The organism is Massilia sp. NBRC 108631 (assembly GCF_059704565.1).
In genome coordinates this window covers 1-56,870 of record NZ_BAAKJE010000302.1, presented here as the reverse complement: position 1 = coordinate 56,870, position 56,870 = coordinate 1, and the positions used below count along the sequence as shown (strand labels likewise).

Genomic DNA, 56,870 nt, shown 5'->3' with positions numbered 1-56,870 from the left:
TATCGCTCCAACGTGTTGTAAAACACCTTGGAGCAATATTTCAAGGCGGATAAATATCTATGGAAGTGCTTGTAAAATTCAGCATGGTTTTCGGCTAGCGTATGCACGACGCAATGCACCTTGTTCCCCATAGTATAACATTTAGCAAACTTCGAATCTTGAGATGCGAAATCACACGCCGCAAGCACTTTCTCATTGATGTTCTCGCCCGTCCATAGCGACGGGTAGGCCATTTGATAGAAGCCGGGATCACTCAGATCGCAACCCACGATGTATAGTCCGCCGTCGATCTTAAGACTGATCACACTGTCCGAATCAAGCGTGGCACGAAATCCCTCATCAAGAAACAACGTAAGTAAAGAGTGCATTGTTTCTGTTTTTATATTCAACATATAATCCGTTGGTAAGTTTTGAATTCAACCATTTTACTCATCTTTGAAGGCATTAGCTATACCCCTCGCATCGGATAAGCCACAGAAGCAAGAAGGGTACTCCACTGTTACCCGCGTTAAACAAAAATCCCTCCCCCCTTCTTGCCACACATAGTTTATCCCTTAAATCATCCCTAGCAAAATTCAATACCCGCTCGCCGTCACCTTGCAATCAGAGCATCAAGAGAGGCCGCTTTCGCAACACCCGGTGATCGCCATTACTCTCGCAACAGCGATTACGGGCTGAGGTAAAATATGAATAAACTGACACAGTTGAGTAATTTTTAGCACAGAGAAATAAACAAAACCTATCCGGAGATAAACTCATCCGCAGCATTCTTAATGATGCGCGAACGGATATCTTTAATGTATGGAATTGTCATTAATTCCGCCCTTTTGGCTTGCACGATTGCTCCGACGGTAGGGAACTTTGGTTTTACACGTTCCAAAAGCCGCTCACTTACCGGAAGCGCCGTCACAGCCTCCTCTAACAAGGAACTTACAATAGAGCTAGTAACAACTTTGTACCCGCATTCTGCACAGAATTTCGCGCTGGACGGGATGGCATTAGAGCAATCGGGGCAAGTATCGCTGGGAGCTAAAAGCGTACCCAAAAAAACTTGAATTTGAGAATCAGACGACGAAAACTCCCGATAGTCGGTAAGACTTAAACGCGCAATAGCATCTGAAGTTTTTTGCGTATCAAAGGCTTTTTCCGTAGCCATTAAAGCGAGATTCACTAGATAACGTGGACCCGTCCCATGGGCTGTCTTTACTGTGCCCAATTGCGAAACCAAACCGGAGTAGCTCAATATATCTAAGGCCAACTTGAGATTTGGTGACATGTCTCGTTGCACAGTGAAAAATGCCGACTGATACTCACTTTTTGTTCGGCGATGGTTTTTAGTGCGGATCTCCGGAACGATATAACCTCGCAGCAATTCTAAGCCGGTTCGTATGTGCGCAGCATATTTAGGAAGTCTCTTGTTCAAACTTTGGTGATATGGCAAAAGTGCTTGATCAACGTAGTTTTGAACAGCGAGACTCACAGCTCGCTCTGTCAGATTCGTACTACCAGAAAGAGCATTATTAAGAATATGCAACAATGCACGAGGATTCCCGTTTGAGAGATCAATACACAGATCTAATTCAGCCCCTTTTGCAAATATTTTTTTACTCAATGTAGACGAGTTAACGCGTTTTTCCAAGATATTTCGAAAATGCGCACGATTCTCGCGGCGTCCACCTTCACCCGGATCAAAACGAATAACAGGCAGAACAATAGCATCCTGACCAACCTCGAAGTTTCGCCCGTAATTTGTAACCGTGGGATAAACCGCTGCTTTGCAGGCTATCTGACCGCCATGTAATAGTTTGAAAATTTCAAAGAAAATAGTTTGTTGACCGGGAATAAACGTATGCGCCGCCTCGTCAAAAAAGAAAACAATCTTATTGATCGAAAATCGCTCAGCAACACTCTTTATAATATTAACCAAGAAGCTGGTGTCTTGTGCTTTGGCGAGAAAATCCACACCGATCTGGGAAATAATATCCTCTCGACTTCCTTTGCTAAAGGCCAGCTTCTGCAATAAGTGGATTTTATCTTCCAACATCGCCTTTGTTTCGCCGACTGATGAAATACCAAAAACCCTTTGATATGGATCGGAAACCCCCGTCTTAGCGATCAAATTCAATGTCAAAAGCTTTTCATGCAGCGCCTCCAGAATCTTGATGTTAACCCAGATTTGAAAAGCGTCACGTTCATCAGCCTTTACTCCCTCAAGCAGCGTGCTAGTTTTGAAGTTTACGTATACGCCGAGTTTTTTATCTGTAGAGAAGGTTAAATCGAGTTCGATCTCGGCCATGCGCAGCAGCATCGATTTGCCGACGCCTCGTGCCCCTTCAAGCAAATTAGCTCCACTCCCCTTCAGTGCATCAATAACGCGCCGCTCAAAGTCACCTAGAACGGAAACTCTTTTAATATCCTCATACAAAAGATCTTCGCATCGTGCTGTTTGCAATAGATCCTCACCTGAGACCTGCTGTGATTTATCAACGCTTGCCATTCTATTTCCTCAATATCTGAGGCATCGCCTCTTGAATTTTTTCCTCTAACTGTACGAATCGACCAAAAATCATACTTAAAATAGCCGCCTGCGCCCTCAGAATCAATTTGAACTGCTGATTCACGAACGACTGCGAATCACCTAAAGAAAAACGGCCAGGCGAAAGAGGTGGTAAGTTAGCGGTTTTCCCATGGACCGTGTTGCTCAGTTCACGATAGATTTCTTGAAACTCCCTTTGCTTACAGATTGGATCAATCGTTTCCACACCGTGAACTTGTTTTAAATACTCTAAGTATCCAGTCGAGTTGAGATGAGCTACCATTCCGGAAAAACTGAGGTCGTCATCCTTATTTTTCCATCCCCAATAGGCATGAGGTAAGTCCCAAAGATAGATAGCAGCCAATCCCATTTCAAATGCGCGTCGAGTGGACATCTGGGATGGCACTATTAGCCCAGATGCACAAAAATACAAGGCCAATGAAAAGTCGGAAAATATCTCATCGAGCAGCTCCTCACATATTGTTCGTTGCACTGGCCCGGAGCAATAGTGAGTGAGAAGTTGATCGCGCACCTCACTTATCATTCGAGACTGTAAATCTACCTTGTCGACATATGGGATAAATGTTGGATCTACAGACTTCAAATTGCTACCGAAACTAGCATGTAGCGAGCTCAACACTTGGTCCATTGGAATTCGCTCCCCATGTGCCATACGACAACCTCCGAGAAATTTATAGAAATAGTTTATATTTAACACATCGAAACTACTGAGGGCCCATAATCGGCCGGTCGCGGCACGCTTGGAGATGAGCTTGGGACGCCCGTTATTAGTTGCGCCAAGTTTGTTTGAATTCCTGATCAAACCACATCTCGACTATGTCTCGTACGCTGGTTGTAGTCCTAAAATCAAGGTAAGAAGGATGCATATTCTTCAGCCAAGTATGAAACTCTACAAAGCTTGGGTTATCGTTTGCAAAACCGTTAGGATAAAACTGCTGCGCCCATGAGTGGCAGAGGTGACGGATGACCGTTTCGCTTTCGCTTTTCTTCATATTTCGAACTCTCCCGTTCAACTGTAGTTAGCCGTCCTGAGTGACCGTCAGCCGTAGCCGATAGCTGTCAATAATAGCAAATTTTCCATACGGAAAACTCACATTTTGTCATCGGAGGAAGAATGGGGGGGTCTTGGCTATGCCAGCTTTGTTCAGCTAGAACTCATACTGCCGGCGCCCTGGGGCCGGCGGGGGCGGCAATTGGTTCGTCAAACACATCCACTCCTGTTTGAACTCAACCACCTCCCCTTGCGAGTTTCTATACTGCTCAATGCCAACGACTCTGATCTTGCCGTCCTTCCATCGCCTTATCCGCGCCTCCAGTAGCACCTCCGGAGCCTTCGTGTAGCCAGGCTCCGGCAAGTACTTGAACCGGGCGATACTCATCAGCGGGTGCATGCCTTGACTGTCGGTCTCGACCAACTCGAACGAACCGAGTCGCTGCCGGGCCAAGTCTTCGCTAACAACTCCCCTGGTGAGCTTCACACCGTTTAACCGCAGTTTAACCATCCTTTCCATTACGCACCTCGATATACTGTGTTTTTATACAGCACATCAAACTCAGGCGGTCAGAAAAGGCCCGCTGGTTCGGATGCCCTATCCCAGCTATAGATGATCAGTTCTTGTCGCTGGACACCAGCGCCGCCGCCAACTGTGTAGCTGATGCCGGTAGAGTCCATCTGGAAGCGAGCAAAGATACGCCGAATGTCGGGATGATCGTTAAGACTGAGAATAGCCTTTCCCTTTATCCTGGACATCAGCTCAGCCATACGCTCGTATTCTTGCAGCGGAAAGTCCACGCCGTAGCCGGCCGTGTCCAAGTACGGTGGGTCAAGGTAGAACAGCGTATGCGGCCTGTCGTAGCGCTCCATGCACTTGTACCAGTCCATGTTCTCGATGTAGGCTCCTGAGAGGCGCAGATGCGCCGCAGACAAGTTCTCTTCAATGCGCAGAAGGTTCACCGGCGGCGCAGTCGTCGCCGTGCCCCAGGTCTGCCCTTCTACCTTTCCCCCGAAGGCCTGCTGCTGGAGGTAAAAGAAGCGCGCGGCGCGTTGAATGTCTGTCAGCGTGTGCGGCGGCGTGTCCTGCAGCCACTTGAACACGTCGCGGCTAGACAGCGCGTACTTGAACTGGCGGACGAACTCCTCCAGGTGGTTCTTGACGACCCGGTACAGGTTGACCAGCTCGCCGTTGATGTCGTTGAGGACTTCCACTTCTGCCGGCGGCCGCATGAAGTACAGCGCGGCACCGCCGGCAAATACTTCGACGTAGCAGGTATGCGCGGGGAACTGAGGAATGATGCGGTCGGCGAGGCGTCGTTTGCCGCCGATCCAAGGGATGATAGGCATTGCCATAGGTAAACGTTTACATTTATGCTAGACTCTCGCCGCCTTCCGGAAGGTAGCAGAGCCTTGCTTGGTTTACTGCCTCAATCAGTGAACTGAGGCCCATGGCCGCTGTTAGCGCAGCGGCCGTGGGCGCTCTGTTTTTTTGTGCAGACGTCTGCACTGGCGAATTACTCAGGCCGTGCCTGATCCGTCGCCAACTTCAAATTGCTGTAGAACTCCCTGAAGCCGATGACTTGCTCCCGCCAGACCCGGCAGGACGCGGCGTTGTGGGCGTCTGCTTCTGCGACGGCAGCGAGCGAAACTCCGGAGGGTTCTCGGTCAGCGCCTTCGGCAGCGCCGGCAGCGTCACCTGTCCAGGCGGCGTTGTATGTCCGCACGAAGCCAGCATTGACACTGCAAGCAGCGTTGTCAGCCGCCGTGACATAGATCGGCACTTGTCGTTCAATCTCTTCTCCTTTGATGTAGATTTTCTGGATGCGGTCCCGATACTTAATTTCGGTGCGCACTACTACTTCGGCTTGCGCGCGCGCTATGGCCACCGTCTGCGCGGCCTGGCGCGTCACGTAGTCGATATATCGCTCGCCCGCCCAGCGCTCGCCGCGCATGACGCCCAGGGCGAACACTGCAGCGGCGGCCAGGCCCAGCGTCAACAACCGCGCCCAGCCGGGCAGCACGAACTGCCCCAGCTTCATGGCCAGGCCAATCACGCGAACACCTGCAGGGCTTTCTGATACATCGCCAAGCGCTCCGCCCAGCCAATGGAGTCGCCGATCACCGCCGTCTTCTTGCCCCTGTTGACGACGTCGCATACACCATCGAAGTCGCGGGCGTCGGCCCAACTGTTCACGCGGTTCGCGGACCAGAACCAGCCGGCACTGCGCAACGCCCCTGCCGGCGTGCGCAACCAGGCGGCGACCTCGGCGCGCGCGATCCCGAAGTACCTTGCGCATGCGGCGTGGTTGTTCTCAAACGTGAGCTGGATGGCACCAGCCCCACGGTTGCGCCAGCCGTCGCCGCTGGCCTCATCACGGTTGCCCTCGCGGTTCGCATATGCGTGGTTTGCGATGCGCTCAGGCTGTCGCTCGTAGGCTGCGGCCACCGCAGGCGGGAAGCGCTGCGGCCAGGTGCGCATCAACGCCTCCGCCGAATAGTTCAGGTTCTCCTCGAACTTGGTCAGCTGCTTCGACTCGTGGCCAACCGTCGCGAGGAAGGCGGCCTGGCGCACGACCGTTGTGATATCGAACTCCGCCATAGCCGCGTTCAGCGGCACCAGGAGCGCGTCAATGCGGCTGGAGGCCAGTGGCATCATCATTGCCAGTTGCGCGGCATTCACAGGCCACCTCGCACGTCCTTGACGATCTGTGCCGCGTCCTGCGCCAGTTCGCCGATATCCTTGCCACGGCGGCGTTCCAGCCACAGCACGATGCCGCCCAAGATCCACCATGCCGGCACGCCGGCCAACACCATGATCGGCGTGGCGACGGCCAGCATACCCAGGGCGGGATCGGCGCCGTTGGCCGCCGACATAAAGCGCGCGGAGTCAAACAAGGTTGGCCACCAGCTGTGCAGCGCAGCCACCAGCAGCGGCCCCAACAGCGCCGAGGTGGCAATCGAACAGGTGAACCGGATGAACGCTTCGCGGCGCGTGCGCGGCCACATGAACATGAACGTGACGGCCGAAGCGGCTGCGCCGGCCAGGACAGGAACGCCGACGATCTTGTACAGCGCGCCGACGCCGGCAGTGGTGGTTTCGATTGCGGGCATGGTGTCTTTCATAGGAATAAAAAAAGCCCACCGAGGCGGGCTGCAAGAGTTGGAATGGAAGGGCACGACGACTTAACAGGACGCTCACTCGGGGACCTCAACTGGCCCAACCAGCACCTCATCGACGTAGCGGTACTGGTCGATGCGCCCGGGGTCAAAGTCGGCCGGCGCAGTCAGCACTGCCTGCTCCGAGCCCGATGGCACATGCTCATCGGTGGCGGTCGCGAATACGCGGTTGTCGTTAATGATCAGTTTCATATCGGTCCTTTAGGTCATGTCCACGTAGTTGACGCTCTGGGCAGCATTCACGCCTCCGTAACCAGTGCTACCAATGTCGAAGGCGCAGTTCTCAAACGTGCCCCATATCTGCATGGTCGAGGAGTTCGTCATGTTGGTGATGACAACGGTTGCACCGGCAATAACGGTGTTCGAACTACCCGCATTGCCGCCAATGAGCCGACCACTGTAGGTAAGCGGAATCGCCCCGAGGTTGTTGCCGATCATCTTGGTAGCAATGATCAGGATTTTTGATGGGAATGTTGGACCGAACGGCACATAGGTTCCTACAACGCCGTCCTCATTCGGCGTTTGCTTCGTTACCTGCTTATTTGCGATTAGCCAGGACTTGGCGCTTGCGCTCGCAACCAAGCGGGCAATGAAGTTCTCCGATACCGCAATCGCGCCTTTCGCCACTGAACTGCCGAACAGCGCGGCCAATGCTATGTTGCTTGTGCATGCCGCACTCGCACACGTCGCGTCATTCACGAACACTGCCGGATTCGCCGCGATAGTAGCCATGTAGCCAGCCGAATTGACGAGCGTGGCCAGGAGTGGCGTGTTGGTGTACAGCGCTGTCAGACCGGCGGCCGAGCTGAGCATCGCGCCCATGGCCACGGCACTATTCAAGAGCGTTGCCTGCGTGGATGCGGAGTTGAGTAGCGCCGCCAGCAAACCGCCCGAGCTGCTCGATGCAGCGGCGCAGATATCTGTCATCGCCAACGGCGAACCGGCAAAAACTGCTGCAGCCGTGACCGAGTCGACCACGCCCGCGTAACGCCCGGGCAGGCGCAGTGCTTTCTGGAAGCCAGCGCGGTTTTCCGCAATGGCAAGGTACGCTTGCAGCTCAGCCGTGGTCACATTCCCCAGCGCGGCCGCGCGCAGCAGCCTGAGGCCTTTTTGAACACTCATATTCCGTCCTATTGTTTAGTTACCTGCAAGCCCCAATACCCCGGGGTCAAGGCAATCGATGTCGAGGTAAACGAGTTCGACAGCCTCACCGATACCGTGCCGGCGGCGCTCACTACGCCGCTGACGCTCAGGCCCACCGGCAGCGCCACGACTGGGATCACCGCAACCCAGTCGCCAACGGCCACCCCGGACGCTGGTACAGTGATGTCCACCGCAGCGTTGCCAGCGATGCTGGTGAGGGTCATATTGAAGCGCAGCCGCAGTGGCAGTTCCGACAGCCAGCACTCGGCAGCGAAATCGGGATCGGCCGCGATCATGATCCAGGCGCCACCCACGGTACGGAACGACGTAGCGTCATCATCCGGCTCGACGCTGCCCGCCTGCCACTCGAACAGGCCAAGCCGCCGCACCAGGTAACGTGTCGCCACCAGCCCCCCAGCGATGGCACGCAGGTCAGCGCGGTCCTCGTATGCCTTCACGGCCGTAACGAACTCTGCCATTTCCAGCCCGCTCTCGTCCGCGTTGACGCGCACGCCTTTCAATCGCTGCCCAGCCAGCGTCGGCAAGCCAGCCAGAGCGGCATGGGCAAGCACCGAAGCGCCCATCTGTGCAATTGAGGTCGCATTGGCAAGCGCCGCCCCCGCGCTGCCGGCGGCGGCCGTGGCGGACAGACCAGCGGCAGACGCACTGGCCGCTGCAGCATCTGCCCGGTCATGCGCGTCGCCGGCAGCTGCTCCCGCAGCGCTTGCGCTGGCCGATGCAGCGCCTTGGCTCATCGCCGCAGCCAGCGCCGAACCATAGGCCTCCGTGGCGTTGTGCCAGACGTTCTGACCGAGCGCCTTGAACTGAAGGACCGCAGCGATGAGCCAGGTCACGAACGCGTCAACGAGCAGGGAAAAGGTTGCCCGGTTCCCCCGCTGCGGCGCCGCAGTGGCCAGCGGTGTTAATGGAGGTGGGTTCTCTACTGCCATCAGATCATTCCTTGTACGGTTAGGGTCAGGTTGACCTCTTTTGAGTTTTCATATGTGAGCTTGCCGACACCCAGGCCGAACGAGCGCAGCCCCGAGTAGTTGGGTAGGTTGGTGCCAATCCAAACGCACGGCACGCCCATCACCAAGTTCAGCGTACGCAGCACCCCGTTGGCCTCGGCGATGGGCAAGATCGCGCTGGCCGTCATGTCCTGCGCGCTCTTTCGCCGTTTGATTTTCGTCTTGCCAAACTCATCCGTTTTCACGTACGAGTATGACTTCGGCTCGGCCGTAGCACCGAACTGTGTATCGCCAAGTGGCCTGAGATCGCCGACCGACAGAATCCCGCATTTCACTACGCCGCTCGCACGCGAGAGCACGAACTCAACCTGGCAGGAGAGATAAGGCTCCAGGCCTGTGACGAGAAAGTCAGTCACAGGTCTGTACGGCTCATAGAAATGCTCGAACCAGTCGTCAGGCGCGCTATCCTCCAAGCTGGCCTGATAGCGGCCCACCTCTTCACCACCCGGCGGCGAGGTCACGACAATGCTGAGCACCTCCGCGTCCAGGCCGCCGCCGAAGATGCCGGTGACCGCGCCCGGCTTCAGCACAACACGCAACTGCTGATCCACCTCCGTTTGCGTGTTGACCTCACCGTCGAACATCGCGTACCGATTGGTTGGAGTCAGGTCGAGCCACCACGGGGCGGGCGCGGCCTGGTTCACTTCCAAGGCGGGATCTTTTCCCACATTGCCGGCACGCTGGCTCTCGAAGATCCGATGCGTACCAGCCCGTCGGCAACGTACACCAACGGCATACGTTGCGTTCGGGTCCCATAGCACGTATTCGTTTTCCGGCACGTTGCTGCTAACCAGGTTGTCATCGGAGATCGCTGTGGGCACCAGCACGCTAAGCGAAGCCGCCATTACGCGCCCTCCTCTACCGTGCGCATCGCCACTGCGCCCTCCGTTACCTGGTCAAACTGCGTGGCCAGCTTGTCGGTGCTTACCGCCGTGGCCTTCGACGCGATCCGGATCGTCTCCAACTCGGTTCGCACCAGTGCCAGTTCGCGGGCCAGCTGCGCCACGTCTGCGCCGGCCAGGCCGGCCGTCGACGTCTCGCCGGCGGATGCACGCGTAGGCTGCACGAACTCGACGCGCGTGCCGTCTGCGTCTACGCTGCGTCCCGCCACCGTGGCGGTTCCCCCAGTGGCGGCTTGCCCTGCAGACGTCTTCAACCCTTCGATCAACGCCGCCATACGGACCTTGAAGTCCGCCAGGGAATCCACCACCGACATGGTGGCCACCGTGTTGCCCAGCGTCGCATCCAACTGCGCCTGCGCTGCAGCGAGCGTCTGATCCAGCTGCAGGATCTGCGCGTCGTAGGCATCCTGCGCGAGCTTGATCTCCCGATCAAACGCAGCGGACGCCGCAGCCTGGCCTTTCTGCAGTTGATCCAACTGCTTCTCGGCCAGTTCAATAGCGGAGTCTGACTTCGTCAGCGCGTTGTCCGTCAGATCGTTCAAGTCCGCGATTTGGCCGGCAGTCACGTAGAAGTCCCGGGCATAATCTTCGAACGACTCGAACAGGCCTGCGCTCGGCTGCGACACCACGCCCAGTACGTCCTTCAACGCGTCCGCGCTCGGCAGCACGCCCGAGGCCTTCGCCACGGCCAGCGCCGCCGCGATCTGCGACTGGCCCACCCGGCGATCCATCCCTGCCGAGTCTTCCAGCCGCATGCCGTCCAGCGTGGATTTGAGCGACTGCCCCAGCTGGCGCAACCGATCATTTTTGCCCTTCTCTGCGTCAATGCTGGCCGCCATGGAATCAGCTTCGAGCTTGGCCAGCTCTTCGGCCGACGTCTTGCGCGCCGTGAGGATGGCCAGCTGGGCATCGAGCGACGCCTTGGCACTGGCCTTCTCCGCCTCAATGCTCTTCGACACCACGGCCATCGCGGAGTTGGCGGCCGTCTTGAGCGTTTCGATCATCTTCTGCTCTCCCTGTAATGCCTTCAGCCGGTCATAAAGCGCCTTGGTAGACGCAGACATGCCAGCCGTCTCGAACTTACGCAGCTCACTTTCACTCATCCGCGACTTCAGGATGGCGTCGATCTGCTGCTGGTAGCTTTCATTGGTACGCGCCAGCGCCTCCGCTGCGGCCTTGTCTGCCACAGCTTTGGCATCTGCCGCCGCCTTCGCTTCGGCCGCCGCCTTGGCCTGCGCCTGCAGCACCTCACGCTGTTCGTATAGAGCCAGCGTGGACGCGGCCATACCCTTCACTTCCAGCGCGCGCTGTTCGGCAAGCGGCAGCGCAGCCTTTACCAGTTCATCGATGTCGGCCTTGATAGCTGCATTCGTCTCCGCCAGTGCATCGGCGGCCGCACGCGCCTTTTCGGCCGCGATGGTCTGGTCGTAGAGCGCCAAGTTGCTCTTATCCTTCGCGTCACGCTCGCGCTCCAGCAGCTGCACAGAGGTCAGCGTGGCCTGGTCGTAGCGCTCTTGCAGCAACCTGCGCTCTTCGGCGATGTCCTCTTGCGAACGGCTGATGTCCACGATTGCCGCGTGCGTCTTGGCGAATGCATCGGACAGATCCATCAGCGCCGCGTACTGCTTGGCGCCGGCCTCCGTGGCAAGCGCCCCGGACGAAGCCAGGCCCAGGACAACGTCCCTGAACTGATCCCGCGTGGTGATGCCGGCAAGCCCCATGGCGGCCAACTGCTCGGTGACGTACTTCTGCACCGGAGCCAGTCGCTGCGCCTCCGTCAGGAAGTTGTCGTTGAACGAAGATGTTTTGCTGGCCAGCTCGTTGATGCCGCCGGTCAGTCCGATGAGGCGTTCGCGCGCGGCGATGCTGGCCAGTCCGGTTTGCCCGAACGTGCTACCGCTCGAGGCCAAGATGGAATCGAGGTTCGCGTAATTACTCGACACCCGCACCAGCGTCTCGAGGTAGCCCTCGCCGACTTGCTGGAACTGGTCAAGGCCAGCGACTCCGAACTTAGCCAGGTCGTCTCCGACCTTGGAGAACACCGTCTCAAGCTGCTTCTGGATTTCCTCACCGCTCAGCCCTTTCAGGCTGATCTTGCCCACGTCCACCACGAACGAGTTCAGGTGCTGCGTGAACTCGTCGCCGCCGACGCCCAGCAGATTGCCGGCCTCCGATACGCTGGTGGCCAGGTTGCGGATCACCTTCGTGAACTGGTCGTTCGCCTCGGCTCCCAGGCCCGACAGCGACGTGCTGAACTTGTCGCTGCGGAACAGGCCACCGTCCTTCTTCGTGTCGGTGTACTGACTGGCCACGACGCCACTGGACAACGCATTGCCCAGTGTTGACTTATCGAGCGTCACGCCGGTATCGAGCGTGGTCACCTTGCCGCCGAACACCCCACCCAGGATTTTCCCGGTGATCTTGCCGACCAGGCCGCCGGTGAGCTTGTCCAGCACCAGGCCGACGCCGCCGCCCAGGACCGCCGTCATCAGCGTCGAGTTGCCCAGCTCGTACGCGCTACCCTTGCTGTCGGGCGCCATTTCGCCTGTCAGCCCAGCCGTCCTGACGAGCAGGTTGCCAAGGCCCGAGATCGAGCTCTCGATGTTGCGCAGAGAGGCCAGCATGCCGGCAGTGTGGGACAGCTCGATGTTCGAACTCTTCTCCAGCGCATCAAGGGAACGAGCGATCGAATCCGACTTGCCGGTAGGGTCGCCAAGAATCGAACCGGTGCCGGCCGCTTCCTGGCGTTCCTTGGACACATTCGCACCGCCCGACCCGCCGCCGCTGATCGCCACACCCAGGCCGGCCAGCAGCGCGATGACGGCAGCTCCGGCAGCGACGTTGGCGGGGAACGGCAGCGAGGCCAGGGTTTTCGCCACAGCCGCCACACCGTCCGCTGCAGCACGCACGCCGGAATTGGCCACCGATGCCGAGGTGGCCGTGGTATCGACTGCAGTCTCCGTAGCCCGGCTGGCCACGAACAGGCTCGTGAAGGCGGTCAGCAGGCCGCTCTTAGCCACCATGCTCTCGATAGCCATCGCCATCTCGACCGCCCTGAAAGTCTTCTCCACGGCGTCCATGGCCCGATAGCCGGCCGTGTGTTCCTTGAAGAAGGCTTTGCCGGCCCCCGCGATGTCGCCATACGAGCGCACCTGCGCTTGCGCGCTCTGCGCAGCGGCCGCAGCATTGGCTTTGTGGATCTTCGCCTGGTCAGGCCCGGCCTCCTTCAGGGACACGGCCAACTGGGCCGCCACCGCCGCCTGTGCCTTGCCGTACCCTGACAAGGCCGTGGTGATGCCACCGATGGCACTGCCAACCTCGCCGAAAGACTTGGCCATGCCAGCCGCAGCCGACCTGGTCACTTCATCCAGCGACGACATTACGTCCAGCAGTTCCTTCGCCTCGGCAACACCACTCCCCTTTTCCAGCGCAGTTTTTTTGCCCTGCAACTCCGCTAAGCGCGCGTTGGCAATGATGAGCGCCTCTACGGTGGCAATCTCCGCCTGGCTGCCTTCATTGGCCTCCAGCGACGCTTTACGCAGCTCCAGCTTGGCAATGGCGGCGCGCGTAATCTGTTCGGGCAGCTTGCCGTAGTTGTCGATCTCCGCCTGCAGCGCATTCACCGATTCAAAAGCGCCGGCCACACGCTTCTGATTAGCCTCCAACTCCTCCTTTTCCTGCCGCTCAGTCTCACCACGGCTCACCAACAGCCGCTGGTTCAAGCTAAGCTGCATCAAGCCTGTTTCAAGCAGTTGCTGCTCCTTGTCGGAAAGGTTCACAGTGCCTTCGGCGCGGCCACGAATGAGCGTGGCGATCTGCCGCTCGGCTTCAGTCAAGGGCCTGGCCAGTTCCAATTCTCTGGCCGACAAAGCGATCTTCTCCTGCAGGGCTTTGTTGAGCGCGTCATAGTCGCTCTTGGCCTCTTTCGCATCTTTTTCCGTCCCGGTGCTGTATGCCAGCGTCTTCTTCTCCGTGCCTGCCGCCGGTGTCGGCTTATTAGCGCGCGCTGCGATGCGCGCCAGCACCGCCTGCTCCATCAAGTTTGCAGGCTTGTTCCACAGTTCTTCATAGCGCCGGTTTGCGTCGTCCAGCACGGCGTTGCGTTCAGCGAGCGCCTTGCGCAGATCGTCCACCGGATTGCGCCCTTGCGCCAGCTTTGTCGCAAAAACAGTCGGGCTCAGGTTGTGCGCCGCCGTCGCCGCAAATTCGATGTCGGCGTACACAGCTTTGAAGCTGCCCTTAATCGCGGAGAAAATGCCCGGCAGCAGCTTAGCCACATCAATTACACGCGCAATGCCCACGGCCAAGTCGTCGGCCCACCCGCCCGCCGGCCCGTTAGCCAAATCCGCTTCCATCTTGCCAGTATCTGAAAACGCTCCCAGCAGGTCATTGAGAGCGGGCAGCGCCGCGATAGTGATCGTCGTCGCCATAGCCTGGTAATTCGCCTTGAGCATGCCCAGCTGGTCCTGGTACGTCGCTGCAGCGCTCGCCGCATCGGCGCTCACACCTGTGAACTTGTCGACGTTATCGGCCACGTCGTTCAGGTATGGCAGTAGTTCAGCACCGCTCTTCTTGAACACGTCCGTAATGAGCGCGGCCTTGCCTGCGCCGTCTTCATATCCCTGCAGGCTCTTCGCCACATCCACCAGCACTTCGGCCGGGTCGCGCAGGTTGCCTGCTGCGTCCTTTGCCGACACACCCAGCACGCCTAGCGCCTTTCGCGTCTTGCTGCTTTCTTCATCGACGCCGGCCATCCCCCTTGCGAGGATTGTCAACGCGCCGTCGACCTTCCCGAAATCGGTATCGAAGGCCACAGCGACTTGCTGCAGCCGCGACAGGTTCTCAACCGATGCGCCCGTCTTCTGCGTCAAGTCGTCCAGCGATGCCAGACTGTCGATGGAGCGGTTGAACTGCTCCAATACAGTGCTCACGCTGGCATATGCGGCGACAGCGCCAACGGCTGTGCGAGCCAAGCCGGCAAAATATTCCTTACCGGCGCTGCTCGCACGGTCGAAGTGCCGCTGTGCATTTTGCGCGAACTGCAGCGCGGCCTGGTCGGAGCGCTCCAGACCCCGCGTGTACTCGGCGTACTCCAGGGCCAGTTTCACGACCAGCGATCCAAGTGCTGACATAGACCTCCCAATTTCTCGACGCGTCTCAGCGCGCCTTTCGTTCATTCAGCAGCGGCAGCGCTGCCTGCTCCATTACGCGCAATCCACGAAACAGATCCGGCTGCAGCTCCAGGGCGATCCCCAGCATGCGCATCGTGGACTCGACTTTCTGATAGTCCAGGCCCCAATAGATCCGGCCTTCCAGACCCGCTGACACGTTCCACTGCGTGGACACATCAAGGAACAGCAGCACCGTGGGCCAGTTCTCTTCCCACACGTGACAGTCCACGTCCACCGGCTGCAGCTTGGCGCGTGCCGCGTCGATGACATCCGTGGGCGCCTGCATCGCCTCCAGTTGCTCGATCACGTCGTCATCGATCACGGCGGCGGCCGGCGTGTCGCCAGCCCAGTGCCGCGCCGCCGCAATTAGTTTTTTTCCTTGGCCTTGAAGATCGAGGCCCAGAAGCCTTCGGACAGGGCGGCAAACGCCTGAGGGATCGCCAGCACCACGTCGAAGTTCACCTGGTTGTACGGCACCGCGGTGTTGCTCTCATCGAGCAGGCCACTCCAGCCCACCAGCACTTTCTGCAGCACTTCCTTCTGCGGCAGAGTGCGCAGTTCGTCCAGTTCGTCGAGGGAGACGCGCTTGAACTCCGCCATGAAGTCGCTCTTCTCGTGCTTGCCGTGCATGTTCAGCAGTTCGACAACGATCTTTGCCATGTAGGTAGGGGTAATAGCGATTTTGAAAGCCATGATGAATTCCTTTGAAATGAAAAATCCCGCTCAAGGCGGGATGTGAGATGCGGGTTTAGAGGTCGGCTAGCGGACGGTCACCGTCAGCTCGTCGTTGCCCTGCGCGGGCTGCAGGTCCAGTTTGCAAGTGAGCATGACAATGCCGTCGCTGTCGCTGAAGGATGGCTCCAGCACCTGCGCCTTAGGCGCGGCCAGTTCGACAATGTTGCCGGCCACCTTGCCGTGCACTACCAGCAGCGGACCCAGCACGCCGTCCTTGATGGTGGCGTACCAGTCCTTGGTGGCTACCGATTCCATTTCCATCGCGATGGAGCCGGTTGGCTGGCGGTCCGTGATCTCGATGGATTCCTTGCCGATCAAGTTGCGGTACACCAGCTGGTTGGCCATGTCGGCGCTGATGCTCTGCACCTTGCCGGCGAAGCCGTGCAGCGCGACGGTCGGGGTGTTGGCGGCGTTCACTGCCACCGGATCTTTGAAGCCGTCGTAGTTCACCACCGCTGGCAGCGGCTCGTCCTTCGGCGTGCTGTACAGGCCCAGGTATTTGTACTTCATCACCGGGATACCCTTGGCATTGAGCTCGAACGACACCGTTCCCTTCGCGTCCGTCATCTTGAACAGCACGCCGTCCAAGTTGTAGTAGAGCGTGGCGCACTCCAGGCCATTCGTCACCGGCTCGTAGACGACACTGGTGGCCGGCACGACGGTTTCGGAGAAAGCGCTGGAACGCAGCAGCACACCAAATGCCGGCACGTCGCCAGCTTCGCCCGCGCCGGCCAGCTCGACTTCAAAGCTGATCTCCGCATGGATGGCCACCGGCACGCTGCCCATGTTGCCCATGTAGGGCTTGATGTTGTTGCGCTTGGCGAACTCCGCCGATACTGGCTGCGCCGAGATGTTCATGGCCATCATGGCGTTGGCCGCGCCGGTCGGCAACGCTGCGACGCCTTCCGTCGCCTGCAGCATCGCCAGCAGCACCGCGTTGCGAATCTTCTTACTCATTGCCCTGCTCTCCTTCTGCGGTGTCCCGCTGCTTGGTTTGCGCCGGCTCACGCACTTTGCGCACCGGGTCGTAGATGTAGCTGCCGCCACGGCCGGTGTGGACGTCTCGCGGCAATGCCGGCGCTTCGGCCGGCTCGGCCTGCTGCGTCGCCGCAGCAATCGGTTTTTGCTTCATTCGCTCTTCCAAAAGAAAAGGCCCGCTAAGCGGGCCAGGTTGTAGGTGGTTCGTTGCTACCGGCGCGTACGCACAGTGAATGTCTGCACGTAGGCGTAGACATTCGCCTCGCCCTGGTAGTCGGCGTCGCCCGCGAAGTCATCCCCCATGAAGCCGTCCACTCCCTCAAGGGCCGAGAATATCTGCCCTCGAAGCGCGGTGAGCTGAAGCTTCGATTTCGACAGGGCGGTGACGGTGATGTCATTCCTGTCGTAACCGCCGCCCTTCACCCATCCAGATTCCGGCGTGGTCGCGACCTCAAAGACCAGCGCCGGCCAGGTCGGCGACTCCGGTAGTTCGACCGCGTGGGTATTGGCCAAGACGGTGCACAGCGCCGCGTACACTGCTTCCTCTACGCTCATCCTCCATTTGCCTTTCTAATCGCCGCAGCGAGCCTGTTGGCCATAGCCTCAATGGCGTCCGCCCGCTTGTTCTCCAGTGCCGGCGCGATGAAGGGAGTGGCCTCCACCTGGTTCTTCACGCCGCGCCGCCGCTTGCCATCGCCGTGGTACACGTTGCGGCCCTTCTCCAGGAATCGCCAGTAGAAGGGATCGTTCACGTAGACGCTCACCACGCGGCCGTTCTTGCCGACAACCAGCTGCTTGGCGGCCTTGCGCCCCATATCACGGCCATGCCGCACGCCCAGGTTGTACTGCGTCACCCCGTCGGGCGTGCGTTCGCGCTTGATCGCGATATTCCTGACCAGGGCGCCGGTCAGCTTGAGCCCCTGTGCGAGCGCCAGGTTGCGGGCCTCCTTTCTCAAAATTCCGCCACCCGAGGCCACCATCAGCCGAGAGGTACGCGTGCGCATGTCGGCGGCAATGCCACCAAAGGCCTGCCGAAGCTCACCCAAGCCATCCATGCGGGCCGACATTAGATGCTTCCAACAGGGACTTCGCGGCAGTCCAGCAGCAACGTGCGGTCAACATGCCGCTCGTTCTCGATGTGCGCAATACTGAATGCGGTGCCCTTGTATGCGATCCGCATCTGGTCGGTGATGCCATCTCGGTAGCGAATGCGAATAGGCAAAGCTGCGATGTTTTCGTTGCCGCCCTGCGCCGTCTGCTTGACGCGCCCGCCGCTCGATGCGCCGACTTCCGCCCACACCTCATCAAGCAGCACCCATTCGTACGTGGTGCCACCGGCACCATCACGTACCGCGTTGCGCTGCTCGATGCGGACACGGTGCTTTAAACGCCTTGCCAGCGGGATCATTGGAAGCTCCGGTAGTGATGCAGCATGCCGTCCAGATAGCTCGTCTGCACGGTCTCCCGCTCGCCGCCGGCAGCCGGATCGAACTGCTCAACCAGCTTGGCCAGAATGTACAGCCGTAGATCCTCCGGCGTGTCGGCTGGCGTATCACCATAGCCGCAGGCCACGGTAATGCGCACAGCTTCCTCATCGACAAACGTAGCCGGCCACGTCGCGCCGCGCGCCGGCTTCAGGTAGGACGCATACTGACCGGCCTTCACGCGCACAGCCGACAACGGCAGCACTTGCTCCACACCCGCCGGATCAATGTACTCGACCTTCAACACCTCCAGCACTGGATGCGGCAAGGCAATCTCAGCACTGAACTGCGGAAGCAAGCCTGTCCAGACCTGCCGCATGAGCGACTGACCGATCCGGTGCTCCAGCGTGGCGGTGACTCCCCGCACCCACGATTCGATCTTCGAGTCCGAGTCGGTGCCGTCCACGCCCAGATTGCCAGCCGCTTCGCGCAGCTCGACCGGCAACACTTCCGGCGCCTGGGTACGCACGAAATGAAGTACCGACATCAGCCATCCTCCGCAGGCGCGGCCACTACCTTCTTCTTGCCTTTGCCCGAACCAGCAGTGGCGCTCGTCGCCCGCGCCGTGCCAGCATCCTGTGCAGACGTCTGCACGTCTTGCACGCCCGCAGCTGCGCTATCGAAGCTTGCACCGAGGGACAGGGTTTCCGGGGCGACTACGATCTGTGCAGACGTCTGCACAGCCGGCCCTTCCGCTTTCGCAGCGGTCGGCTTTTCGGATAGAGGGCGTGTGTACTTGGCCGCCATACAGTCTTCAACCAGGTGCTTTGCGAACGCTGCCGTGGTGCGCAGCGTAACGCCGGCTTCCAGCGTTCCATACTGGGCGGTGATCGTTTGCGTAAGGATTTCAATTTGAACTTGTTCCATGATTTCTCCCATAGCAGGCCCGGCAGGGCCTGCCATCCAAATTAAGCCAGCACCAGGTCGCCGTAGCGGCACGCTGCAGGCTTCTCCACGGTCACTGCCAGGCGACGCTCTGCACGGATGGTGATCAGGTTGGAAGTGAAGTTGTCGCCATCCGAATCGGACAGGTCCAGCGCCACGCCTTCGCGATACCACAGGGTGACCGCCTGCTGCAGCGAACCCACCCACACCTTGCCAACCGGCATGGCGCTGCTGGCCACAACCGGCACGCCGAACAGCATTGGCACCACGTTGTCGCCCGGGTCGCCCAGCAGATAACGACCGGTGTTGTCCTTCGCCAGGCGCAGCGTCCACCAGTCCACCGTGTTCAGGATGATGACGTCCGCCGGATTGTCCGAAGCAACGCAGTCGCCGATCATCTTGCCGATGACGTCGAAGCGATTGTTTGCCAGGCCCAGCGCCGCCATCGACGCAGCGGTGTAGCCATGCGCGGTAAAGTTGCCGGGGTTAGTCAGGCCGCTGATGTTCGGGTTCGCGCCGTTGCCGGCGATGATCTGGTTTTCCGCCCGCAGGTCGACGCCGTAGATCATGCGACGGTTGATGTAGGCGCCCAGCGCTGCGTTGTCCATCGCCAGCTGGCGCGAGATCTTGATCCAGTGGGCCACGGTGGAAATCGGCATGGTGCCGGGCGTGAACGTGATGGAGCTTTGCGGCTTCGCTGCGCCTTCGGCAGTTTCTGCCGCGCCATTGGTGAACACGTTCTCGCGAATCCAGTCGATGGCGTTTGCCTGCGTCGGCAGCTTGGCCATCAAGTTTTCCAGCGTGAAGACACGGAAGGCGCCTTCAACGATGGACGGACGGCGCTCGGAGAAAGTGCCCCCAACCGCGTTGGTGACGGTGTTCTTGACTTCGACGCGGGTCTTGATGCGACCGTCCTGCTTCACGAAGTTCTCGAACTGGGAGCTTTTCGTGAACTGCGCACCAAAGGACTCGTCCGCAGGAGCAGCGTCAGGCTGCGCGGACTGCTTCTGCTCCAGCTGCAGCAGGCGATCGGCCAGCGTGCGCTGCTCGACGCCCAGGTTGTCGATGGCCGTTTTGGTATCGGCGCTGACCTTGCCCAGGTTCGCAATTTCGGATGTCGCCTTCTCGGACATCTTCTCGAGGTTCTTCTCCACGCCGTCCAGCGCCTTCATGATGGCCGTGCCGTCAATCTCACCGGCCATCAGCATGGCACCAGCCGCACCGGCAGCCAGACCGTGCTGTGCAGCAAATGCCTGGACGTCGAAGCCGCAGAACTGGGCCAAGGTGGCAACCGCTGCCAGGGCGATGAGCGCCCAGCCGCGCGCCGGAATATTGAATTGCATGTGTTTCATAGTTCCCTTTCAAGGATAAAAAAAACCGCCTTGCGGCGGCTACTAGTTGCTGCTGGCCTGGCAGAGACGTTGCAGCCTCGCCAGAATTTCGGCCGCCATCTTGGCGTTGGCAATCACCGGAGCATCCCGCTCGATGAAGATTGCCTTCGCCTTGGAGAGCAGCGCCATGCTCTCCCGCTTGCCCAGCCCTGCATCCCGCAGCAGCCGTTCAAGATCCCGCTCCGTGCTGCACTCAGGCAGCTCGGAATCAAAGTCCAAATGCTTGACGCTGGCCAGGTCGATCCGGGCCGCGCCATCCGCTGGAAAAACCACCGGAGACACCTCCATGAGGTTGCTCCATTTGCGGATAATCCGGCCCGACTCGGTCTCGTCGTAGTCGCCCTTTTTGAGCCAACCGCCAATCGACAGCCCGTCGAGCGTCCCGTGTTTCATCGCAGCGCGTACGTCCGCCGCCAAGGCCAAACCCGGTGTCAGTTCACCTTCCATCCAGAGACCCTTGTCGTCTTCCTTAGCCTTGATCCACTTCCCGATGGGCATTTTCCATTCGTGATTGAAGAACATCTTCGGCTTGGTGCTTCGCAGTGTGCTTTCGAAGGCACCCTTGATGATGGTGTCGCCGTATGAGTCAACGCCGCCGAAGACTGAGGCGTAGCCCGAGAAAATACCCACGTCGCCATCGAACTTCAGCGACACGTCTTCCAACTTCAATGTCTTAGTAATTAGGTTCATATTTTCCTTACTGAGCTATGGTGTTGCCATCACCGCCACTGGCCGGCCGCACGCGGCCCAACATCGAGAGCGGAACCAGGTTCGATTGCGCGGTTAGCACCGAGGCCTCCGGACGCGGTGGCAGGCCTTCGAGTTGCCGGACTTCCGACCGGTCCTGCCACCCGTTCTGCACGGCCTTCGCGTAGATCTCGGCGCGATCTTTGGGGGATGCGCGCAGGAGCGCGTCCAGGGAGAATTCGACAGTCAGCGTGGCGCGCTGGCGTGGCGTGAGCACACAGCGCCGGATCGCCTGGGCAATGTTGACCACCAGCGGCGCTATCGAAAAGATGTACCAGCCTTCGCGAATCTCTGCGATCCCTGTTCCCCACGCAGTCACGTTGGCGTGGTGCACCAGCACAGGCGGCGTGTCCATCCAGCGGCACAGCTCTTCGACACCGTAGCGGCGCGTCTCCAGTAGCTGCTGCTCGGCCGGCGTCATCGTGAGCTGGGAGAACTTCATGTCCGCCTCGATCACATGCAGCCGGCTTTCAGGCGACACGGTCATGTTGGCGAAGTTCTTCTCCACCGCCGCGCGCTGTACTGGGTTCAACACCTTGTCAATCATGAGCAAACCAGCCGGCTTGCCGCCGGCGCCGAAGATTTTGCTGGCGTCGCTCTGCGCTTTGGCCGCCTCGTCCAACGTGGCGCGCATGAACTCCAGCTTCGACAGGCCGCACGTTCCATTGCCCAGGTTCTTGATGTGAAGGACGTTCTCAGCCGCCAGCACTGCCAGGTTATTTCCCAGGCGGTAGTCGTAGACCATCGATCCGTCGTTCAGAATCTTCTGCTGGACTTGGTCGGCCGGCATCGGCCATAAGGCCACTGCTTCCCCCTTGGCGTCGCGGTCGATGCGCGCATAGCCATTGCCGCGCAGATCGTAGTTGAGCATCAACGCACGCCAGAACTCAAACGGCGTCATCCGATTGTTCGGCTGGTCGTGCAGCAGTGCGTACAGCCGGTTGGTACGCGCCAGCACCTTTTGCCCGTCTCCCTGCTGCTCATAGACAAAACAGGGAAGGCTGGCCACGGTAGCCGAGCGGCGGTCTACGCAGGCCCATACGGTGCTGATCTGGAGCGCGCCATCGACGCCGATGTCCTGCGTATCGGACACCAGCGCGGCTCCAGGCATGCCGATTTGCTGACCGGGCGTTTCGGCAATAGCGCCGCCCCGGCCCCAAAGCGACCGTAAGGAAGAGAAAAAACTCATGTGCTGATTGCTCCATTGATGAAGTCGTCGAAGCTTCCTGCGAGCTCCTCGGACGAAACAGCGCGGCTCAAGGCCATCACTGTCGCTACCACGCCATCGATCCGCCCGTTGGCGTTCGACTTCTTTTTGTCCGGACGGAAGTTGCCGTTCGTGTCGAACAGCAGGGCCGTGTTGCTGGCGCACCAGCGCAACACCGGATTGCCGCCGTGCTGGAAGAATTTTCCGTACACCAGCTCTTCCAGCTTCTTGCTTCCCGGGTACATGCCGCCTGTGTTCTGCGGCACCTCCACCAGGGGCACACCCTGTTCCATCAGTTCGTTGGCCAGCTGCAGCGCGTTCCAGCGGTCGAAGCCGATCTCGGCAACGTCGAACTCCTGGACCGCGCGCAGGATGCACTCGCGCACCGGGCCGTAGTCCGTCACGTTTCCTTCCGTCGCCGTGAGCCAGCCTGCCTTCTTCCATGCCTCATACGGGGCGGCATCGTCCGCTGACTGTGTGTCGATCTTTTCTTGCGGACACCAGAACCAGACCAGCACGTACCACTGGCCGCCTTCCTCGTCCGGAGGGAACACCAGCGAGAAGGCAGTGAGGTCGCGCGTGGAGCCGAGGTCAAGCCCACCGTAGCAGCGCCGTCCCTTCAGAATGCTGGGGTCGAACTTCTTGCCGCCCTTGTCCCACACCGAGATATCAAACCAGCCGTCGGCGCTGTTGCACCAGATGTTCAAGTCCTTGGTCAGGAAGTTCGCCTTAGCGCCCGGCATCGCGGCCGCTTTACGCGCCTGGCTGCGCATGTACTCGACGGTCTTGGAGCGTCCCAGCCCAGGGTTCGCCTTCGGCCAGTTGCGCTCATCGAACGGGTCATCGTCCGCGTCAAGCGTGTAGACGTAGCCGAAATAGCCGTCGTCCACACGCTTCTTCTCCAGCACGGATATCAGATAGTCGCGCTGCTCGACGCAGATCCCGTCGAGGATGAAGCCAGCCGTGGTAATCGCCGAGAGCAGCGGTTGCTGCCTGGCGCCCAGCGCTGACTCCATCACGTCCCACACATCGCGGTGCTTCTGCGCGTGCAGCTCATCGAACAGGATCGCGGATGGGTTCAAGCCATCCAGGTTCTCAGCGTTCGCCGGCAGCGGCAGGAACACCGAGTTGTCGTCCAGCTCCACCTTCTCGTGGTTCATGCCGGCGTAGATCTTGAACGAGCGGGCCACGCCTGGTGAGCGCCGCACCCAGCGCCGGATGTTGTCGAACGCCGGTTTGAAGACCGTCATCGCCTGGTTGCGCGTGGTGGCCACGGCGTAGACTTCCGCACCGGCCTCCCGATCCATCGAGAACAGGTAGGCTCCCTGCGGTCCCTTCCACGTGGACTTGCCATTCTTCCGCGCCACTTCCTCGTAGGCGCGGGAGAAGCGCCGCATGCCGTCGCTCTCGCGGCGCCAGCCATACAGCACTGCCGTCCAGAACTTCTGCCAAGGGTCCAGCAGGATCGGCTTGCCGGCCAGCGGTCCTTTGATGTGGACGAAGAACTTCTCGATGTAGTTGATGATGTGCCAGCCGTGCGCCGGCACGAACTTCAGGCCGCGCGCCGGGCCGTGGATCAAGTCCTCGTAATGACGCAGCACCGCCAGGTAGACATACCGGCCAGTGATGATCTCGCCGCGCAGCACGGGCAGGCCGTATTCTTCATCCCACAGTTCCAGCTGAGCAGGGATTAGTGCTGCGAGCTTTTTTGCGGTGAGGTGATAGCGTGGTTTACGATGCTTGCGAACAGATCGTCTTGTTGGCCCTGCGGGCCGGTGTCTTTGCGGACCCGCGCCAGCGAAGGAATCGTCAAACATAGTTTCGGTAGCCATTGGCCCAGCTCCATCTTGAGGCGCTGCTCGTCATTGGCCCAAGGGTAAGGAGTCGCGTAGCCGTTCTTCTTCGATATTTGCACACGCCCTTTTTCCAGGCACAGCTGAATCGATTCCTCCCAGGCGACATAGGTGCGCGCAACGATGACGACGGTCATGCCGGAAGTGAGGTGTTCGATACCGGCCTCTCGCAGATGCCGGCAGATGTAGTCCCAGATCTCCCGCTCAACCGGCGAAAGCTGCACGCCTGGCGGCGGATCTGGCGATTTCGTGGCGACACCGGAGCGTGCGGCGCCGGGTGAAACGCTCATCGGGTAATCGTTCAAGTTCATTGCTTGCTCTCCAAGTTAATCCCCCGGGGGGTAGTTTTTGTTCCGCGAAAAAATTCGCCTAAGCTAACGGTTTCCGCTGGCGCGGCCCAGACTTTCGACCCGCCCTATCCAGTCATGCTAGGATTTCTTAGTCACCAACAACTATGAGGAATATATGACTTGGATTGTGTATAGGGTGGGACCGATTGACCATGGCTGGGATTTCCTGCCGACTGTCCAAAGCCTGGCGGATGAGATAGGCGCACTGGAGGCGCGGGAGAAGGTCATGCGTGGTCATACCAACCTTTACGAAGGGATCACGATAGACCAACTAACCGAGGATTGGCAGTCGGCGAAGGACGCTGCGTTTGCGCAAGGCTGGGAGGGCGACACGCGCCAAGGTCCAGCAGTTATGTGGCTCCCAGGCGAAACCGGTTTCGTCTATGGCTTCGTCTTTAAACAGGACAACAACGGCACGACTTTCGTCGTGTCACCCTACATCCTGCCGTGGATGGAAAGGTTGGCGTACTAGGCGCGAGCCGCTGTGCGACGCCGGCCTCTGCTAGATTCCTTTTCGCTCTTGGCATCATGGCAGGCGTTACACAGGCCCTGTTCGTTCGTTGCGTCATCCGCGCCTCCCTCGGCCAATGGAATGACGTGGTCGCGTTGGGTAGCAGGCGACACACGCCCTTGTCGTTCGCATTCGGCGCACAGCGGGGCGCGTCGGAATAACGCATCGCGCATCGCTTGCAAGCGCCGTCCGGTTATACGCGGCGTCGCGTTGGTTTTTTTTACCCATGGTTCACGCGGGTGCATTGCGCAACGGCCACTGCCATCACGAACGAGAACGCGGCAAGTCGCGAAGCTACACGGCCGAGGTGCTGATACAGGCATATTCGGCTCCTGGTCCATTCAGTGTGCAGACGTCTGCACAAGCCCGATGCCGCTAGGCGTAAAAAAACCCGGCTCAAAGGCCGGGCTTGTCTTGTGGTGATAGCACTACCTGTCGTTCTTCATCAACGCATCGCCTACTCGGCGCTTGGGCCAGGCATCGCAGATGATCCGCTGTGCCATTGCAAACGCGCAGTCACGATGCATAAACACACGGGTTAGAAGTTCTGACGTCGGCCAAGCATCGTATGACACCACGGGGCCGTCCATCGCACTCGTCAATTCCTTATTGCAGCAGAAACAGCGCGTCTGAACCTGGATCAAGGGATTCCGTTCAAGCCCGGTAACAATGGAGATGTCAAACGTCATGCTTCCCGCTCTCTGTATTATTTGCACCGCCGAACAAATGCCTCCCAGAGGGATGCACCGGATCGGCGGAAGGCACGGGACACCCCGGCAGGCAAGTTGTAATCCGAATGGTATCCGCGTCGTCCAGCGTTTTCAAGACCCCTCGCAAATTATTCTTGGCGCGCGCCACCACCAAGTGAACGTGAGGGCCGCGTACGCCCTTCAACTTGGTGCGCAGCCGGTCCTCCGGTAGCTGGTGGATGTACAGATGCTTAAGCGCCGTGCGGTCGTTGTAGTCGCCGAGCATGCGCCAGGCCGCCTCCACCATCCAGCCATCCAGCTGGTCCGCTGTTACCAAGCCGCCGAGCGGGCGAATCTTCGCCGCCAGGATGTCCGCTGTCGGCGGTGCTTCGGATGTGCGCAGGGCCACGTACCACTTCGCCCAGCTGGCGCACGTTGCGTTCGCTGCGCCTCTGCTACCCGCCTTGACCACGCGGCGCCAGTTGTCCATCCGTGCTTCGAAATCTTTCATTGATAATCCTTAGTTCGCCCAACTGGGAAAAGGTTGGTCAAGAGGTTGGACGGCTGGAACCCGCATGGTTGCTGGGTTTGCCAACCTCCTAACCTACCCAACCTATTTTCAAGTTTTATGGAAAACGAAAAACAAGAAACGTCATCACTCGCGCACGTATACGTGCGCGGGTGCGCCGCATGCGGGTGCGCGTTTCGGTTGGCGAGGTTGGGAGGTTGGCGGAGCCTGTATCCATGCGGGTTACAGCCGTCCAACCTAAATAATTGGAGGTTGGACGAGTCGGCCAACCGGGTCGGTTTTTCAGCACGACGAACTGACGATGCAGCCTTTTCCGCCCACGCATTTTGCGCACACGATCCCTGGCCGATCCCCAGCAGTATGCCGGTTGAAATACTATTTTGGAAGGGCATGGTTGCCTCCTTCCGTTGATGCCGTTGGCGCGGCCTCAGGGCGCGTGTAGAAGCGCTCGCGCGCGCCTCCGGTTTCGCGGTCCTTGATCCACCCTAGCTTGCGCATAATGGCCGAGATGCGCATCGTCTCGTTCCTGGCTGGCCCAAGCTTGGACATCTCGTAGTGCAAGCACTTCACCAGCAGCTCACGCGCTGTTACACGGTTGATCTTGCCCGCGATGACCGGCTTCCCATCCGAGTCCAGCCCCTGGAGGTACTCATAGATGCGGCCATGCCAAACGTCAGGAATCTCACGATCCTCTTGCTGGGAGTCGATCAAGCGTCGCTGCTGCTCCGGCGTTGGCCACCATTTTACGCCAGCCTTCCACAGCGCGACCGCCTCTCCGAACAACTGGTCACGGTCCCGCTCCAGCGCTGCGATATCGATGCGGCCCGTGACGACAGGCCAGAAGCGCCGGTTGCCGGTGGTGTCCTTGAAGTACTCGCCCTCGTTGGTGGTCGCGCTGAACGCGCAGCGGCGCGGCACGTTCTTCATACGCCGCCCGTACGGCTCGCGGTAGCGGTCCACGGTACTGGACATAAACGCCTTAACCGCAGTCACCTCCGAGCGGTTGAACTGCTCCAGTTCAGCGATCTCGTACAGCAGCACGCCCTGGATGGCGAGGAAGCCATCCTTCTCCCCCATGCGGAACGGCGTGTCAGCGAACCAATCGCCTGCCAGCACCTTCAGCGCGGTGGATTTGCCTTGCCCCTGGCCACCTTCGAACACAGGGGCATAGTCATGCTTGACGCCTGGACGATATCCGCGCACGACCATGCCGGTGAAGAACATGGTGCTCACCAGTTGGAGGTACTCAGAATCTGCGCAGCCCCAATACGCGGAAAAGGCCGTCGCAACGCGCGCTTGACCATCCCAGCCGGCGTAGCACTTGTCCATGTAGTCCGTCACCGGATTGAACGCGTGCATCCGGGCCGCTTGCGCCACTCCACGCTCGATGTCACCAATCGCAGCCAGCAACAGACTGTGGTGCTGGGACATGTAGACGCCCAGGCTGAAATCGTCAGCCTCGGTCCACTCCCCTGCCTCACTGGGCCATGGCAGCGGCCGGCGCTTGATCTGCAAGCCGGAGAATAGGTCCAGCCCGACAGCGCCAATCAACCGATCGTCGTGCTGCATGACCGTGAAGACGTTCTCCCTGCAGCCCTTGATGCCGCCGTTGGCAGTCTGGATCAGCATATCGCGCAAGCTGCGACCTTTTCCGCCGCCAGCGCCAGCCCCGCGTGGGGTAAGCGCGCTCGACGTATCGTCGGGACCAGGAGTGTCCAACCACGCCGGCATGTCATCCGATTCTGCGGACTCGCCTACAGGTGCGGGATCGGCGGGTGAGTCCTGCGAAACGGCTTCAACGCGCAAGTGCGACAGCCACGCGACTACGTCGTCGCTGGTGCCGCCGCCGTCGATCAGATCCGCGATATCCCAGCCGTCCGGCACCGAGCCAGGGGCCGGTATATCCACGAAGTAGACTGTGCAGCCTTGCGCACGGAGGATCGCAGCCACCTTCTGCATGGCGATCATGCCAGGTTGTTTTTCTTCCGGCATCAGCTGCCCCGCCAGTTCGTGGCCTTCCTTGTAGACCTTACCATCGGCGTCAGCCCACAGGATCACATCGCGGTCCCGTATTGCGGACCAGCCGGATTTATCGACGGCCTTCCCACCGCCAGGCCATGAAACGAATTCGAACTCGTCGCCCAGGAGCGCGTGTGCCTTGTCCGTGCACTTTTCCCCTTCCACAACAACGAGGGGACTACCGGGACGATGTGGCCCCCGCAGGTACAGCGGCCGCGGCTCTGGGAACGCCATCCACCGCCACTCCCGCGCCCCGATATCTGGGTTCTCGGCATACACGCACGGCAGCACTTCCTTGCCCTTCCCGTCCGAACGCACGAAGCGATAGATGACTCCCAGCAGCAGCCCGTCGGCGTCCCGGTACTCCCATAGCGCCTCCGGTTTTCCACGCATCACATGGGCCTTCGGATAGGGGCCAGCATCGGCCGGAACCGGCAGCATGGGCTTCCACGGGGTCCTTGTTTTTTTGTTGGCCGGTGCTTCTACCCCTTTGCCGGCTTGCGCGGGCGCGAGGTTTATCGGAGGTTTTGGCAAAACCATGTCGGCGGTCTCCGCCTCTACCCCTTTGCCGGCTTGCGCCGACGCGCGGCTTAACGCCGCCTTCGGAAGTATCGGCTCAGGCCTACGGGGAAGATGTGCAGAGCGATCGGACTTGGTCAGCTCGATGCCGAGCTGTTCAGCTAGAGCCGCGCAAGCGCGGCCAGGGGAAAGGCGATGAAGAAAACCATAGAACGAAATCAAATCACCGCCGGCTTCGCCGTCGGAAGAAAAATCGGACCAAACCCCGGCCTTGGTCCCGGTCAACCGCACGCGCAACGACTGGCCAGCCTCGCCATCGCGAGAGCCGACGCAGAACTCTGCCCCCTCACGAACGCCATTCGGCAACCATGCGGTCAGCAGCGTGTCTATGGAATCGAGTGCAGCCTTACCAACTCGTGCGAAGTCGTCCAAATTCACGTAACGCGCTCCGAGCGGCTGAGCTGGAGGTCTGCGCCGGCAAAGCTGCCCGGCCCCTTATAGGCCAGCCGCTCGTCACCGATCCGCGATGGGTGATCGCGATAGTCAAACGCGCCGTCGCGAATAACCATAGGGCTACGACTGCGGCCGCGAGGTGCACGCGACAGCGGCGGCGGCGCGTATCGCGGGCCAACCGGCACACCTGGCTGTTCAACTTCTTCAATGCCCTTCACGCCCAGGAACTTGAGCCCAGCGTCCGTGACGACATACTGAATATCGTTGGCAGCAATCAGGCCAGCGAGCTGGAGGCGCTCAATGACGTTGGCCTTGAACTGATAACTCGTCCCCTTCCATCCCGCCGTGCGTTGCCACGTGGCCGCCGGTGCAATCCCGCCTATGCCATGCAGCGTAACCAGGCCATTTGCTGCAGCGCCGCCCTTACGCGGAAGATCGTGGTTAGCCATTCGCGACCTCCGCATGCGGCTGGGCCAGTCTGACCGTCTGCGTATCGCGGCAGTAGACCGAAAACATCAGCGCTTGGAGCCGCTCGACCATCCTGTGCAATTCAGCACCATGCGCTTGCAGATCCTTGCGTTCAGTCGCAGTGATCTTGCCGTCCCGGATAGCGTCCATGAAGAGCTTGAAGTGATCGCCGATACCGCGATAGACCTCATTGAACATCAACTGCACGGAGTCGTTGTCAACGGTGCCCGCCTCAGGTAGCGTCACGAATGTGCCCCCACTGGCGGTGCACAGTGCCTCGATGATAAACATCTGGCCCGAGAGCTCTTGCAGCGCCAGTTTGTGTTCGGTGGATAAAGTCCAGCCCTTCGTCTCGTAGGCGCGGTTGCGCAAGACCGTGGGGGACATACCCAAGTGCGCAGCCGCCACGGTCCAGGCACCAGGCACAGCTTCGATCGTCTTGAGAACCGCAGTGCGAATTTCCATACAAAATCCTAAAAATTATGGTTTTGTTAAAGTCGCCAAAGTTGTAGAGTTCGTCTCTCGCAACTATTGGCCGTGGGGGTCAAGTAAGGCAGGCAGTGCCGGTTATGCTTGGGGAGCAAAACCGCATCACGATCTGCTGTTAGGACGCGATTTCCGCCCGATTAGGAGGCGGATTGCTCGTCGGAAGGCGGAGATACGCCCAGAAGTCACTCCGATCCGGTCTTAATTCTTCGCACGTGACCTGGACAGCAGTTGCTTCCTCGATTTGGGCGCAGCGCTCCAGCGGGATCGGCCGCTTAGCCGTCCGCCATTCGCTAATTGCCTGTGGGGAGACGCCTAGAATTTGCGCCAACCGAGCGGCGCCGACTATGTCGCATGCTTTTTGGAAAGGAGTGTTCATATGAAACATGGTAAAGCAACGCCTTACCATGGTCAAGTATTGATTGACTCAATACTATCATCAGACAATCAAGCAATGCTTGATTCACTGGACCATATCGAAATGACCGCCCTACCCGTACCGACACTGGCTGAAAAGATCCGACAGGCAATTGACGCCAGCGGTAAAAGCAAGAAGGACATTGCCGAAATCATCGGCGTGACTAAGCAATCAATCACTGGATGGGAGACCTTTGGCAGGATCAGCAAACCGAATCTTGTGAAACTAGCGGAGCTATTGGAGATAGAGGTCAACTGGTTTCTTAGCGAAACGACCACCACAGAACCTGCTTATGGTAAATTGCGTGTCGTTGCCACTCAGCAACCAGAATTTGATGCAAACGTTACCCCCGCAGCTATAGGCAAGAGAGCTATTCCCGTGATATCCGCAATTCAGGCTGGTGCCTTAAGAGAAATTGTCGAGCCATACGCACCAGGCGATGGCTCAATTACGCTGTACACTGATGACGAGTATTCCAAGTGGGCCTTTGCCCTTGAGATCGAAGGCGAGTCCATGGCGCCGGAGTTCCGCCCTGGCGATTTCGTCATTATTGAGCCGGAATGGGAGCCGCGCCCTGGTGAGTACGTGGCTGCAAAAAACGGGCACGAGGAAGCAACGTTCAAGAAATATCGTCCACGCGGAACAGATAAGAACGGCAACATGGTCTTCGAACTAGCCCCACTAAACGACGACTATCCAACGCTTCGCAGCGACATCACCCCCCTCGTCATCATTGGCGTAATGGCGGAACACCGCCGCAAAGCACGCAGGCGCTAGCCCGTCGCCAAGCCCCAGAGATAGCCCGCCAAGCGCGGGCTTTTTTACGGGTAAAGCAAAGTCAGTCAAGCAAAGCTTTCATTTCCGCTTGACCACAAGTAAAGCATTGCCTTATCATGGGCCTCCTTCGAACATTTGGGGCACCTGATGACCATTGCAGAATCAGTAACTCATAATTCCAAACAAACAATACCTAAGGTTATAGCGAGTACGCCTGATCCATATGCCGGGCTGAAAGGCCATGCCTACATCAAAGCGCGCAATCTAAATCCGCAGGTTCAGCGTGTGCAGACGTCTGCACAGGCGCAAACCACCTACCCTGTGGAGGTTTGCAGTGGCCTCTAATTCCACCACTCCACATACGCTGGCAGCGGGCACGATGCACGACTTCGCCACCGCGTTGACTGCCAGCGCCGCGCGGCTGGAGATCGCAGCACTGAACGCCCTCGACCTCTTGGCCATGACCGGGAACGCTGGCGCCGCAGGCGATACGGCCGATGACCTCAAACTAACACTGGCCATGCACGTACACCTGGTGCGCGAATTCAGCGTGCGCGTTCGCACTGCGGAATGCACCTGCGCCTATCACACCTGCGCGTCCAGCAGCTTTGATGCGTACAGCCAGGCAGCCGACACGCAGGGTGACACGCCGTGCGCTATTTCCGTCACCCCATGCGAACCGGACCACGCCGCGCTTGCGCGCGCACACCGCCTGCTGGCCATCCAAGGCTCGCTGGACGACGCGCTGAAGGACAAGTCACTCGCTATCGCTATCCGCCGCGTTGCCCGCAAACCCCACTACATGCCGGCGCCGGCAGGCAGGCCCTGGACGCCGCCGGCGCAAAGGCAACCTGCCAGCACATACCCCGATTTGAAACGCCAAGCGGCCAATGACCGCGATTAACGAAAGAGCCTCCATGTCTAAGCTTGTTGTACTACCCGCTCCCATTGCGCCTATGCCAGCAGGGGCCACCATTGACGTAGCAGAGCTGATGCTGCTCGAAGGTTTCCAAACCCTACCCCTTTGCTTGCTGCGCATCTCTACGACCAATCGCAAGCGCTTCAATCTCGACGCGCTGCAGCGACTGGCCGCCAATATCAAAGAGGTTGGCATCCTGCAGCCGATCCTTATCCGCCCTGTGCGCCCGACAGCAGAGCATCCTCAACCATTTGAAGTTGTCGCTGGCGAGCGCCGTTTCCGCTCCGCCCTGATTGCGGTCCTGGATGACGCGCCGGTCATTATTCGCCGGCTCAGTGATGCAGAAGCGGCCGAGATCCAGTTGCTAGAAAACATTCAGCGCGAAGATCCACACCCGCTGGAAGAGGCCGAGGGCTATCAATTGCTAATGCAAAATCATGGCTACGACGCCGACCAGCTGGCGGAGCGCGTCAAGAAGTCCCGAGCCTACATCTACGGCCGACTAAAGCTGTGCGCGCTGTCCACCGACGTCCGCGAGGTATTCCTCGATGGCGACATATCCGCATCCACGGCACTGCTGCTCGCCCGCATCCCCGCGCCATCGCTGCAGAAGAAGGCCCTGCAAGAAATCATCAAACCGCAATATGGCAGCGAGCCGCTGTCGTACCGCGCAGCTGCAGCACATATCGCCAGCCGCTACACTCTCGACCTGGCCGGTGCACCGTTCAACATCAAGGATGGCAAGCTGCTGGCGGCTGCCGGCAACTGTGTGAAGTGCCCCAAGCGCACGGGGAACCAACCCGAACTCTACCCGGACGCGAAGAGTGCAGACGTCTGCACTGATCCCGATTGCTTTCAAGAAAAGAAGGGTGCTCACTATGCGGCAATTGTCGTTGCGGCCAACAAGCGCGGTATTCCAGTATTGGAGGGCGACCAAGCTGCAGAAACGCTGCGTGACGCGTGGAACCGAGACAGCGAACTGGTAACTGCTAATGTGCACCTGAGCAGCTTTGATCGCGTTGCCCCGGCAACTGGCATGAGCGGCTACATCAAGGACCGTCTCGACGCCTCCGCGCTCCCCGCCCCTGCAGCGTACATTAAGGCGACCAATGGGACGATTGTCGCCGCCTACAACCGCACCGACATGCAAGCGACCCTTGAACAGCACGGCGCCTGCGAATCTGTGCAAGCTCGCGCAGCCCGTCTTGTCGAGGAATCTACTGATCCGACCAAAGCTGCAGAACTCACCAAGCACCAGGTCGCCGAGCAGCAGCGCATCAAGAAGCGCGAAGAAGAGAAGCTCCACGAAGCCGCTCGCATCGCCGAACGCGTCACGCTCTACCGCAAGCTGCGCGCCAGTGCCAAAAACGGCCTGAGCGTAACGATGCTCCGCGAACTGGCGAAGCTGCTAGCGTTGGACCACACCAATGACTACAGCCTTCCCGATGACTTGCTCGGCACCCTGTACACATTTGGCGGAAGCGATAAGGAACTGTGCGCCTACATCGATCAGGCCGAGCCAACGGAGGTGCAATTGCTCATCATGGACCTCCTCATGGGAGAAGTCTTCAGCATGCCCTCGCAAGATCCGGATGATGACCCCGAGCCGCTGGAAGCTGCGTTCCAGGCCATCATCAACAAAGCAGGTATCGTCGCCACGCCGGATGAAATTCGGGTGACCGCTGGTGAAATCGTTGCAAGCCGCGTCGACACCGATGAGCTGGAAGACGCTGACGATGTACTGGACGTCATCAAAGAGCATCTCGAATACTTGCCCCAAGTCGCAGCCCACATCTTCAACAAGGCGCCACACCACATGGGCCGCGTCGAAGCTGCAGCCAACCAACTGGGCTATGTCTACAACCATAGCTGGAAGAAGCTGGCCACCGATGAGGCCGCCGGCGCCGACCAGGTGCAGACCGACGCGGCCGCTCAGCAGGGCTCATCGCAACGTCCCAAACTGCAAGCGAAAGCGAAGCCTGCGGCGGAAGCAGCGCCCAATGGCCCAGTCATCAAAACCAAAAAGAACCGAAGCGCCTCGTTAGCCTCAAACCCAGCGGTGGCATGGCCATTCCCAACTGACTCGCGCCAAAAAATGTGAGCGCTGGCTTGCCGCCAAGCTACAGCAAACAACAACTCCGAATGACGGAAAACACACATGAACCAAGCAAACAACCAATTCCGCAAAGCCGCCGCCACGCTGGCTGACAAAGTCCAGCACATCGACCGCGTAGCAACGGACCTGACTGCCGAACTCCAGTTGGCGCACCAGATCATCGGCGCTATGACACGGCAACTGACACTGCAGCAAAAGCAGCAGTTGAGCCAGATCCTGATAGCGAATGACATCACCGCGGACGGGCTGACCCGGCACCTCGAACGCCAGGATCTCATCGCCCAGGCCAAGCAGTTCGCGGCGCAGAACTGGAGTGTGCAATGAGCCAAGCGGAACAACCGAGAGACGAACCGGCGCAAGCGGCGCCAGAAAGCGGGACGGAAATATGAATAGAGAAAACAACACTAGTGTGCGGCTCCTGCGGCTTCCCTCCGTTGTTGCACAAGTTGGGCTGAAGAAAACGGCAATATACGATGGCATTAAGCGCGGCACGTTCCCAGCCCCACTCAAATTGGGTGAGCGCGCCGTTGCTTGGAAGGCCGCCGATATTGACGCATGGGTCGCAGCACTGGTTAAGGCCGAGGACAAGGTCAGCATGAGCAAATCCAACGACTCGATCCGATTAACTTGGGCACTTCCAATACTCACCGGCATTGATGACGCAACCACCACCAAACGCACGACAGCGTTATCCATAGCGTTGGCCCAAGGCTTTGATGGTATTGAAGCAATTGACGTGGCGATAGTCGCTACGACTCCCGGTATGCTAAGCCAGGCTGAGACGCAGGTCGCCCAGCAAGAAAGTTCAGAATGAGCGAAATGGATATGATGATCTCGAAGCTGGCCGAGGCAATGGCCCAGCACATCCGGCCGTCGATTCCACTGTCCATCGACCTGTGGGACATTGCCACCATCGCCGCATACCTAAAGCGCGAGCCACAGGTCGTCCGTGAGCGCATGGCGTGCCTGCCGAGCTTCCCAAAGGCAATACGTCTGCCAACGAAGAATGGTCGCGCACAACCGCTCTACAACGCCAAGGAGGTGATCGCTTGGGCGCAGAGTCACCAGGAGAGGCACTGATTATTGCGCGATCAGAATTGCAATATCACCAAGAAAAAGGCCGCTGCAATGCGGCCTTTTTGCTAAGCGAACAATAGCTGCAAAGAGCGGAGTTCTAGGTCCCGGATAATTTCATCCTTGGAACGCGGCTTTAGGATTTCTCGTGCGTTACGAAGCTCGTTCACCGACTTCTTCTGCGATTGCTTCGCCGCCTTGTTCATGTAGGTGCCGTTCTTGGTCGTGACAATACGGATCTTAACGGCGGACTTTTGCTTCTTGATCGTCATATCTTCACTCCCTTCTCCTTCATGTATGACTCTAGTATGTGCCAGGCATCTTGGTCAGTCAAAGTAAATTGCATGTGCCTACCTGTACCCACAGCTTTCCAGTGAGCCCGGCCAACCGCCGTGCTCATGAGCTCTCTGACGGTCCGTAGACCCACCAGAGGAGGCGAAAGCTGTTCCTCATCAGACGGTGACAACTCAGCATCAAAGCCGTATCTCGGCCAACTGTAGTAGCCATTATACTCAAGCGGCCCGCCTCGCGCCCCGTACAGTACGATATCGTTCATGTTCGCAGCTTGGGCGGCATACGCTTGATGCGCAAACATCCGCAACCCAAAGCCGTGCTTCTGATATTTCTCCGAAAGAACAATAGAAAGATTCGAAAGTATCATGTAGCCAGTATCCGTCTGCTCGATCTCGTAGTTGGCAGCCTGCGTGAACATGGCACTGTTGTACACTCGCAGACTCACTCGCCGCGAAGCCCCCTTGTCATCGACATCCAAGACTACGCGCGAATTGTCAGGAGCGCCTGTTAAGCGAGCTGCGAACGCTGCATCGACACGCTGGTCACCAAGCACAATTTCTTCATTGGCTTCAAATTCGACTAGCTGATTGAAATGCTGTTTTGTAATATCGTCACGGGTATCCATGCTGCTATTGTAGCAAGATTCCCCCAAGCAAGCTTCTGGTGAGGCCCAATAATCGTCACCCAGTTCAGGTTCAGAACTTAGTTTGATTCCAGGTTAGACTCCTGGTTCGATTCCGCATCGCGCATTGCTCATTGCGCCGCTTACTATTTTTTCAAAGCTCAGCGACATTACGCAAAAATTACGCATTAGTTTCGCAAGCCTTTGATTTTAAATAGTAGCGGATTCCAGTCGGGGGGACCAACAGCACCGTCCGCCATGCCCCACCTTTCCGCCACCGTGCGCCGCCTTGCGCCATCCGCGCGGCTAGTCTACTCTTGCAAAATTCTCAACCTCAAGAGGGACCTATTTTGCTCGCCAAAGCTTTCAGCGTGTTCGCCCTGGCCATGATCGAACTGTGGGCCGCCGTGCCACTCGGAATCAAGCTGGACCTCGATCCCTACCTGGTCGGCGCCGTGACCATGGCCGGCGCCTTTGCCGGCGCGGCGCTGGCGACCTTTGCCGGCGGCGCCGTGCACAAGCTGCTGAACTGGCGCTCGCGCGGCAAAGACTTCAGCAAAGGCACCTCCGGCTGGCTGGCCAGCAAGGGCCCGTGGGCCATCGGCCTGCTCGGCCCCATCCTGCTGGGCGCCACGCTGTCGGCGGCGCTGGCCTCCAGCCTCGGCCTGGCCCGGCAAAGGTGGATTCCGCTGCTGGCCATCGGCATTTGCGCCACCACCGCGCTGGTCACCATATTGACGGTGCGCGGCTTCGCCATGATGCACTAGTGCGTTTCCCATTGCCTGTCTGCCCGATTAGAGGGTTTATGTAAAAAACGGCAACGGGACCGTGCTACGCTGACTGCTTCTTTCTTCACGTCTGCCGCCATGAGCGAAGCCCTGCACGCTGTCCCTGCCCTGCCCTCAGGTGAATCCGATCCCCTCGACATCCAGGCCGCGTTCGATGCGCAGCTGGCCACTGCGCTGGCGTGGCGCACCTCGACGGCCGAGGAGCGGCTGCGCCGCATCGGCCGCCTGCGCGACGCCATGCTGGCCCAGCGCGAGGCCTTCTACGCCGCTTTCGCGCAGGATTACCGCAAGCCGCCGGCCGAAGTGGAGGCGTCCGAGTTCCTGCCGGTGATGGAAGAAATCCGCCAGGCGCTCGGCCGCCTGAAACGCTGGATGAAGCCACGCCCCATGTGGCCCACCACCACCATGCTCGGCACGCGCGCCTCGGTACGCTACCAGCCGCGCGGACGGGTGCTGATTGTCGCGCCGTGGAACTATCCGCTCAGCCTGTGCTTCGGGCCGCTGGTCTCGGCGCTGGCGGCCGGCAACACCGTCATCATCAAGCCGTCCGAGATGACGCCTGCCGTATCGGCGCTGATGGGCCGCATCATCGCCAGCGTGTTTCCGGCCCATGAAGTGGCCTTGTTCGAGGGCAGCCAGCCAACCGCGCGCGTCCTGCTGGACCTGCCCTTCGACCACATCTTCTTCACCGGCTCGCCTGCCGTCGGCAAACAGGTGATGGCGGCGGCGTCCAGGCACCTGGCCAGCGTGACGCTCGAGCTGGGCGGAAAATCGCCCACCATAATCGACGCCAGCGCCAACATCAAGCTGGCGGCGGAAACGCTAATGTGGGGAAAGTTCCTCAACAACGGCCAGACCTGCGTGGCGCCCGACCATGTGTATGTGCACGCGTCCGTGAAGGACGCTTTCGTAGATGCCTGCCGCGCGGTGCTGCAGCAACGCTACGGCGCCGGCGCCGCGGCGCAGCAAGCCAGTGCCGACCTGGCGCGGGTGGTGAACCGGCGCCATACGCAGCGCCTGGCGGCCTTGCTGGCCGATGCGCAGCGGCGCGGCGCGCGCCTGCTGGCGGGCGGCACAGTGGATGAGGAGCGCTGCTTTATCGCGCCCACCCTGCTGGACCAGATTCCAGCCGGCGCGGCGATATTGTCGGAGGAGATATTCGGGCCGCTGTTGCCCGTTATCGAATACACGGAACTGGAGGCGGTGATTGCTGCCATCAACGCGGCGCCCAAACCACTGGCGCTGTACGTGTGGAGCAGCGACCGGCGCGCGGTGCGCAAGGTGCTGGGGCAAACCAGTTCGGGCGGCGCTTGCGTCAACCATTGCGTGGCGCATTTCGCGCATGGCAATCTGCCGTTCGGCGGGGTCAATCATTCCGGCATGGGCAGCGCGCACGGAGTGCACGGCTTCAAGGCGTTCTCGCACCAGCGTGCGCTGCTGCGCGCCTCGCCGCTGATGCTGATCAAGCTGTTCTTCCCGCCCTACACCAGGCAGCGCACCTTCCTGATGCGCAAGATCGTCGACGCGCTGCGCCTGCCCATGCTGTGAACCGCAGGCGGACCCGCAATCAGGCCGGCTGCAGCGCGCGCTCCAGCACGTGCGACAGGGTGGCGGCCAGGTGCGGCTCGGCGCCGTCCGCCAGCGCCAGCTTGCCGCTGAAATAGCGCAGGCCGCCGCTGGCACGCTCGGCCACCAGCGAGGCGTCGCCGTCGCGTGGAATGCGCAGGCTGACGGTCAGCAAGCTGTCCGGCGCGCCGCGCGGGCGCACGTCCAAGGTCATGCCGGCGTGGGTGTCGAACAGCTTGCGGCTGGACTGGCATACCAGGCTGCCGCCGAATGCGCGCGCAATCACGGCGTTGCAGCTGCGCAGCGCCGCATCGGCACGGCGCGCCAGGCCGGCGCGCACGGCGCCGGCTTCGGCCAGCCCGGCCATACGCTGTTCTTCAGCGAGCATCAGCTCGTCCTCCATCTGCTCCAGCATCAGCAGGATGTCGTCTTTATTTAAGTTACTCATGGGAAATATATATTTCCAAATGACAATGACAGATGCAGTATATCACTTGGAACCCGCGCGTCCCCGCAAAATTTGCGCCGCGCGTTGTAAGTTGGTGTTCAGCGCGCCTTGCGACAGGCGTACGCCATCGCGCCCAAGCCCGCCACCAGCAGCGCCAGCGTGGCCGGCTCGGGCACTTCGCGCACCGCGTAGACCTCCATCGCCGAGTAGGTGAACTGGCCGGTGCCCGCCAGGCTGCCGCCGAACGGTTCGGCACCCGGTTCGAAGCTGTAGTAGGAAGTCAGATAGGAACTGCCGCCGGTGGTCAGGTCGTCGGTCACCAGCAAGTCGGCGCCGCTGCCGAAGGAGGGGCCGCACTGCTCGCAGTTGTAGGTCTGGTGCGAACCGTAGTCGGGCACGCCCTGGTCCGGCGGCGTGGGCACCTGGCGGTACACGTGGTTGGCCGTGGCGTTGAAGATGAAGGCGGTGCGCTCCGACTCCGGCAGCGTCACATGGTCGCCGTCGGTCGAGCTCCAGCTTTGCGGGTTGTAGCCGCCGATCAGCCAGCTATTGCCGGCGCTGTCGCGCGCCATCAGCAGGGTAAACGTGGCGCCCTTGCCGTCGGCCGCAGCGTGGAAATCCTTGGCCGTGTCGCCGTCCTTGCGCACGAACACCGAGTCCAGTTGCGCGTTGGGCTTGCCCAACCAGCCCAGAAGCTGGGTCTTCAATTCCGTCGTCATGATAGGCGTGGCATGCGCCGGCACCGCCCCCAGACACCAGAGCAGTCCCGCCAGAACGGCGGTCCTCACAGCGTTCAACATTCCAGCCTCCATCGATTCTTGCAAAAGATTTAACATTAGCACAACGGTGCGCGCCTGTCGCCACGATTGGCATATCATGCCGGGCCCATCCAAATGGAGACCCTCGCATGCGTTTTATCGCCGTAGCGCTGATGCTCAGCGCCGCCCTGCCCGCATCCGCCCAGCTCATAGCGGGCCTGGGCGGGGAGATCGACACCATGGAAGCCACCCCGCTGCCGCTGCCGCCCAAGGGCGGCGTGCAAGATGAAATCAACCGCAACGCCGGGGCCAGCCTGCGCCGCTTCGACCGCTTCTACACGCTCAACGCAGGCAATCCATCCAACGTCACCTTGGTGCCGGACCCGGCCAACGGCCGCCGCAACGTGTTCCATATGGTGCTGCGAAATACCGACCCCGACAGTGCCGGCGCCAAGCGCACCGAGGTTGTACCCACCTACGAGTATATGCGCCAGGGCGTGCGCTGGTACGCGGCCAGTGTGTATTTTCCAACGGATTGGGTCACAGAATCCGAGCCGGGCCGGCCGGTTGTGGTATTCCAGTTGAACAGCGCCAAAGGCGTGTTCGCCGGCCCGCCGCCCATGGCGCTGGAGGCGAGCGACGGGCTGCTGCGGCTGCACACCACGGCCAACCACCGCAATGCGACCGACACCACCGTCCCCACCAGGGCCAACGCCTCCGTCAAGACCGTGGTGCTGGACAAGCTGCGGCTGGGGCAGTGGTACTGCTTCGTGGTGCGAGCCGACTGGCAGCACAGACTGGGCGCCGGCGCGCTGCAGTTGTGGATGAACGGCGAGCCAGCCTACGCCACCAACAACCTGAGCAGCCACTACGCCAACGAGCTGGGCAATTTCCCCAAGACCGGCCTCTACCAGCCGGGCACCATGCACGTCGCGTCGCGCCACGTGTACACGGACTTCGTCCACATCGGCGCGGCCGACAGTACCATGGAGGAGCTGTACGCGCGCACGCCGTGCGCCGGCTGATGCCAGCGCCGAAGCACCGGAAACGAGGCCGGCCCTAGGGCGCGTTCAGGTGGCGCTTCATCTGCGACAGCAGTTCGATCAACTGGCCCTTGTCGTCGGCGGACATCGGCTGCAGCAGTTCAGCCACCCAGCCTTCATGCACCGCGGCCATGTCGGCGAAGGCGCTGCGGCCCTCCGGCGTGAGCTTGACGCTGTAGGCGCGGCCGTCCTTCGGATCGGGCACGCGCACCACCAGCCTTTCCTGCTCCAGCTGGTCGGTGATGCCGGTGATATTGCCGCCGGTGACCATCATGCGCTTGGACAGTTCGCCCATGCGCATGCCATCCGGATGGCGCTCCAGCTGCGCCATCAAATCGAAGCGCGGCAGGGTGATGCCGAAGGTGGCGCGCAGGCGGCTGCGGATTTCGTTTTCGATCTTCACCGTGCATGAGAGCATGCGCAGCCACAGCTTGAGCGACTGGTGGTGGTCCTGCGTCAGGCGGCTGGCCAGGTCCAGGTCGTGGTCAGGGTGGTCCGATAGTGGCATAGGTATCCTTGTTCACTTACATTGCGCGCAGCTTGAAGCGCTGCAGCTTGCCCGTTTCGGTGCGCGGCAAGGCGGGCAGGAATTCGATGGCGCGCGGATATTTGTACGGCGCGATCTGCCCTTTCACGAACTCCTGCAGTTCGGCCGCCAGTTGCGGCGAGGCCTCGTGGCCGGGCTTGAGCACCACGTGCGCCTGCACGATCTGGCCGCGCTCCTGGTCCGGCTTGCCGACCACGCCGCATTCGGCCACCGCCGGGTGGCGCAGCAGCGCATCCTCCACCTCCGGCCCGGCGATGTTGTAGCCGGCCGAGATGATCATGTCGTCGGTGCGGGAGCGGTAGAAGAAATAGCCATCCGCATCCATTTCATAGGCGTCGCCGGTAAGGTTCCAGCCCTGGTGGACATAGTCGCGCTGGCGTTCGTCGGCCAGGTAGCGGCAGCCGGTCGGCCCTTTCACTGCCAGGCGCCCGGTCACGCCGGGCCCCACTGGATTGCCGTCGCGGTCCAGGATGCAGGCCTGATAGCCCGGCACCGGCTTGCCGGTGGCGCCGGGACGGATGTCGTCGTCCGCCGCCGAAATGAAGATATGCAGCATCTCGGTGGCGCCGATGCCGTCTATCATGCGCAGGCCGGTGGCCTGCTGCCACGCTTCGCGCGTGGCCAGCGGCAGCGCCTCGCCGGCCGACACGGATTTCGCCAGGCTGGAGAGGTCGTAGCCGGCGGCCAGCGGCGCCATCTGGCGGTAGAAGGTCGGTGCGGTGAAGCACACGGTGGCGCGGTATTGCGCGATCGCCTGCAGCAGCGTTTCCGGCGTCAGCTTTTCGAGCAGCACGGTGGCCGCGCCGACCCGCAAAGGGAACAGCAGCAGGCCGCCCAGGCCGAAGGTAAAGGCCAGCGGCGGCGTGCCGATGAAGGTGTCGCCGCGCTGCGAGCGCAGCACCGAACGCGGAAAGCAGTCGCAAATGGCCAGCACATCGCGGTGGAAGTGCATGGTGCCCTTGGGGACGCCGGTGGTCCCGGAAGTAAAGCTGATCAGGCAGATGTCGTCGGCTGCCGTATCGCAGGCGTCGAAGCGGGCCGGCTGGCGCGCCATCAGCGCTTCCAGCGAGGCGGCATCGGCATCGGCATCGGCATCGGCATCGGCGTTGAACCACACCACGCTGGCTGGCAGGCCGGGCGCCGCTTCCAGTTCGGCGCGCAGGCCGTCGGCGCACAACACGGCGTTGACCGCCGCCTTGGCCATGATGGCGCCCAGTTCGCGCGCGCGCAGCAGCGGCATGGTGGGCACCGCCACCAGTCCGGCCTTCAGCACCGCCAGCACGGCAGCCGCCATCATCGGATTGTTCGCCCCGCGCAGCAGCACGCGGTTGCCGGTCTTCAGGCCCATGGGGCCGCGCAGCACGTGGGCGATGCGGTCCACCTGCTCCAGCAGATGGGCGTAACTCCAGCTCCCGCCGGCGAAGCGGACGGCGGTGCGCCCGCCCTCCCCGGCCGCCACGGCGCGGTCCAGCAGTTCGGCCACGCAGTTCAAGCGTTCAGGGTAAGCCAGTTCGGGAAGGTCGAAGCGCAGCTCGGGCCACAGCGCCGGCGCTGGCAGGTGGTCGCGCGCGAAAGTGTCTTCGTGTGCGCTGGCGTTAAGCCCCGCTGAGGGTGCGGCGTTGGGTCTGTTCATGGTCGCCCCGGATGGATGGTCGGTTCAAGTCAGCCTGTCAGGCTTACTTTAAACCTGAACTATCCTGGGAACAAGCGGATTCAAATGGATTCAGTTGCCGCCGCCGATGGACTTGCGCACCAGCGCCGACTGGTGGATGACGGCGCGGATCACGTCCGACAGCACGGCTTGCACCGCGTCGCTGGACAGGAAGCCGGGAGCGAAACTTTTCAGCGCTGCCGCCGCACCGTTCAGGCCCAGCGTGACGCAACCCGCGTGCAGGCGGTCGATACGGGTTTGCGCCTCCTGCTGCTCGCCGCGCGCGAACAGCGCGTCCAGTTCGCCGCTGGCCACGGTGAGCTGGTTCTGGAAGCCGGTCAGGTAGACCAGCAGGCGGTCGGCGTTGATGCCGAGCCGCAGCTGGGTGGCGGAAGGCGCTTCGGCCAGGTGCTCATAGCCGCTGGCGGCCTGGTCGAGGAAGGCGGTGAGGTGGATGCGCACCTGGTCGGCCTGGAAGGGCTTGACGATGTAGCCGGCCGCGCCGGCCTTGGTGGCCTGCTGTACGGTTTCCTTGTCGGTGGCCGAGGAGACCAGCACGAAAGGCACGGAAGTCAGTGCATGGTCGCCTTTGACGCGCTGCAGCAATTCCATGCCCGACAGGCGCGGCATGCGCAGGTCGCAAAAGACGATCGCGGGCCGCAGGCCGTTTTCCAGCTGCTGCCAGGCATCCGCCCCATCCTCCGCTTCCACGATGTCGAATTTTCCGCAGCTGTCGATCAGGTGCATCAGCACCATGCGCGACACCACGTCGTCGTCCACTACCAAAACTTTCATGTAACTCTCCAGTGCCCCGCCGCATCCGTTCCGATGCGCGCTGTCAGTCAGTGTGGCCGTTCTGTGGCACTGGCGTCAATATACCCGATAAGACCGCCCCTGTCAGTCCGGTTGTGTCAGTCCGGCAATACCGGCGATGCCGCTGGTTCCGGCCAGTCCCGCCAGCAGCGCGCGCAGTTGCGGCATCTGCCCGCCGACATCGTCCCACGCGGCGCGGTCGGCGCACTGTTCCAGTTCGCCGCACAGATCGCGCAGCTCCGGTTCGTCCAGGTAGGCCGCGCTGCCCTTCATGCCGTGGAACAGGCGCGCCGCGCCGTCGGCGTCGCCGGCCTGGATGGCGTCGTCCAGGTCCACCAGGCGCGCCGGCAAGTCCGCCAGGAAGGCCGCGCGCAGGCGCGCCTTCAAGGGATCGTCATCATGTCCGCGCGCCGCGCCCTGCAGGGCCGGCACCGACGGTGCGACCGGCGCCGCCGGCACGCCGAACATGGCGTCCAGTTCGTCCACGCTGGGCGCGCGCGGCGCCATGCGCGGCAGCGCGATGCCGCGCTGCAGCTGGCGCTCGATGGCGCGGCTAAGCTGGTAATGCAGCGCCGCCTCGTCGATCGGCTTGGTCAGGAAATCGTCCATGCCGGCCGCCAGGTAGCGGCTGCGGTCTTCCTCGCTGGCGTTGGCGGTGAGCGCGATGATCATCAGTTCCTGGTCGCGCACCGGCGCGCCGTCCGGGCCGCCCTCGCGGATCAGGCGCGTGGCCGTGGGGCCGTCCATCTCAGGCATGCGGCCGTCCATCAAAATCAGGTCGTAGCGCGTGCGCGCGCAGGCCGCCACCGCCAGCAGGCCGTTGGCGGCGATGTCGACCTTGTGGCCCAGTTCCTCCAGCATCATGCGGATGATGATCTGGTTGGTGGGGAAGTCTTCCGCGCACAGCACCCGCAGCTGGTGGCTGTGCGGCTCGCGCGGCATGTGCACCACCACCGGCGGCGCCACGCCGTCGGCCAACGGCAGCTCGAAGGTAAACACGCTGCCCACGCCGGGCGTGCTGGCCACGCGGATCTCGCCGCCCATCAGCTCCACCAGCTGGCGGCAGATCGCCAGTCCCAGGCCGGTGCCGCCGTAGCGGCGCGTGGTGGTGGTGTCGGCCTGCTCGAACTTCTGGAACAGGCGCGGCATGGCGTCGGCCGGGATGCCGATGCCAGTGTCCTCCACCGTGAAGCGGATCAGGTTGGCGCCGGCGGCCGTTAAGGCCGGGCCGGCGGATCGCTGCTCCCGCAACAGCTCCACCCGCAGCCGCACTTCGCCGCGCTGGGTGAACTTGAAGGCGTTGCCCACCAGGTTCACCAGCACCTGGCGCAAGCGGGTGGGATCGCCCAGCACGTACAGCGGCAAGTCGTCGTCCAGCTCCACCTCGAAGCCGACGCTGTAGGCGGCGGCCTGCTCGCCGAACAGCGCGGCCACATTCTGCACCATGGCGCCCAGCGCGAAGTCGATATTCTCGATGGTCAGCTTGCCCGCCTCGATCTTGGAGAAATCCAGCAGGTCGTTGATGATGCCCAGCAGCGCCTGGGCGTTCACCTGCGCCCGTTCGATCTGCTCGCGGGTGGCGTCCTGCAAGGTCGGATCGCGCAGCGCGAAGCCCTGCATGCCGATCACGCCGGCCAGCGGCGTGCGCATCTCGTGGCTCATATTGGCCAGGAATTCGGACTTCTGGCGCGTGGCGTCCTCCGCCTTCTGCTTGGCGTAGCGCAGGCGCTCCTCGTTGTCCTGCAAGGCGCGGTTGGCCAGCGCCAGTTCCTCGGTGTGCAGCCGCACCTTGGCCTGCTGCTGCATCAGTTCGCCCTGCGTTTCGCGCAGCTCCTGCAGCGTTTCCTCCAGGCGCTGGTAGGCCAGCGCATTATCCAGCGACACGGCCGCATGCGCGGCCAGCGTCTGCAGCATGTCCAGGTGCACCTGGCGGTAGGCGTTCTTTTCCTTGCTCTGCACCGACAGCACGCCCACCACGCGGTCATTGACGATCAGCGGCGTGTACAGCATGGACTGCGCGTAATCGGGCTCGGTGCCGTCGGCCAGCGGCACCGGCTTGAGCTTTTCCAGGCCGGCCGGCCCCATGTAGCGGCTGTACTCGGCGAAGAAGTCGTTGATGAAGATATCGTTGCGCTGGTACCAGCACCACACGGCCAGCTGGTCCGGGTCGTGCACGTCGCGGCTGTAAGGCAGGCTGCGCACCCCGCGCTCCATCGAGAACGGGAATTCCAGGATGCCCTCTTCCTCGCGGTAGAAGCCGACCCCGAACATGTGGGTATCCATCAGGTGGCGCACGTGGCGGTACAGCGTGCGCATGGCTTTCTCGATGTCCAGCGTGGCGCTCATCTCGCGCCCGATCTCGCTGAGCACCGAGATGTTGCGGTGCGCCTGCTCCACCGCCTCTTTCTGCAGCTCCACTTCCTGCTTCTGGCGTTCGGCGTCCATGCGGCGCTGCTCGGCCTCGGCGCGCTGCGCCTCCGCTTCCACCCGGCGCCGTTCCAGTTCCGTCTTCTGCTGCTGCAGCAGCTGGTTCTTCAGCTCCACTTCGGCCGTGCGCAGGCCCACCTGCTGCTCCAGGCGCGTCTTCTGGCCGCGCAGCTGGCGCATGCGCACGCGGTACACGCCGTAGGCGCTGCCCAGCAGCAGCAGCGCCACGCCGCCGCGGAACCACCAGGTTTTCCACGGCGGCGGCAGGATGGTGATTTCCAGCGTGGCCGCGTTGTCGTTCCAGATGCCGTCCTTGTTGGCAGCCTTCACGCGGAACACGTAGCGGCCCGGATCAAGGTTGGTGTAGGTGGCGAAGCGCTTGGCGGCGTCGGTCACCACCCAGTCCTGGTCGAAGCCCAGCAGCTGGTAGGCGTAGCGGTTGCGCTGCGGGGCGGCGTAGTGCAGCGCCGCGAACTCCAGCGAGAACACCGAGTCCTCTTCGCGCAGGGTCAGCGCGGCGGTGTGCTCGATGGCGCTTTTGAGCACGCTCGCTGCGCCGTCCTGGCCGGCCTTGACGGACTTGTTGAAGATCTGGAAATCGGTGATGGCCACGGTGGGTGCCACGCTGTTCTCGCGGATCTCGGACGGCGCGAACGCGGTCACGCCGTTGAAACCGCCGAAGTACATGGTGCCGTCCGGCGCGCGCAGCGCCGCGCCGTCGAAATAAGCGCCCTCGATGGTGCCGTCGGCGCCGGCGTAGTTGCGCATCTGGCCGGTCTGCACCGTCAGGCGTGTGATGCCGGTATTGGTGCTCAGCCACAGGTTGCCCTGCCCGTCGTCCAGGATGGCGGCCACCGCGTCGTCGGCCATGCCGTCCTTGCGCTGGTAGCGCTTGAAGCGCACCGTGCCGTCGGCGGCCTGCTCCATGCGGTTCAAGCCGCCCGCCGTGCCGACCCAGATCACGCCCTGCTTGTCCTCGTACAGGTAGTGCACCTCGTCGTGGCTGAGCGACGTGGGGTCTTTCGGGTTGTGATGGAAGTGGCGGAAGCGGCCGGTCTGCCGGTCCAGCAAATCCAGGCCGTTGAAGGTGCCCACCCACAGCGCGCCGCGCCGGTCCTCCAGCAGGGGCCGCACCACGTTGTCGGCCAGGCTGTTGCTGTCGGCCGGGTCGTGGCGGTAGGTTTTGGCGGCGCCGGTCTTCGGGTCGTAGCTATGCAGGCCGCCGCGCGTGGCCACCCACAGCACGCCGCTGCGGTCGCCCATGATGTTGCGCACGTTGTCGCCATCGGGGTCGCTGGGCCAGGCGCGCACCCGCTGGTAGCGGCGGGTCTCGGTGTCGAAGCGGCGCAGGCCGTTGCGTCCGCCCACCCACAGCGCGCTGCCGTTCCTGTCCTTCCACAGCGAGATCACCAGCGGATCGCGCACGTCGGCGAAATCGGGCGCCGGGTCGCGGAACACCTGGCCTTCGCCGCCGATCGGATCGTACAGCGTCAAGCCGTCGTTGTTGCCCAGCCAGAGCTTGCCGCCGCCGGCATCGACGATGGCGCGCACCTTGTTGTCGCTCAGCGAGCGGGGACGCTCGGCGTCGTGCACCAGGCGCGCGAAGCCGCCGCTGCCCAGGTCGACCCGGCTCACGCCGCTGTACCAGGTGCCCACCCACATGGTGCCCAGGCGGTCGCGGAACAGCGCCGACACATAGTTGTCGGCCAGGCTGTGCGGGTCCGTCACCTGGTGCCGGTACTGCACGAAGCGGCGCTCGGCCGGGCGCCAGCGGAACAGGCCCTCGGTCTGGCTGCCGGCCCACAGCGTGCCGTCGCGGTCCTGGTAGATGACCGTCACCACGCCCGGCTTGAGGCCCTCCTTCTCGCCCAGGCGGCGCCGCTGCGGCGTGTCGGCCCCGGCCGCCAGCTTCCATTGCTCGATGCCGGCCATGGTGCCTATCCACAGCGTGTGGTCCTTGTCCGCGAACAGCGACAGCACCGCCTCGAAGCGCGTGTCCGGCGCCGCCTCCACCTTGAAGTGGCGGAACGCCTGCGCGCCCGGCTCCAGCAGGTCCAGGCCGGCGGCCGTGCCGACCCACAGGCGGCCGTCGGCGTCGCGCGCCAGCGCGTTGACCTGGTCGCTGCCCAGGCTGCCCGGCAGCGCGGCGTCGTGGTGCCAATAGGTGTAGCGGCCGCTGGCCGGATCGAAATGCTGCAGCCCGTCCGAGGTGCCGATCCACAGGCCGCCCTTGCCGTCGTCGACGATGGCGCGCACGTGGCGGTTGCCGTTGCCGCGCTTGGCCGGCTCGCTGGGCGGAAAATGCGTGAAACTCTGCGTCAGCGGCTCGTAACGGTCCAGGCCGCCGTCGGTGCCGATCCACATGCGGCCGGTGCGGTCCATGTGCAGCACGCGCACCCAGTTGTCGGCCAGGCTGCGCGGATCGGACACCGAATTGCGGTAAGTGATGATGCGGGCGCCGTCGTAGCGGCTCAAGCCGGCCTGGCTGCCGAACCACATGAAGCCCTGCTGGTCCTGCGCCACCGCCAGCACCGATTCCTGCGCCAGGCCGTCCTCCACGTCCAGCTGCTCGAAGCGCAAGGTGCGCGGCGGCGCGGCGGCATCGGCCGGCACGGCCGGCAGCACGCCGCCGGCCAGCACGGCGGCAGGGAGCAGTGCCCGACAGAGCACTCGGCGGAGAAGACGGCGGAAAGACAGCACGGAACAGACCTAGCTATTGAAGAAGGCCAGCACATCGGCCTTGCGCGCATGCGTGTCGCGCTGGCCTAGCCGGATTAGCTCGCAAGTATACGTGGATTCGAACAGCAGGTAGGAAGCCAGCGAGGAGCCGCGTGTTTCGGTGGCGCCTATGCCCGACAGCATGGTGCGGATCGGCGCCGGCAAGCTGCCGATGTGGCGGCTGGCGATATCGTCCAGCCGCTCGGACGGGGCGATCACCAGCAGCTGCACCGGCTTGAGCGGCGTCTGCGCCAGGTACTCGGGCGGCAGCAGCGACAAGGTCTTGTTGATGCGCTCCAGGCGCTCGATGTCGACCGCCAGGCTGTCGAGGAAAATCGAGGACAGCGCGTGGCCGGCGATCTGCGCCAGGCTGGGATAGCGCGCCGTCTCGGTGCGCTGCGCGGCCGGCTCGTGCAGGCGGCCTGCGCCGATCACCAGCACCTTGTCGGCGCCCAGGTGGATGGCCGGCGAGATCGGCGCCAGCTGGCGCATCGAACCGTCGCCGCAATATTCGTGCTGGCCGCCCAGGTACAGCGGCGTGGCCGGGAAGATGAAGGGAATCGCCGACGACGCCAGCAGGTGTTCGACGCCGATCTGGTCCTGCATGGCCACGCGCTGGGTGCGCACCCACGGCGCGATCTCGGCGGCGGTCTGGAAAAAGGTGACGTGCTGGCCGCCGGTGTAGGACGAGGCGGTGACGGCCAGCGCGTGCAGCAGGCCCTCCTGCAGCACCATGTCCAGGCGCGGCAGGTCCAGCATGCGGTGCAGCAGGCTGACCAGCGGCGTGTTGTCGAGCAGGGAGCGCGGCGGCGCGGCGCGCCATTTGCGCAGCAGCCAGCCGAAGGACAGCAGCGACAGCCAGCGCGCGCCGGAACGGATCACGCCCAGCGAATCGGCGCGGTAGACCTGTTCGGCCGAAAAATTGAGCCACACGTCGAGCAGCTTTTGCACGCCTTCGCTGAAGTTGTCGGCGCGGCAGGCCAGCGCGGTGGCGTTGATGGCGCCGGCCGAGGTACCGCAGATGATGTTGAACGGATTGCGTGAAGGCGGCCAGCCTTCTTCCCACAGGATCGCGTTAATCGCTTGCAGCACTCCCACCTGGTAAGCGGCGCGCGCGCCGCCGCCGGAAAGGATCAGGCCTGTTTTCTTTTTCATTCCCATTTGTCAAGAGTAGCAGGGTCAGTCGCCGCGCACAACGCCTTCGCGGCGCGGGTCGGCGCCGCCGAACCACACTTCCTTGCCGTTGCGCGTGACGCGCATGATGCCCTGCAGGCCCGAATTCTGCTCATACTGGCGCACCTCGTGGCCGCGCGCCTTGAGCGCCGCCACCACGTCCGGCGACACCCGTGCCGCTTCCAGCTCGGTGGGGCCGTTGCGGCTGCCGAAGTTGGGCAGGCTGATGGCCTGCTGCACGTCCAGCTTCCAGTCCAGGGTGCCGACCAGCACCTTGGCCACGTAGTTGATGATGGCCGAGCCGCCCGGCGAACCGGTCGACAGCACCAGCTTCCCGGTGGCCTTGTCGAACACCAGCGTGGGCGACATGGCGCTGCGCGGGCGCTTGCCCGGCTGCACGCGGTTGGCGATGGGGCCGTTCTCGTCCACCGAATCGAAAGAGAAGTCGGTCAGCTGGTTGTTCAGGATGAAGCCATCCACCATCTGGCGCGAGCCGAAGGCGTCTTCCACCGAGGTGGTCATGGAAATCACGTTGCCGTAGGCGTCGGCCACCGACAAGTGCGAGGTGGCCGGGCTTTCAATGGCAGTGTCCGCGCCCCACGCCACTTTCACGCTGTCCGGCACGCCGAAGCTGGCGCGTCCCATGGAGCGCTCGCCGATCAGGGCGGCGCGCTGCTGCAGGTAATGCTTGTCCAGCAGCGCCGCCGCGCCGTTGCCCGGCAGCGGCACGAAGTCGGTGTCGGCCAGGTAGCGCGCGCGGTCGGCGTAGGCCAGGCGGCCCGCCTCGGTGAACAGGTGGATCGCATCCGCGCCCAGCTGGCCGTTCACCGGCGCGTAGCGCTCGATGCCCTTGGTCTCCAGCACACCCAGCATCTGGGCGATGGCAATGCCGCCCGAGGACGGCGGCGGCATGCCGCACACGGTCCATGCCTTGTAGTCGGCGCACACGGGATCGCGCTGCCTGGGTCGGTAATCGGCGATGTCGGCAGCCGTCAGCAGGCCGGGGTTGGTCGGGTGCGAGGCCACCTTGGCGGCGATGTCGGCGGCGATGCGGCCCCGGTAGAAGGCGTCCGCGCCGCCCTTGGCCACCTCGCGCAGGGTGCGCGCCAGCTCGGGGTTCCTCAGCACATGGCCCACCGGCCAGGGCTGCTTGTCCTTGTCGTAGAAATAGGCGGCGGCCACCGGGTCGCGCACGATGTATTTGTCCCAGGTCAGCAGGCCGTTCAGGCGCGGGCTGACGGCAAAGCCGTTCTCTGCCAGCTTGATGGCGGGGCCGAACAGCGTGGCCCACGGCAGTTTGCCGTGCTCCTTGTGCGCCATTTCCAGCATGCGCAGCACGCCGGGGGCGCCGGTGGAGCGGCCGCCCACCACGCCCGCTTCGCGCGAGAGCGGCTTGCCGTTCGCATCCTGGAACAGCTTTTCGGTGGCGGCGGACGGCGCGGTTTCGCGGCCGTCGTAAGCCTGCACGCGCTTGCCGTCGAAGTGCATCACGAAGGCGCCGCCGCCGATACCGGACGATTGCGGCTCCACCAGCGTCAGCACCAGCTGGGTCGCGATGGCGGCGTCGATCGCGCTGCCGCCCTGCTTCAGTATCTCGTAGCCGGCGTTGGTGGCGTGCGGGTTGGCTGCCGCCACCATGAATTTCCCGGCGGTGACGCCGGTTTTTTCACTGTAGCCGGTGGCGATTTCGGGCGCGCGGTCCTGCGCGTGGACGGAAGGCACCAGCAGTGCGGGAAAGGCGGCCAGGGCCAGCGCGTGCAACTTGATCATGTAAGCTCCAAAAATAAATCGGGCGCGCAACCAAGGCTGCGCGCCCGATGACTGGAGCATCGTACCTGAAGTTTATTTCGGTTGCATGCGAATAGCGCCGTCCAGGCGGATGGTTTCGCCGTTCAGCATGACGTTTTCGATGATGGACTTGGCCAGCATCGCGTACTCGGAAGGCTTGCCGAGGCGCGGCGGGAACGGCACCATCTTGCCCAGCGCGTCCTGCACTTCGGCCGGCATGCCCAGCAGCATGGGGGTTTCGAAGATGCCGGGGGCGACGGTCATGACGCGGATGCCGCTGCGCGACAGGTCGCGCGCCATCGGCAAGGTCAGGCCGACCACGGCGGCCTTCGAGGCGCCGTAGGCGGCCTGGCCGATCTGGCCGTCGTACGCGGCCACCGATGCGGTGTTGATGATGATGCCGCGCTCGCCGTGTTCAGCCGCCTCGGTCTTGCCCATGGCGTCCGCCGCCAGGCGGCACATATTGAAGGTGCCCACCAGGTTGATGTTCACGGTGCGCTGGAACACCTCCAGCGGATGCGGGCCGTCCTTGCCCACGGTTTTCACGGCCGGCGCCACGCCGGCGCAATTGATTAGGCCGCGCAGGGTGCCCAGTGCGGCGGCAGCTTCCACCACGGCCTTGCCGTCCGCTTCCGATGTGACGTCGCACTTGACGAACACGCCCTTCAGTTCAGCCGCCAGCGCCTGGCCGGCTTCCGCCTGCACGTCCGCCAGCACCACCTTGCCGCCCGCTTCCACGATCATGCGCGCGGTCGAAGCGCCCAGGCCCGACGCGCCGCCGGTGATGATGAATACGTTGTCCTTGATTTGCATGTCTTCCCCTAGTCTGAGTTCGGCTGGATGTTCGTTCGATTGCTGCGCTTGCGCTTACTTTACGCTTACGTAAACGTAAGACCCGATTGTAGCTCAACATTGCACCCAATGGCCATCGCTTCGGCAGGGGCGGCCCGACGGGTCGAGCAGCACCGGCCCGGTGCCCTGGTAGCGGGTACCGTTGGCGTCGCGGCAGCCGGCAGCGTCGCAAGTGCCCAGCGGGCGGCTGGCCGGCGGCGCGACAGGGCCCGGGAGCGGCGTGTAGGCGCTGGCGGGCGGACGCGGCAGCTGGGGCGGCGGCTGGGACGGCGGCATGCTCAGGATGGCCTGCGGCACCGAACGGCGCTGGGTGAAATTGCGCGACGGCGCGGGACGGCAGGGTTCGACCAGCAGTTTCGTGCCGCCCGGGGCCAGCGAGCAGACCGGCAGCTTGCGGAACGCTTCGGCAGCCGCTGCGCCGCCCGACGCGTCCGGCACCACGCGCGGCAGCGCGGAACCGGGCTGTTGGGCGTGGGCGGCCGGGAACATGAGCTGGCAAAGGAGCAGCCCGGTGAACAGCGGAGTTTTCATGGCGTCCTCCCGCAGCGCGGAGATGAGCGCATGATAACGCGGCCCGGCCGGGCCTGGCGCACGCGGCACCACCGGCGCGCCCCGCAGGGCGGGTAGGCGGGGCGCCAAGCGTTCGCGGCGGCTCGGGCGGGGGACGCTGAGCTGCCCGCCCTATGGACTATTTGGGTGCCGGCTCGGCGGGAGGCGAGGCCACGGCCGGCTCGGCGGGCGCCATCAACGGCGGCGGCGGCGCGACGGCCGGCGCATGCATCGGCGCAGCAGCATGCGCCGGCGCCTGCGGCGTGACGGCCAGCCAGCCGGCCGCAGGCAGCAGCGGCACCAGCAGCAAGGCGACGATGTTGATGATCTTGATCAGCGGATTGACCGCCGGGCCGGCCGTGTCCTTGTACGGATCGCCCACGGTGTCGCCGGTCACCGCCGCTTTGTGCGCGTCCGATCCCTTGCCGCCGAAATTGCCATCCTCGATGTACTTCTTGGCGTTGTCCCAGGCGCCGCCGCCGGTGGTCATGGAAATGGCCACGAACAGGCCGGTGACGATGGTGCCCATCAGCAGGCCGCCCAGCGCTGCGGGCCCCAGCAGCATGCCCACCAGGATAGGCACCAGCACCGGCAGCAGCGAGGGAACGATCATTTCCCTGATGGCCGACGCGGTCAGCATGTCGACCGCCTTGTCGTATTCCGGCTTGCCGCTGCCGTCCATGATGCCCTTGATGTCGCGGAACTGGCGCCGCACCTCCACCACCACCGCGCCCGCCGCGCGCCCCACCGCTTCCATCGCCATGGCGCCGAACAGGTAGGGAATCAGGCCGCCGATGATCAGGCCCACGATCACCATCGGGTTGGACAGGTCGAACGTGATGCTCTTGCCCACCGACTCCAGCGCGTGCGTGTAGTCGGCGAACAGCACCAGCGCGGCCAGGCCGGCCGAGCCGATGGCGTAGCCCTTGGTGACGGCCTTGGTGGTGTTGCCCACCGCGTCCAGCGGGTCGGTAATCGCGCGCACCGAGTCGGGCATGCCGGACATTTCGGCGATGCCGCCGGCGTTGTCGGTGATCGGGCCGTAGGCGTCCAGCGCCACGATGATGCCGGCCATCGACAGCATGGACGTGGCGGCGATGGCAATGCCGTACAGGCCGGACAGCTGGTACGACACCAGGATGGCCGCGCACACGGCCAATACCGGATAGGCGGTCGATTTCATCGACACGCCCAGGCCGGCGATGATGTTGGTGCCGTGGCCGGTGGTGGACGCCTCGGCGATATGGCGCACCGGGTGGAAGTCGGTGCCGGTGTAGTACTCGGTGATGTAGACCATCAGCCCGGTCAGCACGATGCCCACCACGGTCGAGCCCATCATCTTGTAGCGCATGGCGTCGTCCGGCCACACTTGCCAGGTGACGGCGGCAAAGCCCACCAGCGACAGGCCTGCCGCCCACCATAGCCCGGTGTACAGCGCCGACATGATTTTCTTGCCTGGCTTGGCCTTGACCATGGAGCAGCCGACGATGGACGCCAGGATGGACACCGCGCCCAGCAGCAGCGGATAGACGATGGCCTGGGTCGGCGCATTGACGATCATCAGGGCGCCCAGCAGCATGGTGGCGATCAGGGTCACCACATAGGTTTCGAACAGGTCGGCCGCCATGCCGGCGCAGTCGCCGACGTTGTCGCCCACGTTGTCGGCGATCACGGCCGGATTGCGCGGGTCATCCTCCGGAATGCCGGCCTCCACCTTGCCCACCAGGTCGGCGCCCACGTCCGCGCCCTTGGTGAAGATGCCGCCGCCCAGCCGGGCGAAAATGGAAATCAGCGAGGCGCCAAAGGCCAGGCCGATCAGCGGCTTGATCACATCGTGCGGGGTCAGCTGGGGATTGGGGTAGCCGTTGGAGGCGAGGCTGGTCAGCATGGCGTAGAACAGCACCACGCCCAGCAGGCCCAGGCCCACCACCAGCATGCCGGTGATGGCGCCGCCCTTGAAGGCCACGTCGAGCGCCTCGTTCATGCCCTTGGTGGCCGCTTGCGCGGTGCGCACATTGGCGCGCACCGACACGTTCATGCCGATGAAGCCGCAGGCGCCGGACAGCACGGCGCCGATCAGGAAGCCGAGCGCGGTCTTGATGTCGAGCAGCGCGCCGATGGCGATCAGCAGCACCACCCCCACCAGCGCGATGGTCTTGTATTGCCGGCCCAGGTAAGCGGCAGCACCCTCCTGGATCGCAGTTGCTATTTCCTGCATGCGGGCGTTGCCGGCGTCCTGCTTCAAGATCCAGCTTCGGGCCCATAAACCATACACCACGGCGATCACGCCGCACGCCACTGCGAACCATAGGCTTGCTGTCATATTGTCCCCTTCGTTTGTTATCAAGCTCGACCACTACGACTTCGAAAGCCGGTCTTTTGGACCCGCTGCCAAACTGCGTACTGCACTGCGCTGATGCACCCGCCGCAGGACGGCGGGCCGAAAACAGAAGTTGAGGTCGAGTCTACAACAAACGTGGAAAATTAAGCAATTCACCTTTGAATTGATTTTTGCTCAATGTGGGGAATTTGTGAACAGCTCAAAACTCCTCCCACTCATCGTTCACCACCGGAGCGGCCTTGCGCGGCTGGGACGGCGCCGCGGCGCGCTCGATCAGCGGCGCGCGGCCGGCGCCGGACGACGGCGTCGCGGGCTGGGCCGCCGGCCTGGCCGGCGCGCGCTTGGCCAGCGTGGCGCGCACCGGCGCCACGCTGGCGCCGGACCGACGGCGCGCTGCGGCCGCCGCCGCCGATGCCACGCCAGCGCCGGCATGGCCGCCGTGCCGCATGCCGTCCAGCTTGAACACGCTGACCGCCTGCGCCAGTTCGCCGGCCTGGTCCTGCATGGACTGCGCGGCGGCGGCGGCCTGCTCCACCAGGGCCGCGTTCTGCTGGGTGGCGTTGTCCATTTCCGTGATCGCGCCGTTGACCTGGTCGATGCCCGCGCTCTGCTCCTGGCTGGCATGCGTAATGTCGCCCATGATGGCCGTAACGCGCTCGATGCTGGCCACAACCTCCTGCATCGTGGCGCCGGCCTGCGCCACCTGGCGGGTCCCGGCGCCGACCTTGTCGACCGAATCGCCGATCAGCGTCTTGATGTCGCGCGCCGCGGCCGCCGAGCGCTGCGCCAGGTTGCGCACCTCGGACGCCACCACCGCGAAGCCCCTGCCCTGCTCGCCCGCGCGCGCCGCTTCCACCGCCGCGTTCAGCGCCAGGATATTGGTCTGGAAGGCGATGCCGTCGATCACGCCAA

The 56,870-nt window shown here is 62.1% G+C and carries 56 protein-coding genes; 10 read left to right on the top strand and 46 right to left on the bottom strand.

Features of this window, described 5'->3' with window-relative positions:
- Positions 1–739 precede the first annotated feature (739 nt).
- From AC6H42_RS32390 to AC6H42_RS32265, 26 genes are all read right to left on the bottom strand, one after another.
- Entirely contained in the window at positions 740–2,497 is a 1,758-nt protein-coding gene (locus AC6H42_RS32390; RefSeq protein WP_497549882.1) for a hypothetical protein, read from the bottom strand.
- Position 2,498: 1 nt separating this feature from the next.
- Positions 2,499–3,185: a hypothetical protein gene (locus AC6H42_RS32385; protein WP_497549881.1), complete on the bottom strand. Its 687-nt coding sequence runs from the start codon at positions 3,183–3,185 to the stop codon at positions 2,499–2,501.
- A 139-nt stretch (positions 3,186–3,324) separates the two neighbouring features.
- A complete protein-coding gene (locus tag AC6H42_RS32380; protein ID WP_497549880.1) occupies positions 3,325–3,549 on the bottom strand; it encodes a hypothetical protein in 225 nt (74 codons plus the stop codon).
- 569 nt (positions 3,550–4,118) lie between these two features.
- A complete protein-coding gene (locus AC6H42_RS32375) occupies positions 4,119–4,904 on the bottom strand; it encodes a DNA adenine methylase (protein WP_497549879.1) in 786 nt (261 codons plus the stop codon).
- Between the two features lie 161 nt (positions 4,905–5,065).
- Entirely contained in the window at positions 5,066–5,605 is a 540-nt protein-coding gene (locus AC6H42_RS32370) for a hypothetical protein (protein WP_497549878.1), read from the bottom strand.
- Positions 5,602–6,210, bottom strand: a complete 609-nt coding sequence (locus AC6H42_RS32365; RefSeq protein ID WP_497549877.1) for a glycoside hydrolase family 19 protein — start codon at positions 6,208–6,210, stop codon at positions 5,602–5,604. The genes AC6H42_RS32370 and AC6H42_RS32365 overlap by 4 nt, the downstream gene beginning before the upstream one ends.
- A 17-nt stretch (positions 6,211–6,227) precedes the next feature.
- Positions 6,228–6,662 carry a hypothetical protein gene (locus tag AC6H42_RS32360; RefSeq protein ID WP_497549876.1) on the bottom strand — a complete coding sequence of 145 codons (435 nt, stop codon included), beginning with the start codon at positions 6,660–6,662 and terminating at the stop codon, positions 6,228–6,230.
- 84 nt (positions 6,663–6,746) lie between these two features.
- A complete protein-coding gene (locus AC6H42_RS32355; protein ID WP_157201204.1) occupies positions 6,747–6,920 on the bottom strand; it encodes a hypothetical protein in 174 nt (57 codons plus the stop codon).
- Positions 6,921–6,929: 9 nt separating this feature from the next.
- The gene (locus tag AC6H42_RS32350; protein ID WP_497549875.1) at positions 6,930–7,850 is read right to left on the bottom strand and encodes a hypothetical protein; all 921 of its coding nucleotides are present in this window, start codon (positions 7,848–7,850) and stop codon (positions 6,930–6,932) included.
- Between the two features lie 8 nt (positions 7,851–7,858).
- Entirely contained in the window at positions 7,859–8,821 is a 963-nt protein-coding gene (locus AC6H42_RS32345; RefSeq protein WP_497549874.1) for a hypothetical protein, read from the bottom strand.
- Positions 8,821–9,744, bottom strand: a complete 924-nt coding sequence (locus AC6H42_RS32340; protein WP_497549873.1) for a hypothetical protein — start codon at positions 9,742–9,744, stop codon at positions 8,821–8,823. Before AC6H42_RS32340 ends, AC6H42_RS32345 begins: the two co-directional genes overlap by 1 nt.
- Entirely contained in the window at positions 9,744–14,909 is a 5,166-nt protein-coding gene (locus tag AC6H42_RS32335) for a hypothetical protein (RefSeq protein ID WP_497549872.1), read from the bottom strand. The genes AC6H42_RS32340 and AC6H42_RS32335 overlap by 1 nt, the downstream gene beginning before the upstream one ends.
- Before the next feature lie 49 nt (positions 14,910–14,958).
- Complete coding sequence (locus AC6H42_RS32330; protein WP_497549871.1) at positions 14,959–15,294, bottom strand: DUF1799 domain-containing protein; 336 nt, start codon at positions 15,292–15,294, stop codon at positions 14,959–14,961.
- A 44-nt stretch (positions 15,295–15,338) separates the two neighbouring features.
- Complete coding sequence (locus AC6H42_RS32325) at positions 15,339–15,665, bottom strand: hypothetical protein (protein WP_497549870.1); 327 nt, start codon at positions 15,663–15,665, stop codon at positions 15,339–15,341.
- Between the two features lie 66 nt (positions 15,666–15,731).
- Complete coding sequence (locus AC6H42_RS32320; RefSeq protein WP_497549869.1) at positions 15,732–16,664, bottom strand: phage tail tube protein; 933 nt, start codon at positions 16,662–16,664, stop codon at positions 15,732–15,734.
- Entirely contained in the window at positions 16,657–16,839 is a 183-nt protein-coding gene (locus AC6H42_RS32315; RefSeq protein ID WP_497549868.1) for a hypothetical protein, read from the bottom strand. Before AC6H42_RS32315 ends, AC6H42_RS32320 begins: the two co-directional genes overlap by 8 nt.
- Before the next feature lie 56 nt (positions 16,840–16,895).
- Complete coding sequence (locus AC6H42_RS32310; RefSeq protein ID WP_497549867.1) at positions 16,896–17,240, bottom strand: hypothetical protein; 345 nt, start codon at positions 17,238–17,240, stop codon at positions 16,896–16,898.
- A complete protein-coding gene (locus AC6H42_RS32305; protein WP_497549866.1) occupies positions 17,237–17,752 on the bottom strand; it encodes an HK97-gp10 family putative phage morphogenesis protein in 516 nt (171 codons plus the stop codon). The genes AC6H42_RS32310 and AC6H42_RS32305 overlap by 4 nt, the downstream gene beginning before the upstream one ends.
- Positions 17,752–18,093 carry a phage head closure protein gene (locus tag AC6H42_RS32300; protein WP_497549865.1) on the bottom strand — a complete coding sequence of 114 codons (342 nt, stop codon included), beginning with the start codon at positions 18,091–18,093 and terminating at the stop codon, positions 17,752–17,754. The genes AC6H42_RS32305 and AC6H42_RS32300 overlap by 1 nt, the downstream gene beginning before the upstream one ends.
- Positions 18,090–18,656 (bottom strand): head-tail connector protein, encoded by a 567-nt coding sequence (locus AC6H42_RS32295; RefSeq protein WP_497549864.1) that lies wholly within the window; start codon positions 18,654–18,656, stop codon positions 18,090–18,092. The genes AC6H42_RS32300 and AC6H42_RS32295 overlap by 4 nt, the downstream gene beginning before the upstream one ends.
- Positions 18,656–19,036: a hypothetical protein gene (locus AC6H42_RS32290; protein ID WP_497549863.1), complete on the bottom strand. Its 381-nt coding sequence runs from the start codon at positions 19,034–19,036 to the stop codon at positions 18,656–18,658. Before AC6H42_RS32290 ends, AC6H42_RS32295 begins: the two co-directional genes overlap by 1 nt.
- Positions 19,037–19,077: 41 nt before the next feature.
- Positions 19,078–20,397, bottom strand: a complete 1,320-nt coding sequence (locus AC6H42_RS32285; protein ID WP_497549862.1) for a phage major capsid protein — start codon at positions 20,395–20,397, stop codon at positions 19,078–19,080.
- 51 nt (positions 20,398–20,448) lie between these two features.
- Complete coding sequence (locus AC6H42_RS32280; RefSeq protein WP_497549861.1) at positions 20,449–21,135, bottom strand: HK97 family phage prohead protease; 687 nt, start codon at positions 21,133–21,135, stop codon at positions 20,449–20,451.
- 7 nt (positions 21,136–21,142) lie between these two features.
- Positions 21,143–22,381, bottom strand: coding sequence for a phage portal protein (locus AC6H42_RS32275; protein WP_497549860.1), 1,239 nt, complete (start codon positions 22,379–22,381; stop codon positions 21,143–21,145).
- On the bottom strand, positions 22,378–24,045 hold the full coding sequence (locus tag AC6H42_RS32270) for a terminase large subunit (protein ID WP_497549859.1): 1,668 nt from the start codon (positions 24,043–24,045) through the stop codon (positions 22,378–22,380). Before AC6H42_RS32270 ends, AC6H42_RS32275 begins: the two co-directional genes overlap by 4 nt.
- 44 nt (positions 24,046–24,089) lie before the next feature.
- Entirely contained in the window at positions 24,090–24,563 is a 474-nt protein-coding gene (locus AC6H42_RS32265) for a hypothetical protein (protein WP_497549858.1), read from the bottom strand.
- Positions 24,564–24,717: 154 nt separating this feature from the next.
- On the opposite strand from AC6H42_RS32265, the gene AC6H42_RS32260 reads away from it, so the two are divergent.
- Entirely contained in the window at positions 24,718–25,074 is a 357-nt protein-coding gene (locus AC6H42_RS32260) for a hypothetical protein (protein WP_497549857.1), read from the top strand.
- Here the strand turns inward: AC6H42_RS32260 and AC6H42_RS32255 are convergent.
- From AC6H42_RS32255 to AC6H42_RS32230, 6 genes are all read right to left on the bottom strand, one after another.
- Positions 25,071–25,286 carry an HNH endonuclease gene (locus tag AC6H42_RS32255; protein ID WP_497549891.1) on the bottom strand — a complete coding sequence of 72 codons (216 nt, stop codon included), beginning with the start codon at positions 25,284–25,286 and terminating at the stop codon, positions 25,071–25,073. The genes AC6H42_RS32260 and AC6H42_RS32255 overlap by 4 nt on opposite strands.
- A 505-nt stretch (positions 25,287–25,791) precedes the next feature.
- Positions 25,792–26,313 carry a hypothetical protein gene (locus AC6H42_RS32250; protein ID WP_497549856.1) on the bottom strand — a complete coding sequence of 174 codons (522 nt, stop codon included), beginning with the start codon at positions 26,311–26,313 and terminating at the stop codon, positions 25,792–25,794.
- 393 nt (positions 26,314–26,706) lie between these two features.
- Positions 26,707–29,307: a VapE domain-containing protein gene (locus tag AC6H42_RS32245; protein WP_497549855.1), complete on the bottom strand. Its 2,601-nt coding sequence runs from the start codon at positions 29,305–29,307 to the stop codon at positions 26,707–26,709.
- A complete protein-coding gene (locus tag AC6H42_RS32240) occupies positions 29,304–29,771 on the bottom strand; it encodes a hypothetical protein (protein WP_497549854.1) in 468 nt (155 codons plus the stop codon). Before AC6H42_RS32240 ends, AC6H42_RS32245 begins: the two co-directional genes overlap by 4 nt.
- Positions 29,764–30,255, bottom strand: coding sequence for a YmfL family putative regulatory protein (locus tag AC6H42_RS32235; RefSeq protein ID WP_497549853.1), 492 nt, complete (start codon positions 30,253–30,255; stop codon positions 29,764–29,766). The genes AC6H42_RS32240 and AC6H42_RS32235 overlap by 8 nt, the downstream gene beginning before the upstream one ends.
- 139 nt (positions 30,256–30,394) lie before the next feature.
- Positions 30,395–30,655, bottom strand: coding sequence for a transcriptional regulator (locus tag AC6H42_RS32230; RefSeq protein ID WP_497549890.1), 261 nt, complete (start codon positions 30,653–30,655; stop codon positions 30,395–30,397).
- Here AC6H42_RS32230 and AC6H42_RS32225 point away from each other — a divergent pair, their 5' ends adjacent.
- The 6 genes from AC6H42_RS32225 (at position 30,656) to AC6H42_RS32200 (ending at position 35,586) form a co-directional block, all read left to right on the top strand.
- Complete coding sequence (locus AC6H42_RS32225) at positions 30,656–31,471, top strand: LexA family protein (RefSeq protein WP_497549852.1); 816 nt, start codon at positions 30,656–30,658, stop codon at positions 31,469–31,471.
- 379 nt (positions 31,472–31,850) lie between these two features.
- The gene (locus tag AC6H42_RS32220; RefSeq protein WP_497549851.1) at positions 31,851–32,375 is read left to right on the top strand and encodes a hypothetical protein; all 525 of its coding nucleotides are present in this window, start codon (positions 31,851–31,853) and stop codon (positions 32,373–32,375) included.
- Positions 32,376–32,463: 88 nt separating this feature from the next.
- Complete coding sequence (locus tag AC6H42_RS32215; protein ID WP_497549850.1) at positions 32,464–34,491, top strand: ParB/RepB/Spo0J family partition protein; 2,028 nt, start codon at positions 32,464–32,466, stop codon at positions 34,489–34,491.
- A 57-nt stretch (positions 34,492–34,548) separates the two neighbouring features.
- Entirely contained in the window at positions 34,549–34,830 is a 282-nt protein-coding gene (locus tag AC6H42_RS32210; protein WP_497549849.1) for a hypothetical protein, read from the top strand.
- Positions 34,831–34,891: 61 nt separating this feature from the next.
- A complete protein-coding gene (locus AC6H42_RS32205; RefSeq protein ID WP_497549848.1) occupies positions 34,892–35,320 on the top strand; it encodes a helix-turn-helix transcriptional regulator in 429 nt (142 codons plus the stop codon).
- Positions 35,317–35,586, top strand: coding sequence for a hypothetical protein (locus AC6H42_RS32200; RefSeq protein WP_497549847.1), 270 nt, complete (start codon positions 35,317–35,319; stop codon positions 35,584–35,586). The genes AC6H42_RS32205 and AC6H42_RS32200 overlap by 4 nt, the downstream gene beginning before the upstream one ends.
- Positions 35,587–35,648: 62 nt before the next feature.
- On the opposite strand, the gene AC6H42_RS32195 is transcribed toward AC6H42_RS32200, so the two are convergent.
- Complete coding sequence (locus AC6H42_RS32195; RefSeq protein ID WP_497549846.1) at positions 35,649–35,852, bottom strand: hypothetical protein; 204 nt, start codon at positions 35,850–35,852, stop codon at positions 35,649–35,651.
- Complete coding sequence (locus tag AC6H42_RS32190) at positions 35,849–36,499, bottom strand: hypothetical protein (RefSeq protein WP_497549845.1); 651 nt, start codon at positions 36,497–36,499, stop codon at positions 35,849–35,851. The genes AC6H42_RS32195 and AC6H42_RS32190 overlap by 4 nt, the downstream gene beginning before the upstream one ends.
- Positions 36,500–36,846: 347 nt before the next feature.
- Between AC6H42_RS32190 and AC6H42_RS32185 the strand changes: the two genes are divergently transcribed.
- Both AC6H42_RS32185 and AC6H42_RS32180 read left to right on the top strand, forming a co-directional pair.
- Positions 36,847–37,263 (top strand): hypothetical protein, encoded by a 417-nt coding sequence (locus tag AC6H42_RS32185; RefSeq protein ID WP_497549844.1) that lies wholly within the window; start codon positions 36,847–36,849, stop codon positions 37,261–37,263.
- 99 nt (positions 37,264–37,362) lie between these two features.
- The gene (locus AC6H42_RS32180; protein WP_497549843.1) at positions 37,363–38,832 is read left to right on the top strand and encodes an aldehyde dehydrogenase family protein; all 1,470 of its coding nucleotides are present in this window, start codon (positions 37,363–37,365) and stop codon (positions 38,830–38,832) included.
- Between the two features lie 19 nt (positions 38,833–38,851).
- Here the strand turns inward: AC6H42_RS32180 and AC6H42_RS32175 are convergent, their stop codons facing one another.
- Complete coding sequence (locus tag AC6H42_RS32175; RefSeq protein ID WP_057158849.1) at positions 38,852–39,298, bottom strand: hypothetical protein; 447 nt, start codon at positions 39,296–39,298, stop codon at positions 38,852–38,854.
- Between the two features lie 98 nt (positions 39,299–39,396).
- Positions 39,397–40,098 (bottom strand): PEP_CTERM-anchored TLD domain-containing protein, encoded by a 702-nt coding sequence (locus tag AC6H42_RS32170; RefSeq protein ID WP_200954129.1) that lies wholly within the window; start codon positions 40,096–40,098, stop codon positions 39,397–39,399.
- A gap of 107 nt (positions 40,099–40,205) precedes the next feature.
- Between AC6H42_RS32170 and AC6H42_RS32165 the strand changes: the two genes are divergently transcribed.
- The gene (locus AC6H42_RS32165) at positions 40,206–41,081 is read left to right on the top strand and encodes a heparin lyase I family protein (protein WP_497549842.1); all 876 of its coding nucleotides are present in this window, start codon (positions 40,206–40,208) and stop codon (positions 41,079–41,081) included.
- Positions 41,082–41,115: 34 nt separating this feature from the next.
- Here AC6H42_RS32165 and AC6H42_RS32160 read toward each other — a convergent pair whose 3' ends face one another.
- The 10 genes from AC6H42_RS32160 to AC6H42_RS32115 form a co-directional block, all read right to left on the bottom strand.
- The gene (locus AC6H42_RS32160) at positions 41,116–41,607 is read right to left on the bottom strand and encodes a MarR family winged helix-turn-helix transcriptional regulator (RefSeq protein WP_057158852.1); all 492 of its coding nucleotides are present in this window, start codon (positions 41,605–41,607) and stop codon (positions 41,116–41,118) included.
- A 16-nt stretch (positions 41,608–41,623) separates the two neighbouring features.
- Complete coding sequence (locus AC6H42_RS32155; protein WP_057158853.1) at positions 41,624–43,279, bottom strand: AMP-binding protein; 1,656 nt, start codon at positions 43,277–43,279, stop codon at positions 41,624–41,626.
- Positions 43,280–43,369: 90 nt separating this feature from the next.
- On the bottom strand, positions 43,370–44,092 hold the full coding sequence (locus AC6H42_RS32150) for a response regulator (protein WP_057158854.1): 723 nt from the start codon (positions 44,090–44,092) through the stop codon (positions 43,370–43,372).
- 102 nt (positions 44,093–44,194) lie between these two features.
- Complete coding sequence (locus tag AC6H42_RS32145; protein WP_497549841.1) at positions 44,195–49,207, bottom strand: two-component regulator propeller domain-containing protein; 5,013 nt, start codon at positions 49,205–49,207, stop codon at positions 44,195–44,197.
- A gap of 39 nt (positions 49,208–49,246) precedes the next feature.
- Complete coding sequence (locus tag AC6H42_RS32140) at positions 49,247–50,416, bottom strand: patatin-like phospholipase family protein (RefSeq protein ID WP_057158855.1); 1,170 nt, start codon at positions 50,414–50,416, stop codon at positions 49,247–49,249.
- An 18-nt stretch (positions 50,417–50,434) separates the two neighbouring features.
- Positions 50,435–52,198: a gamma-glutamyltransferase gene (gene ggt, locus AC6H42_RS32135; RefSeq protein ID WP_497549840.1), complete on the bottom strand. Its 1,764-nt coding sequence runs from the start codon at positions 52,196–52,198 to the stop codon at positions 50,435–50,437.
- A gap of 72 nt (positions 52,199–52,270) precedes the next feature.
- The gene (locus AC6H42_RS32130) at positions 52,271–53,029 is read right to left on the bottom strand and encodes a 3-hydroxyacyl-CoA dehydrogenase (RefSeq protein WP_497549839.1); all 759 of its coding nucleotides are present in this window, start codon (positions 53,027–53,029) and stop codon (positions 52,271–52,273) included.
- 93 nt (positions 53,030–53,122) lie between these two features.
- Positions 53,123–53,599, bottom strand: coding sequence for a hypothetical protein (locus AC6H42_RS32125; protein ID WP_497549838.1), 477 nt, complete (start codon positions 53,597–53,599; stop codon positions 53,123–53,125).
- Positions 53,600–53,756: 157 nt separating this feature from the next.
- Entirely contained in the window at positions 53,757–55,940 is a 2,184-nt protein-coding gene (locus AC6H42_RS32120; protein ID WP_057158859.1) for a sodium-translocating pyrophosphatase, read from the bottom strand.
- A 217-nt stretch (positions 55,941–56,157) separates the two neighbouring features.
- Positions 56,158–56,870, bottom strand: a 713-nt coding sequence (locus tag AC6H42_RS32115) for a methyl-accepting chemotaxis protein (RefSeq protein ID WP_497549837.1), incomplete at its 5' end; no start/stop codon positions are given.

Excerpts from the sequence above, each read along its gene's own strand:
- AC6H42_RS32390 (WP_497549882.1), bottom strand. The coding sequence starts at position 2,497 with ATGGCAAGCGTTGATAAATCACAGCAGGTCTCAGGTGAGGATCTATTG.
- AC6H42_RS32385 (WP_497549881.1), bottom strand. The coding sequence starts at position 3,185 with ATGGACCAAGTGTTGAGCTCGCTACATGCTAGTTTCGGTAGCAATTTG.
- AC6H42_RS32380 (WP_497549880.1), bottom strand. The coding sequence starts at position 3,549 with ATGAAGAAAAGCGAAAGCGAAACGGTCATCCGTCACCTCTGCCACTCA.
- AC6H42_RS32375 (WP_497549879.1), bottom strand. The coding sequence starts at position 4,904 with ATGGCAATGCCTATCATCCCTTGGATCGGCGGCAAACGACGCCTCGCC.
- AC6H42_RS32365 (WP_497549877.1), bottom strand. The coding sequence starts at position 6,210 with ATGATGATGCCACTGGCCTCCAGCCGCATTGACGCGCTCCTGGTGCCG.
- AC6H42_RS32360 (WP_497549876.1), bottom strand. The coding sequence starts at position 6,662 with ATGCCCGCAATCGAAACCACCACTGCCGGCGTCGGCGCGCTGTACAAG.
- AC6H42_RS32355 (WP_157201204.1), bottom strand. The coding sequence starts at position 6,920 with ATGAAACTGATCATTAACGACAACCGCGTATTCGCGACCGCCACCGAT.
- AC6H42_RS32350 (WP_497549875.1), bottom strand. The coding sequence starts at position 7,850 with ATGAGTGTTCAAAAAGGCCTCAGGCTGCTGCGCGCGGCCGCGCTGGGG.
- AC6H42_RS32345 (WP_497549874.1), bottom strand. The coding sequence starts at position 8,821 with ATGGCAGTAGAGAACCCACCTCCATTAACACCGCTGGCCACTGCGGCG.
- AC6H42_RS32340 (WP_497549873.1), bottom strand. The coding sequence starts at position 9,744 with ATGGCGGCTTCGCTTAGCGTGCTGGTGCCCACAGCGATCTCCGATGAC.
- AC6H42_RS32325 (WP_497549870.1), bottom strand. The coding sequence starts at position 15,665 with ATGGCTTTCAAAATCGCTATTACCCCTACCTACATGGCAAAGATCGTT.
- AC6H42_RS32320 (WP_497549869.1), bottom strand. The coding sequence starts at position 16,664 with ATGAGTAAGAAGATTCGCAACGCGGTGCTGCTGGCGATGCTGCAGGCG.
- AC6H42_RS32315 (WP_497549868.1), bottom strand. The coding sequence starts at position 16,839 with ATGAAGCAAAAACCGATTGCTGCGGCGACGCAGCAGGCCGAGCCGGCC.
- AC6H42_RS32310 (WP_497549867.1), bottom strand. The coding sequence starts at position 17,240 with ATGAGCGTAGAGGAAGCAGTGTACGCGGCGCTGTGCACCGTCTTGGCC.
- AC6H42_RS32305 (WP_497549866.1), bottom strand. The coding sequence starts at position 17,752 with ATGTCGGCCCGCATGGATGGCTTGGGTGAGCTTCGGCAGGCCTTTGGT.
- AC6H42_RS32300 (WP_497549865.1), bottom strand. The coding sequence starts at position 18,093 with ATGATCCCGCTGGCAAGGCGTTTAAAGCACCGTGTCCGCATCGAGCAG.
- AC6H42_RS32295 (WP_497549864.1), bottom strand. The coding sequence starts at position 18,656 with ATGTCGGTACTTCATTTCGTGCGTACCCAGGCGCCGGAAGTGTTGCCG.
- AC6H42_RS32290 (WP_497549863.1), bottom strand. The coding sequence starts at position 19,036 with ATGGAACAAGTTCAAATTGAAATCCTTACGCAAACGATCACCGCCCAG.
- AC6H42_RS32285 (WP_497549862.1), bottom strand. The coding sequence starts at position 20,397 with ATGCAATTCAATATTCCGGCGCGCGGCTGGGCGCTCATCGCCCTGGCA.
- AC6H42_RS32280 (WP_497549861.1), bottom strand. The coding sequence starts at position 21,135 with ATGAACCTAATTACTAAGACATTGAAGTTGGAAGACGTGTCGCTGAAG.
- AC6H42_RS32275 (WP_497549860.1), bottom strand. The coding sequence starts at position 22,381 with ATGAGTTTTTTCTCTTCCTTACGGTCGCTTTGGGGCCGGGGCGGCGCT.
- AC6H42_RS32265 (WP_497549858.1), bottom strand. The coding sequence starts at position 24,563 with ATGAACTTGAACGATTACCCGATGAGCGTTTCACCCGGCGCCGCACGC.
- AC6H42_RS32260 (WP_497549857.1), top strand. The coding sequence starts at position 24,718 with ATGACTTGGATTGTGTATAGGGTGGGACCGATTGACCATGGCTGGGAT.
- AC6H42_RS32255 (WP_497549891.1), bottom strand. The coding sequence starts at position 25,286 with ATGCGCGATGCGTTATTCCGACGCGCCCCGCTGTGCGCCGAATGCGAA.
- AC6H42_RS32250 (WP_497549856.1), bottom strand. The coding sequence starts at position 26,313 with ATGAAAGATTTCGAAGCACGGATGGACAACTGGCGCCGCGTGGTCAAG.
- AC6H42_RS32240 (WP_497549854.1), bottom strand. The coding sequence starts at position 29,771 with ATGGCTAACCACGATCTTCCGCGTAAGGGCGGCGCTGCAGCAAATGGC.
- AC6H42_RS32235 (WP_497549853.1), bottom strand. The coding sequence starts at position 30,255 with ATGGAAATTCGCACTGCGGTTCTCAAGACGATCGAAGCTGTGCCTGGT.
- AC6H42_RS32230 (WP_497549890.1), bottom strand. The coding sequence starts at position 30,655 with ATGAACACTCCTTTCCAAAAAGCATGCGACATAGTCGGCGCCGCTCGG.
- AC6H42_RS32225 (WP_497549852.1), top strand. The coding sequence starts at position 30,656 with ATGAAACATGGTAAAGCAACGCCTTACCATGGTCAAGTATTGATTGAC.
- AC6H42_RS32220 (WP_497549851.1), top strand. The coding sequence starts at position 31,851 with ATGCACGACTTCGCCACCGCGTTGACTGCCAGCGCCGCGCGGCTGGAG.
- AC6H42_RS32215 (WP_497549850.1), top strand. The coding sequence starts at position 32,464 with ATGCTGCTCGAAGGTTTCCAAACCCTACCCCTTTGCTTGCTGCGCATC.
- AC6H42_RS32210 (WP_497549849.1), top strand. The coding sequence starts at position 34,549 with ATGAACCAAGCAAACAACCAATTCCGCAAAGCCGCCGCCACGCTGGCT.
- AC6H42_RS32205 (WP_497549848.1), top strand. The coding sequence starts at position 34,892 with ATGAATAGAGAAAACAACACTAGTGTGCGGCTCCTGCGGCTTCCCTCC.
- AC6H42_RS32200 (WP_497549847.1), top strand. The coding sequence starts at position 35,317 with ATGAGCGAAATGGATATGATGATCTCGAAGCTGGCCGAGGCAATGGCC.
- AC6H42_RS32195 (WP_497549846.1), bottom strand. The coding sequence starts at position 35,852 with ATGACGATCAAGAAGCAAAAGTCCGCCGTTAAGATCCGTATTGTCACG.
- AC6H42_RS32190 (WP_497549845.1), bottom strand. The coding sequence starts at position 36,499 with ATGGATACCCGTGACGATATTACAAAACAGCATTTCAATCAGCTAGTC.
- AC6H42_RS32180 (WP_497549843.1), top strand. The coding sequence starts at position 37,363 with ATGAGCGAAGCCCTGCACGCTGTCCCTGCCCTGCCCTCAGGTGAATCC.
- AC6H42_RS32175 (WP_057158849.1), bottom strand. The coding sequence starts at position 39,298 with ATGAGTAACTTAAATAAAGACGACATCCTGCTGATGCTGGAGCAGATG.
- AC6H42_RS32170 (WP_200954129.1), bottom strand. The coding sequence starts at position 40,098 with ATGTTGAACGCTGTGAGGACCGCCGTTCTGGCGGGACTGCTCTGGTGT.
- AC6H42_RS32165 (WP_497549842.1), top strand. The coding sequence starts at position 40,206 with ATGCGTTTTATCGCCGTAGCGCTGATGCTCAGCGCCGCCCTGCCCGCA.
- AC6H42_RS32160 (WP_057158852.1), bottom strand. The coding sequence starts at position 41,607 with ATGCCACTATCGGACCACCCTGACCACGACCTGGACCTGGCCAGCCGC.
- AC6H42_RS32155 (WP_057158853.1), bottom strand. The coding sequence starts at position 43,279 with ATGAACAGACCCAACGCCGCACCCTCAGCGGGGCTTAACGCCAGCGCA.
- AC6H42_RS32150 (WP_057158854.1), bottom strand. The coding sequence starts at position 44,092 with ATGAAAGTTTTGGTAGTGGACGACGACGTGGTGTCGCGCATGGTGCTG.
- AC6H42_RS32140 (WP_057158855.1), bottom strand. The coding sequence starts at position 50,416 with ATGGGAATGAAAAAGAAAACAGGCCTGATCCTTTCCGGCGGCGGCGCG.
- ggt (WP_497549840.1), bottom strand. The coding sequence starts at position 52,198 with ATGATCAAGTTGCACGCGCTGGCCCTGGCCGCCTTTCCCGCACTGCTG.
- AC6H42_RS32130 (WP_497549839.1), bottom strand. The coding sequence starts at position 53,029 with ATGCAAATCAAGGACAACGTATTCATCATCACCGGCGGCGCGTCGGGC.
- AC6H42_RS32125 (WP_497549838.1), bottom strand. The coding sequence starts at position 53,599 with ATGAAAACTCCGCTGTTCACCGGGCTGCTCCTTTGCCAGCTCATGTTC.
- AC6H42_RS32120 (WP_057158859.1), bottom strand. The coding sequence starts at position 55,940 with ATGACAGCAAGCCTATGGTTCGCAGTGGCGTGCGGCGTGATCGCCGTG.